Origin of the sequence: Vibrio sp. (genome assembly GCF_050299255.1) — a bacterium.
Lineage (GTDB): Bacteria > Pseudomonadota > Gammaproteobacteria > Enterobacterales > Vibrionaceae > Vibrio.
This window is the reverse complement of sequence record NZ_JBNKVP010000016.1, coordinates 1-57,671: the sequence shown is the minus strand read 5'-3', so window position 1 is coordinate 57,671 and position 57,671 is coordinate 1. Positions and strand designations below refer to the sequence as shown.

General features: G+C 51.8%; 41 protein-coding genes, 1 tRNA gene and 1 pseudogene (1 of these 43 running past the window's edge). 10 read left to right on the top strand and 33 right to left on the bottom strand.

Going from position 1 to position 57,671, the window contains the following annotated elements; translation table 11 throughout:
- Nucleotides 1-623 carry the 3' end of a glutamine--fructose-6-phosphate transaminase (isomerizing) gene (gene glmS / locus ACQY6F_RS07015; RefSeq protein ID WP_428773231.1) on the top strand. Its footprint begins 1,210 nt before the window's first position, so 623 of the gene's 1,833 nt are visible here — the last part of the coding sequence; its start codon lies beyond the left edge, outside the window; its stop codon occupies nucleotides 621-623.
- Nucleotides 624-1,040: 417 nt separating this feature from the next.
- Here the strand turns inward: glmS and kdgR are convergent, their stop codons facing one another.
- Entirely contained in the window at nucleotides 1,041-1,823 is a 783-nt protein-coding gene (gene kdgR, locus ACQY6F_RS07010) for a DNA-binding transcriptional regulator KdgR (RefSeq protein WP_428773230.1), read from the bottom strand.
- Nucleotides 1,824-2,048: 225 nt separating this feature from the next.
- Entirely contained in the window at nucleotides 2,049-2,612 is a 564-nt protein-coding gene (locus ACQY6F_RS07005; protein ID WP_428773229.1) for a porin family protein, read from the bottom strand.
- Nucleotides 2,613-3,066: 454 nt separating this feature from the next.
- On the opposite strand from ACQY6F_RS07005, the gene ACQY6F_RS07000 reads away from it, so the two are divergent.
- Nucleotides 3,067-3,984, top strand: coding sequence for a diguanylate cyclase (locus tag ACQY6F_RS07000; protein WP_428773228.1), 918 nt, complete (start codon nucleotides 3,067-3,069; stop codon nucleotides 3,982-3,984).
- A 405-nt stretch (nucleotides 3,985-4,389) separates the two neighbouring features.
- On the opposite strand, the gene galK is transcribed toward ACQY6F_RS07000, so the two are convergent.
- From galK to mglB, 4 genes are all read right to left on the bottom strand, one after another.
- On the bottom strand, nucleotides 4,390-5,562 hold the full coding sequence (galK, locus tag ACQY6F_RS06995; protein ID WP_428773227.1) for a galactokinase: 1,173 nt from the start codon (nucleotides 5,560-5,562) through the stop codon (nucleotides 4,390-4,392).
- 169 nt (nucleotides 5,563-5,731) lie between these two features.
- On the bottom strand, nucleotides 5,732-6,739 hold the full coding sequence (gene mglC / locus ACQY6F_RS06990) for a galactose/methyl galactoside ABC transporter permease MglC (protein ID WP_428773224.1): 1,008 nt from the start codon (nucleotides 6,737-6,739) through the stop codon (nucleotides 5,732-5,734).
- 9 nt (nucleotides 6,740-6,748) lie between these two features.
- On the bottom strand, nucleotides 6,749-8,257 hold the full coding sequence (gene mglA / locus ACQY6F_RS06985) for a galactose/methyl galactoside ABC transporter ATP-binding protein MglA (RefSeq protein ID WP_428773223.1): 1,509 nt from the start codon (nucleotides 8,255-8,257) through the stop codon (nucleotides 6,749-6,751).
- Nucleotides 8,258-8,396: 139 nt separating this feature from the next.
- Nucleotides 8,397-9,371: a galactose/glucose ABC transporter substrate-binding protein MglB gene (gene mglB, locus ACQY6F_RS06980; RefSeq protein WP_428773221.1), complete on the bottom strand. Its 975-nt coding sequence runs from the start codon at nucleotides 9,369-9,371 to the stop codon at nucleotides 8,397-8,399.
- 543 nt (nucleotides 9,372-9,914) lie between these two features.
- Between mglB and ACQY6F_RS06975 the strand changes: the two genes are divergently transcribed.
- A complete protein-coding gene (locus ACQY6F_RS06975; RefSeq protein ID WP_428773219.1) occupies nucleotides 9,915-11,261 on the top strand; it encodes an MATE family efflux transporter in 1,347 nt (448 codons plus the stop codon).
- 82 nt (nucleotides 11,262-11,343) lie between these two features.
- On the opposite strand, the gene ACQY6F_RS06970 is transcribed toward ACQY6F_RS06975, so the two are convergent.
- The 11 genes from ACQY6F_RS06970 to ACQY6F_RS06920 form a co-directional block, all read right to left on the bottom strand.
- Nucleotides 11,344-13,479, bottom strand: coding sequence for an alpha-galactosidase (locus tag ACQY6F_RS06970; protein ID WP_428773218.1), 2,136 nt, complete (start codon nucleotides 13,477-13,479; stop codon nucleotides 11,344-11,346).
- Between the two features lie 12 nt (nucleotides 13,480-13,491).
- Nucleotides 13,492-14,577, bottom strand: a complete 1,086-nt coding sequence (locus tag ACQY6F_RS06965; protein ID WP_428773216.1) for an ABC transporter ATP-binding protein — start codon at nucleotides 14,575-14,577, stop codon at nucleotides 13,492-13,494.
- A gap of 10 nt (nucleotides 14,578-14,587) precedes the next feature.
- Entirely contained in the window at nucleotides 14,588-17,704 is a 3,117-nt protein-coding gene (locus ACQY6F_RS06960) for a beta-galactosidase (RefSeq protein ID WP_428773215.1), read from the bottom strand.
- Nucleotides 17,705-17,717: 13 nt separating this feature from the next.
- The gene (locus tag ACQY6F_RS06955) at nucleotides 17,718-18,533 is read right to left on the bottom strand and encodes a carbohydrate ABC transporter permease (protein ID WP_428773214.1); all 816 of its coding nucleotides are present in this window, start codon (nucleotides 18,531-18,533) and stop codon (nucleotides 17,718-17,720) included.
- Nucleotides 18,530-19,450 carry a carbohydrate ABC transporter permease gene (locus tag ACQY6F_RS06950; protein WP_428773213.1) on the bottom strand — a complete coding sequence of 307 codons (921 nt, stop codon included), beginning with the start codon at nucleotides 19,448-19,450 and terminating at the stop codon, nucleotides 18,530-18,532. The genes ACQY6F_RS06955 and ACQY6F_RS06950 overlap by 4 nt, the downstream gene beginning before the upstream one ends.
- A gap of 57 nt (nucleotides 19,451-19,507) precedes the next feature.
- Nucleotides 19,508-20,767 (bottom strand): ABC transporter substrate-binding protein, encoded by a 1,260-nt coding sequence (locus tag ACQY6F_RS06945; protein ID WP_428773211.1) that lies wholly within the window; start codon nucleotides 20,765-20,767, stop codon nucleotides 19,508-19,510.
- A 441-nt stretch (nucleotides 20,768-21,208) separates the two neighbouring features.
- Entirely contained in the window at nucleotides 21,209-22,495 is a 1,287-nt protein-coding gene (locus ACQY6F_RS06940; RefSeq protein WP_428773209.1) for a dicarboxylate/amino acid:cation symporter, read from the bottom strand.
- 31 nt (nucleotides 22,496-22,526) lie between these two features.
- On the bottom strand, nucleotides 22,527-23,951 hold the full coding sequence (locus ACQY6F_RS06935; RefSeq protein WP_428773207.1) for an aspartate ammonia-lyase: 1,425 nt from the start codon (nucleotides 23,949-23,951) through the stop codon (nucleotides 22,527-22,529).
- A 247-nt stretch (nucleotides 23,952-24,198) separates the two neighbouring features.
- Nucleotides 24,199-25,608 (bottom strand): sigma-54-dependent transcriptional regulator, encoded by a 1,410-nt coding sequence (locus tag ACQY6F_RS06930; RefSeq protein ID WP_428773206.1) that lies wholly within the window; start codon nucleotides 25,606-25,608, stop codon nucleotides 24,199-24,201.
- A 6-nt stretch (nucleotides 25,609-25,614) separates the two neighbouring features.
- Entirely contained in the window at nucleotides 25,615-27,297 is a 1,683-nt protein-coding gene (locus ACQY6F_RS06925; RefSeq protein ID WP_428773204.1) for a transporter substrate-binding domain-containing protein, read from the bottom strand.
- Nucleotides 27,294-28,217 (bottom strand): LysR family transcriptional regulator, encoded by a 924-nt coding sequence (locus ACQY6F_RS06920; RefSeq protein WP_428773203.1) that lies wholly within the window; start codon nucleotides 28,215-28,217, stop codon nucleotides 27,294-27,296. The genes ACQY6F_RS06925 and ACQY6F_RS06920 overlap by 4 nt, the downstream gene beginning before the upstream one ends.
- Before the next feature lie 298 nt (nucleotides 28,218-28,515).
- Here ACQY6F_RS06920 and ACQY6F_RS06915 point away from each other — a divergent pair, with 298 nt between their 5' ends.
- Nucleotides 28,516-29,226 carry an aspartate/glutamate racemase family protein gene (locus ACQY6F_RS06915; protein ID WP_428773202.1) on the top strand — a complete coding sequence of 237 codons (711 nt, stop codon included), beginning with the start codon at nucleotides 28,516-28,518 and terminating at the stop codon, nucleotides 29,224-29,226.
- 119 nt (nucleotides 29,227-29,345) lie between these two features.
- Here the strand turns inward: ACQY6F_RS06915 and ACQY6F_RS06910 are convergent, their stop codons facing one another.
- The 7 genes from ACQY6F_RS06910 to ACQY6F_RS06880 form a co-directional block, all read right to left on the bottom strand.
- Nucleotides 29,346-31,457, bottom strand: coding sequence for a methyl-accepting chemotaxis protein (locus tag ACQY6F_RS06910; RefSeq protein WP_428773200.1), 2,112 nt, complete (start codon nucleotides 31,455-31,457; stop codon nucleotides 29,346-29,348).
- Between the two features lie 237 nt (nucleotides 31,458-31,694).
- Nucleotides 31,695-32,771 carry a TRAP transporter substrate-binding protein gene (locus ACQY6F_RS06905; RefSeq protein WP_428773199.1) on the bottom strand — a complete coding sequence of 359 codons (1,077 nt, stop codon included), beginning with the start codon at nucleotides 32,769-32,771 and terminating at the stop codon, nucleotides 31,695-31,697.
- A gap of 329 nt (nucleotides 32,772-33,100) precedes the next feature.
- Nucleotides 33,101-33,631 carry an MltR family transcriptional regulator gene (locus ACQY6F_RS06900; protein WP_428773197.1) on the bottom strand — a complete coding sequence of 177 codons (531 nt, stop codon included), beginning with the start codon at nucleotides 33,629-33,631 and terminating at the stop codon, nucleotides 33,101-33,103.
- 48 nt (nucleotides 33,632-33,679) lie between these two features.
- Complete coding sequence (locus ACQY6F_RS06895; RefSeq protein WP_428773196.1) at nucleotides 33,680-34,828, bottom strand: mannitol-1-phosphate 5-dehydrogenase; 1,149 nt, start codon at nucleotides 34,826-34,828, stop codon at nucleotides 33,680-33,682.
- 107 nt (nucleotides 34,829-34,935) lie between these two features.
- The gene (locus tag ACQY6F_RS06890; protein WP_428773195.1) at nucleotides 34,936-36,882 is read right to left on the bottom strand and encodes a PTS mannitol transporter subunit IICBA; all 1,947 of its coding nucleotides are present in this window, start codon (nucleotides 36,880-36,882) and stop codon (nucleotides 34,936-34,938) included.
- 493 nt (nucleotides 36,883-37,375) lie between these two features.
- A complete protein-coding gene (locus ACQY6F_RS06885; RefSeq protein WP_428773193.1) occupies nucleotides 37,376-39,142 on the bottom strand; it encodes a lysophospholipid acyltransferase family protein in 1,767 nt (588 codons plus the stop codon).
- Nucleotides 39,143-39,256: 114 nt separating this feature from the next.
- Nucleotides 39,257-40,153 carry a LysR family transcriptional regulator gene (locus ACQY6F_RS06880; RefSeq protein WP_428773191.1) on the bottom strand — a complete coding sequence of 299 codons (897 nt, stop codon included), beginning with the start codon at nucleotides 40,151-40,153 and terminating at the stop codon, nucleotides 39,257-39,259.
- A gap of 583 nt (nucleotides 40,154-40,736) precedes the next feature.
- Here ACQY6F_RS06880 and ACQY6F_RS06875 point away from each other — a divergent pair.
- The 3 genes from ACQY6F_RS06875 to ACQY6F_RS06865 all read left to right on the top strand — a co-directional run bounded on the left by ACQY6F_RS06875 (nucleotide 40,737) and on the right by ACQY6F_RS06865 (nucleotide 43,772).
- The gene (locus ACQY6F_RS06875) at nucleotides 40,737-41,327 is read left to right on the top strand and encodes a LemA family protein (protein WP_428773190.1); all 591 of its coding nucleotides are present in this window, start codon (nucleotides 40,737-40,739) and stop codon (nucleotides 41,325-41,327) included.
- Nucleotides 41,327-43,162 (top strand): M48 family metallopeptidase, encoded by a 1,836-nt coding sequence (locus tag ACQY6F_RS06870; RefSeq protein ID WP_428773188.1) that lies wholly within the window; start codon nucleotides 41,327-41,329, stop codon nucleotides 43,160-43,162. Before ACQY6F_RS06875 ends, ACQY6F_RS06870 begins: the two co-directional genes overlap by 1 nt.
- 184 nt (nucleotides 43,163-43,346) lie before the next feature.
- The gene (locus tag ACQY6F_RS06865; RefSeq protein WP_428773186.1) at nucleotides 43,347-43,772 is read left to right on the top strand and encodes a DoxX family protein; all 426 of its coding nucleotides are present in this window, start codon (nucleotides 43,347-43,349) and stop codon (nucleotides 43,770-43,772) included.
- 282 nt (nucleotides 43,773-44,054) lie between these two features.
- On the opposite strand, the gene ACQY6F_RS06860 is transcribed toward ACQY6F_RS06865, so the two are convergent.
- The 6 genes from ACQY6F_RS06860 to ACQY6F_RS06835 are packed head-to-tail and all read right to left on the bottom strand — an operon-like array spanning nucleotide 44,055 to nucleotide 51,012.
- Complete coding sequence (locus tag ACQY6F_RS06860; protein WP_428773185.1) at nucleotides 44,055-45,452, bottom strand: cytosine permease; 1,398 nt, start codon at nucleotides 45,450-45,452, stop codon at nucleotides 44,055-44,057.
- A gap of 49 nt (nucleotides 45,453-45,501) precedes the next feature.
- Nucleotides 45,502-46,485: an ABC transporter ATP-binding protein gene (locus tag ACQY6F_RS06855; protein WP_428773183.1), complete on the bottom strand. Its 984-nt coding sequence runs from the start codon at nucleotides 46,483-46,485 to the stop codon at nucleotides 45,502-45,504.
- Between the two features lies 1 nt (nucleotide 46,486).
- Nucleotides 46,487-47,476, bottom strand: coding sequence for an ABC transporter ATP-binding protein (locus ACQY6F_RS06850; protein ID WP_428773181.1), 990 nt, complete (start codon nucleotides 47,474-47,476; stop codon nucleotides 46,487-46,489).
- A 4-nt stretch (nucleotides 47,477-47,480) separates the two neighbouring features.
- The gene (locus ACQY6F_RS06845; protein WP_428773180.1) at nucleotides 47,481-48,446 is read right to left on the bottom strand and encodes an ABC transporter permease; all 966 of its coding nucleotides are present in this window, start codon (nucleotides 48,444-48,446) and stop codon (nucleotides 47,481-47,483) included.
- Between the two features lie 11 nt (nucleotides 48,447-48,457).
- Nucleotides 48,458-49,423: an ABC transporter permease gene (locus ACQY6F_RS06840; protein ID WP_428773179.1), complete on the bottom strand. Its 966-nt coding sequence runs from the start codon at nucleotides 49,421-49,423 to the stop codon at nucleotides 48,458-48,460.
- 14 nt (nucleotides 49,424-49,437) lie between these two features.
- On the bottom strand, nucleotides 49,438-51,012 hold the full coding sequence (locus ACQY6F_RS06835) for an ABC transporter substrate-binding protein (RefSeq protein WP_428773178.1): 1,575 nt from the start codon (nucleotides 51,010-51,012) through the stop codon (nucleotides 49,438-49,440).
- A 186-nt stretch (nucleotides 51,013-51,198) separates the two neighbouring features.
- Between ACQY6F_RS06835 and ACQY6F_RS06830 the strand changes: the two genes are divergently transcribed.
- Genes ACQY6F_RS06830 through ACQY6F_RS06820 form a run of 3 tightly spaced genes read left to right on the top strand, consistent with a single transcriptional unit; the run spans nucleotide 51,199 to nucleotide 54,555 of the window.
- Nucleotides 51,199-52,398: an amidohydrolase gene (locus ACQY6F_RS06830; RefSeq protein WP_428773176.1), complete on the top strand. Its 1,200-nt coding sequence runs from the start codon at nucleotides 51,199-51,201 to the stop codon at nucleotides 52,396-52,398.
- Nucleotides 52,395-53,861: a chlorohydrolase family protein gene (locus tag ACQY6F_RS06825; RefSeq protein WP_428773175.1), complete on the top strand. Its 1,467-nt coding sequence runs from the start codon at nucleotides 52,395-52,397 to the stop codon at nucleotides 53,859-53,861. Before ACQY6F_RS06830 ends, ACQY6F_RS06825 begins: the two co-directional genes overlap by 4 nt.
- Nucleotides 53,862-53,877: 16 nt before the next feature.
- Nucleotides 53,878-54,555 (top strand): GntR family transcriptional regulator, encoded by a 678-nt coding sequence (locus tag ACQY6F_RS06820; RefSeq protein ID WP_428773174.1) that lies wholly within the window; start codon nucleotides 53,878-53,880, stop codon nucleotides 54,553-54,555.
- A 287-nt stretch (nucleotides 54,556-54,842) separates the two neighbouring features.
- Here ACQY6F_RS06820 and ACQY6F_RS06815 read toward each other — a convergent pair.
- The 3 genes and pseudogenes from ACQY6F_RS06815 to dnaG form a co-directional block, all read right to left on the bottom strand.
- Nucleotides 54,843-54,918: transfer RNA gene (locus ACQY6F_RS06815), tRNA-Ile, on the bottom strand.
- 142 nt (nucleotides 54,919-55,060) lie between these two features.
- Nucleotides 55,061-56,923: an RNA polymerase sigma factor RpoD gene (gene rpoD, locus ACQY6F_RS06810; RefSeq protein ID WP_428773172.1), complete on the bottom strand. Its 1,863-nt coding sequence runs from the start codon at nucleotides 56,921-56,923 to the stop codon at nucleotides 55,061-55,063.
- A gap of 99 nt (nucleotides 56,924-57,022) precedes the next feature.
- Nucleotides 57,023-57,671 (bottom strand): annotated as a pseudogene (dnaG, locus tag ACQY6F_RS06805) (DNA primase); the annotation flags it as partial.

Below are 57,671 nucleotides of genomic sequence, written 5' to 3'. Positions count from 1 at the left end.
AAGCCTTTACTACCCAACTAGCTGCGCTGCTGATGCTGGTCACCGCACTGGGTAAACAGCAGGATCGCATCGGCGCTGAGCTGGAACAAGAGATCGTCACCGCACTGCACGCGCTGCCAAAACAGATCGAAGCAGCGCTGGCGGTAGAAGGCCAAATCGAAGCGCTGGCGGAAGATTTTGCCGACAAACACCACACCCTGTTCCTGGGCCGCGGTGAGTTCTACCCAATTGCCATGGAAGCATCGCTGAAACTAAAAGAGATCTCTTACATTCACGCTGAAGCCTATGCGGCGGGCGAACTGAAACACGGTCCGTTGGCGTTGATCGATGCTGACATGCCGGTTGTCGTGGTAGCGCCAAGCAACGATCTGCTGGAAAAACTGAAATCTAACATCGAAGAAGTGCGCGCCCGTGGCGGTCTGCTGTACGTGTTCGCCGATGCCGATGCCGGTTTTGAAGCGGATGAAACCATGAAAATCGTCACTATGCCGCACGTCAGTGAGATCACCGCACCGATCTACTACACCATCCCGATGCAGCTGCTGTCTTACCACGTGGCACTGATCAAAGGTACCGACGTTGACCAGCCGCGTAACCTGGCCAAAGCGGTAACGGTGGAATAATTTTCTCCAGAGTGAGTATTTGCCAATGCCATTAGTGCGTTAGTAGCTACTCCCTGAATTGACAATGTTTTAACTTAGCTGCTTTGACCTCCGGCCAGGTTCTGCCTGGCCGGAGGTCAGTTATTTCTAGCAGAAGTAGATGTTCCCATCTGTCGTCATGTCATGTGGGAGTTCAGTCGCTCAACAGCTTCAGGCTGGCAGTAGCAAGCTGACTGAGTTTTTTACTCTTTACCACAACCAGCTTGCCGCTGATTCGCGCCGAGACCGGTTTGATAAGTTCGCTCTTTCGTTCCGGTTCACGCACCACCCGCAGAGAGGCTGAAAGTACGCGCTAAGTTTATGATTAAGTCTAACGCGTGATTTTTAGTGTTGAGGGTAATACTGTTCAGACCTGGCCGTTTTTTTTCTCTGCTGCTGTTATGCCGGGTAGTTTTGATAACCCAATTGTTCCGAGATGTTTTTGCCCGCTTGGTGCAGCAGGCCTACGTAATATTGCATGCTCTGTTCATCGAAACGAATAGTCGGGAATGAAATCGACAGGCCAGCAATGATATGACCCAAGCGGTCATATATTGGTGCTGCGATACAACGTAGGCCGGGCTCCTGCTCTTCATTATCTTCGGCGTAGTGATAATCACGAACTTTGACCAGTTCATCCAGAAACTGGTCGGTATTTTTAAGCGTTTTCTCGGTGTGCTGAACAAACTCAACTTCGGCCAGGGTGTCGCGAACAAACTGTTCATCACGTTCAGACATCAACACTTTGCCTATCGCAGTACTATACAGTGGATTGCGACGACCGATACGCGATTGCATACGTAAGTTATATTTCGAGTCGATTTTGTGGATATAAATGATGGCATTTTCATCCAGGGCACCCAAGTGCAAGGCTTCTTTAGTCTGTTCGGAAATGTAACGCATCTCTTTGTCGGCCAGTTCAATCAGGTCAACATATTCCAGCGATTTGGATCCCAACTCAAACAGCTTCAGGGTCAGTGAATACTTATCTGCTTCACCTTCCTGTGACACATAGCCTAATGATTTTATGGTCTGCAAAAAGCGGTAGGTGGTCGCTTTAGACATCATTAGGCGTTGAGAAAGCTCCGAAACACCGATGGCTTTCTGTTCTCCAAGAGCTTGAAGAATGCGGAATACTTTGAGTACCGATGACACGGCTTCAGGTTGAGTTGTTTTTTTCATGTTTACCTCTGTAATGCTAGTTATCCTCATTATATCTCTGATCTTTTAAGTAGCTATCAGTCAGTCGGGGCGGAAATGAAAACGAGACAGGTAATCGTTAAGAGATCTGCTATCAGGAGAGGTGTTTGAGACTTTCGGGGCAATGGGCTTTGCCAGAGCCTCTAAGCAGACAAGCGGGCTTTACGGTGGCTAGCATAATGCTTTTTAGCCACCGTTTAATGAGCATCAGAAGGCGTAAGCGACGCCCAGTTGCAGTGAACTAAAGCCAACCGTGTATTCGTTTGAGCCCGTGAGGTTAACTTTATCTACCGAGATCGCATCGGCTTGACTGATCAGGCGCAAGGTGAAATGTTCTACCGGCTGGTACTCCACACCGAACCCAAGGTGGACACCGGCACCGGAGTCGTCAATCACCGCCGCATTACTGCTGTTCAAATCGACATAACTTAGCCCCACCAGGGCGAACGGGCGCAGGCCGTTGTCAAAGCTGTAACCTAAATTGGCTGCCAGCGACCAGGATGTGGGCGCGAACAGCTCGGCGCCATGGCTGGTCACGGTGCCGTAATCGTTATAGCCCGCTTCGATGCCTACGATGCGGTTAAAATAATAGCCGCCGTATACCCCGTAGCTGGTGCCGGAAGTGTCGGTATTGCCGGCGATACCATCATCTTCAAAGGCCTGGGTCAGGCCGTAGCCGGCGCCGACATACGGCCCGGAAAAATCAGCGGCATTTGCCTGGCTGCCAAGCAGCGCCAGCAATGCGGTTGCGGTAATTAGATAAGTTTTCATATTGGATGTTCTGCCTTCATTGTGTGTTTTTATAAAAGTCTTTGATACAGCGGGACTCTGCCTAGGTTAGTACTGTAACGCGACCTCAGCGCAGAACGCTATGCTCCATTGGTACAAACTGTTATCTCGCTAGCAGGTTATTGTCCCGCTAATCGTTCACTTCTTAGGGGCCGTTAACACTGGTTCACGTCAGCATCAATGAGGGGCTAAAGTCAGCCAGATTGATGAGTAATAAAGGGCGGTTGAATAGTCATATAAAGATAAAACCTCACACGGAGTCATAATACCTGGCAACCGGCAGAGATTTAGCTCTGATTTCAGTTGATGTGAGAGATTTGGCTGATCAATATATAAGTTGGATCAATTCATTTTACTGATAGTCTGCTAATATTATATTTCACTAATGTAAGTGATTGGCAAGCAAGTTATTTTCTCCAGGGAAGGTTGAATAACGATGAAACAGCAATCAGATGAATACGAAGAGTATGCGGCGGTGATTGCTTCACTGCCAGATAAAGTATTTGTTCTCACTGAATCTGGCCGCTATGCCGCAATTATGGGCGGTGATAGCGACGAGTATTACCATGATGGCTCCTCTCTGGCAGGGTTGATGCTGTCCGATGTGCTCCCCGTTGAAAAGTCTAACTGGTTTCTGCAGCGCATAAAGGAAACGCTGGAAGCCAACAAGTTAATGGTATTTGAATACGGTTTGTCAGCAGATGATGTGGATACGGTAGACAGTCAAAGCGGTCCGGCCGGTGAACTGTGGTTTGAAGGGCGGGTTATGCCGCTGAAGTCATTGCGTTACGGTGAGCGGGCCGTGGTATGGGTGGCGAGGAATATTACCAAGCGGCACCATTTAGAGCAGCAGTTGACTTACCAGTCTGAAATAGATTTTCTGACCAACAGTTATAATCGCAGGAAGCTGTTTGAGGAGCTCAATAACGCCTTCTACAAATATCACCGTTATCAGGAGCAATACAGTTTCCTGTTAATTGATCTTGATGATTTCAAACAGATTAATGACGCATACGGTCACAAAACCGGTGATGATGTGTTGCGTAAACTCACTGCAGCCTGTCAGGCTGAAATCCGTCAGACCGATGTGATCGGCCGGCTGGGCGGGGATGAATTTGCCATTATTCATCAAGTGACCGCAAACGAGTCATCTTACGCGCTGGCAACCCGGCTGGTGGAGATGGTCGCCAGCCAGTGTGGCGCAGAGCAGTTCCCCAATCTCAACCTGACAATCAGCGTTGGTATCAGTCAGTTTCAGGAGCGGGATCAGGGAGTGGAAAATATCTATCAGCGGGCGGATCTGGCGCTGTATGAGTCCAAACGCAACGGCAAAAACCGTATTTGTCTCAAATAAAGCGGCTAACAGGTGGATACTCGGTAGTGCGCTTGGTGTTAGCCCGCCGTTGAATAGAAAAGAACCCCAGCACCAAATCCGCGGCGCTGGGGTTATTCTTATACGACTCTATACCCAGATCAGACGGAGCAAGCAGTCTGTCTGAGCACCCAACCTATGCGTTCAACATCTCCCCCGACATGTAGAAACGACTTCAGGCAGAGACCGATATTCCTGATCAGGCTGGAATTCGCAGTCGGACTGCGGCCAGTGGGAATGATTCGGTGAGTCTGGCAAGAATTGAGTTTTATCAGCTAACCCGGTAACGGCTCGGTCGTCACCACCTCGGACAGTACCGGCCAGCATGCTAGCCGGTGGGCAACCAGGGTAATTGTCGATAACCGAGTCGAGCATCCAGAGCCCTTATCAGCGCGGTTCGGTAGTCAGCGTGACTGTGCCCGCGCCATCGGTGGCGTGGCAGACATAGACGGTTTCTTTCAGGCCGGTTTTGGCCTGGTACAGCTCGCTAACCGCATGGACCACGTCTGCCACCAGTTCCGGTGGCATCAGGGCGACAATACAGCCGCCAAAACCGCCACCGGTCATGCGTACGCCGCCTTGCTCGCCAATAACCTGCTTGACGATCTCAACCAGAGTGTCGATTTCCGGTACTGTGATAGCAAAATCATCGCGCATCGAGCTGTGCGATTCGGCCATCAGTCTGGCCAGCAGCGCCATATCGCCGGCTTTCAGCGCTTGCGCGGCCTGCAGCGTGCGGTCATTTTCGCTGATCACGTGGCGGGCCCGCTGCGCGACCACAGGATCCAGCTCTGCTGCCCGGGCTTCGAACTGCGCCATGGTGACATCGCGCAGGGCAGGGACGGCAAAGAACTGAGCCGCCTGTTCACACTGCCTGCGGCGGGTGTTGTACTCGCTGTCGACCAGACCGCGGCGTTTATTGGAGTTGATGATCACCACCGCCATCTCTTGCGGCATTGTAACCGGTTCGGTTTCCAGGCTGCGACAGTCGATCAACAGCGCGTGATTGGCAACGCCTTCCGCCGAGATGAGCTGATCCATAATCCCGCAATTGCAGCCAACAAATTCGTTCTCTGCCTGCTGACCGTTGAGGGCGATCTCTGCCTGGCTGATCTCCAGCTGGTAAAGGGTTTTAAACGTCTGGCCAATCACCACTTCCAGCGCAGCGGAAGAGCTGAGGCCAGCGCCTTGTGGGACGTTACCGCTGACGACAATATCAACACCGCCAAACTGGTACCCTCTGGCTTGCAGGCATTTCACCACCCCGCGAATGTAGTTGGCCCAGGTTTTGTCCTGCAGGTGTTCAATCGGCTGGTCGAGGTCAAACTCGTCCAACTGATGCTGGTAATCGACGGCGATCACCCGTACCCGGTTGTCGTCGCGTCTGGCCGCCGCTACCACGGTCTGGTAGTTGATCGCGCAGGGCAGCACAAAGCCGTCGTTGTAGTCGGTGTGTTCACCAATCAGGTTGACCCGCCCTGGTGCCTGAATGATGTGGCTGGGTGGATAACCCAGCAGCTGGGAAAAAGCGTCACTCACGTTTTGAATCAAAGTTTTCATTCCAGTTCTCTTACGTGTTAATTCTGCCTATGACGATTGTTTTGTCGTGTAGGCCGTTGAAAAAGCCCGGAGAAGTTTAGTGCGTCAGGATGATCGGGCTGTGACCATCGCGGTTATCGGAAATGCGCTAAAAGAGCATTAAGGTGGCACCGGAGTGCCACCGAGGAGGTTATTTCTTGTTGGCGTATTTCATTGAATCCAGCGCCACGGCGAAGATAATGATCGAACCTTTAATGATGTACTGCCAGTAAGGACTGACGCCGATGTAGGTCATACCGTAGTTGATGACGGTAAAGATCAGCACCCCGGTCACGACCCCGGCAATACTGCCGACCCCGCCCGCGAACGATACCCCACCGACCACACAGGCGGCGATGGCATCCAGCTCGTACAGGAAGCCCAGGTTGTTGGTAGCACTACCGATCCGGCCCGCTTCCAGCATACCGCCGAAGGCATAGAACACGCCGGACAGGGCATACACTTTCAACAGTGTCATCGGTACGTTGACACCAGACACTTTGGCCGCTTCCGGGTTACCGCCAACGGCAAAGATGTTTTTGCCAAATACGGTTTTGTTCCACAGTATCCACATGAAGATGATGGCGATAATGGCGTAGAAGGTAATGTAGGAGAACCTGAAGTCACCAAAGCGGATAAAGCCCTGGGTGAACACCGAGAAGCGTTCATCAAAACCGGCGATAGGTGAGGCACCAACCGAGTCGTAGTAGAGCGAGTTCATGCCGTAAACGATGATCATAGTACCCAGAGTGGCAATAAACGGCGTGACTTTCAGGTAAGCGACGATAATACCGTTCACCAGGCCGATGATGGCACCGATCAGACACACCGCGATGATTACCGCCACGATTGGCACTTCGCCCAAGCTTGGGAATACCTTGTTGACGTTGTCTATCGACTGCAACAGGGTGGCGGAAATGACCGCTGCCAGGCCGACCTGACGACCGGCGGACAAGTCGGTGCCCTGGGTGACGATAAGGCCAGCTACGCCGAGGGCAATGATAACCCGCACGGAAGACTGGGTCAGGATGTTACTGAAGTTTCGCAGGCTCAAAAATGACGGTTCTTGGATCACAATCACCGCAAGCAGAATGAATAGAACCGCATAAATTGCACCTTCTTTCAGGTGCTTAAGCGCAAATGTTTTTACAGAATCCATAATTATTTCCTAGAGGTAACGAGAGGCCAGCTCTAATATTTCGTTTTGTGTCGTGTTGGCGGTTTCCACTACACCAGCGGCACGACCGTTACTCATAACCAGAATCCGGTCGGTGATACCAAGCAGTTCCGGCATTTCAGACGAGATGATGATGATGCCCTTGTTCTTGTTCGCCAGTTCCAGGATCAACTGGTAGATCTCAAACTTGGCGCCCACGTCGATACCACGGGTCGGTTCATCGAGCATCAGAATTTCCGGCTGGGTCAGCAGCCAGCGGCCGATGATCACTTTCTGTTGGTTACCGCCGGACAGCGAACCGATGGCGGTTTCATGTGACGGCGTTTTCACGCTCATGGAGTCGATCACCCACTGGGTATCGCTTTTCATCTTCTTGTTGCTCAGCAAGCCCGTCTTGGTTTTGTACTCGTCGACGTTGGCCACCAGCGAGTTAAAGGTGATGTCCAGATTGCTGTAGATACCGGTCGAGCGGCGCTCTTCGGTTACCAGGGCAAAGCCGTTGTTGATCGCTTCATGGGCATCGCGGTTTTTCATCTCTTTACCGTGCAGGAAGATATGCCCCTCGCTGCGTTCCCGCACACCAAATATGGTTTCGACGATGTCGGTACGGCGTGAACCGACCAGACCGGCCACGCCCAGAATTTCGCCCGCTTTCAGCTCGAACGAGATATCGTTGATCGACGGCTGATTAAGCGCGGTGAGGTTTTTTACTTCCAGGATGGTGTTAAGCGGCGTGTTGGTTTTGGCCGGGAAGCGCTGAGTCAGCTCGCGACCTACCATCATTGAGATAATGGCGTCCATGTCCAGACCTGCCAAAGGTCGAGTGTCTACCCATTGACCGTCCCGCAGTATGGTGATCTCATCACAGATGGCGAAGATCTCTTCCATTTTGTGCGAGATGTACACCACACCACAGCCTTTTTCCTTCAGCTTTTTGATGATGGTGAACAGGTGGTTAACTTCTTTTTCGGTTAGCGAAGAAGTCGGTTCGTCCATGATGACGATCTTGGCGTCGTAAGAGAAGGCTTTGGCGATTTCCACCATCTGCATCTGCGAGACCGACAGAGTACTGACTTTGACTTTAGGGTCGATATCGATATCCAGCTCTTCGAAGATGGCTTTGGTATCGCGGTACATCTTGTCGTGGTCGACAAACAGGCCTTTTTTCGGGTAGCGTCCGAGCCAGATGTTATCCATTACGGTACATTGCAGAACCTGGTTCAGTTCCTGGTGGACCATAGACACGCCGGATTCTAACGCTTGTTTTGACGAGTGGAAGTTGACATGTTTCCCTAGGAACAGGATGTCACCCTCGTCTTTTTCGTAAATTCCGAACAGGCACTTCAGCAGTGTCGACTTACCCGCTCCATTCTCGCCCATTAATGCATGAATAGAGTGTGGCCGAACTTTTAAGTTTACCTTGTCTAATGCCTTGACCCCTGGGAACGATTTACTCACCCCTGTCATTTCTAACAGAAACTCATGCTGTTGATTTACCATGGCATCACTTAATTTTATTCAGGTTTGGAATGAAATTCAGACAAAACAATCCCTTACCATCAGAGTGCTGATGGTAAACATTGGCTAGCTTGAGGTAAGGGAAAAAGGGAGAAGCAGGTTCTCCCTCAGGCTGCTTCGATTACTCGAGAGTCGATTTATCAACACCCACGTATGGTACGCGAACAACTTTGTTGTTCACTTGCCACTGAGTGCCTTCTTCCGCTTTTTTGCCGTTCGCCAGGTTGCGAGCCAGTTCGAAGGTCGCTTTGGCTTGTGAATCTGCATCGTTCAGCACGGTACCGGCCATGTCGCCAGATTTGATCAGTGCCAGCGCTTCGCTCAGTGCATCAACACCGAATACCGGCAGCTTCACGCCCGCGCCGCGCAGTGCTTCAATCGCACCCATCGCCATGCCGTCGTTGTTGGCGATCACCACTTCAATTTTTTTACCGTTCGGGCCAGACAGCCAGGCGTCCATTTTATCTTTTGCCATGGCGGTATCCCACATACCGGTATCCATGTGCAGCTCTTCAGTTTTGATGCCGTTGTCGTTGATGGTTTTGATTGAGTAAGTCGTACGGGCTTCCGCATCCGGGTGGCCTGGCTCGCCTTTCAGCATCACGAACTGCAGTACGCCGTCACCGTTTTTGTCCCAGGATGGGTTGTTATTCCAGTGTTGAGCGATCAGGTCGCCCTGGATGATGCCGGATTCTTTTGAATCGGTACCAACGTAGTACGCTTTTTCATAGCTGGCCATGGCCTTCGCACTCGGTTCTTTGTTGTAGAATACCACCGGTACGTCGTCCATTTTCGCTTTGTTAATGATGGATGGTGCCGCCGCAGGGTCAACCAGGTTGATGGCCAGAGCTTGAACGCCGCGCGCCAGCATCACGTCCACCTGGTCGTTCTGCATTGACTGACTGTTTTGTGAGTCATTCATCAGCACACGAGTGTCGCCATCCATGTCGGCCTGCTTTTCGATCGCCTGACGCACTACCGACATAAAGTTATCGTCATATTTGTAGACAGTAACGCCTACAGTGGTATTCGCCACAGCTTGTGTGCCAAAACCCATTCCCGCGCAGAGTACAGCTAAGAGTGTTAGTTTTTTCATTTGAACAAATCCTGTTTGTCTTTCTTATCGATATTATGTAGGGAGTAAAAACGATCACTGATCGGCATACACCCACGTTTCAGTGAAAACGTTTAACGGGCAGTATAGTTATTGAAACGTTAAATAATGTGAGCTGTTTAATATTTTCAGTAAATCTATTTCAAAACATTTCTGTTTGTTTTAATTGTTTGAAATGCTTAACATCGCTTGTAATAAAGCTTTTCTCCAATGTTTCGCAATGTAACAGCGAGATCTGGATCGCGTTTTTTTACCGATAAATTTAGATGCGTGAATAAAATGACGATATTTTTGTGATAACGTTTACAGTAATTTAGCTTACCAAATTAGCAGTGGCAAACAAAAGTAGTTCTGCGTTTGTTTGCCACAATATATACTGATGTCCAGCCGGCAATTTCGTTGCCTGCCCATGCCGGCATCAGCATAAATTTCTTGATCAGGTTCATTTACTGGCTACCCGATAAGCCCGAAAGCGGCTGCGCGGTGGTTGTGGTATCACAATCGTTTCACAGGATTACACCTTTAATGTCAACACAAGCCTCTTCGCTGCAACAGCGGATGAATATCGTTACCCTGACCTGGCCGATCTTTATCGAAGTGCTGCTGCGCATTGCGCTGAATACCACCGATGTGTTTATGCTCAGTGGCTTTTCCGATCTGGCGGTTTCGGCGGTCGGCGTGGTCACCCAGATCACCTTTTTCCTGGTGGTGATCTCCATGATGGTCAGTAGCGGTACCGGGATCCTGATCGCCCAGTATAACGGTGCCGATAAAGAGACCGAGGCGGACCAGGTTGGGGTAGCCAGCATCATGCTGGCGCTGCTGGTGGGTGGCGGTCTTAGCCTGGCGGTGTGGTTGGGCGCGGATCTGGCCATCTCCATATTTGGTCTGGAAGCTCAGGTGGCGCAATTTGGTTATGACTACCTGATCATCAGCGGCAGCTTTACTTTCAACGTTACCCTGGGCATTGTGCTGACCACCATATTGCGCAGCCACGGTTTTTCCCGCTCGCCGATGTGGATTAACCTGTTTGCCGGCGTAATTAATATCGCCGGTAACTACATTGCCCTTTATCAGCCGTTTGGTCTGCCGGTGTTCGGCGTGGCAGGGGTGGCGACGGCAACCGTGGTAAGCCAGATCGTCTCGACCCTGGTGATGTGCTGGGTGATCAGCCGTAACGGCGTCCGGCTATCGCTCGCCAAGTGGCGAGAAGTACCCGCAGAGATCTACCGGAAAATTGTCCGTATCGGCGTGATGAACGCCGGTGAGATCCTCTCTTACAACGTGGCGCAGATGACCATAATGTATTTTGTGGTCCAGATGGGCACCGCCTCGCTGGCGGCCTACACTTATGCGCAGAACATTACCCGGGTCTCGTTCGCCTTTTCGCTGGCACTGGGCCAGGCTGGCCAGATCCAGACCAGTTACTACGTGGGGAAAGGCTGGGTGGACGATATCCTCGACCGGGTGCAGAAGTACTTTCTGGCCGGTTTGCTGGTGTCGACCAGCATTATCGTCTCGATCTACCTGTTCCGTTATCCGCTGATTGACCTGTTTACCCAGGATGCGGAAATCGTCGCGCTGGTGGCGGGCCTGATCGCCGGCTCGATCCTGGTTGAATCCGGCCGGGTGTTTAACCTGATCTTTATCGCCGCGCTGAAAGGGGCCGGTGATGTCAAGTTCCCGGTGCAGATGGGGATTCTCAGTATGTGGGGGATCGCGGTGGTGTTCAGCTATCTGTTTGGTATCCAGCTCGGCTATGGCGTGCTCGGGGCCTGGATTGCCATCGGTCTGGATGAGTGGTTCCGCGGCATAGTTATGGTCCGGCGCTGGCGCTCCAAAGTGTGGACCCGTTTTGCCCTGACGAACTGATTAACATCACCGGAGCAGAGCAATAAAAAGGAGCCGTTCACGGCTCCTTTTTTCGTGGCAGAGGTGTAGTGACACGCGAAAGTTAATCCAGTTTCACCAGTTCGATCAGCAGTGCGGCTTCCGGGTCGAGCACCGGCAGTTGCAGGCCAACTTCGCGCAGCCAGCGGCCGATCACTACCACCGGCTCTCCCTGATTAAGCTGCTGCATCCAGGCGGGAAAACGCTTCATCAGCCCGGCGCTGGTGTCGGGAAAGTCGACCAGCTTCAGTTGGTAACTGGCGTCCGCTTCCAGCATCGGCAACTGCAGCGGCTGTGGCAGCATGTATTCCGGCATTGCGGTCTGGCACACCGTAACCAACAGCTGCTGCCGGCTGTATACCCCATAGGCGTTGCGGGTTGGATCGCTGCTGTCGAGGTAAAACGCCTGGCCGCTGTGCAGCAATGGGCGATAGCGTTTATGCAGATCGATGTAACGGCGGAATGCCTGTTTCTCTTCCGGGCTGGATTTGACCGGATCCAGCTCAACCCCCATATGACCCTGCAGTGCCGTCAGGCCGCGCAAATTGATGCTGTGCTGACGGCGGGTGGTATGGCTGTGCGCCGGTCCGATATGGGCACCCATGATCTCGGCCGGAATAAAGATGCCGAGGTACTGTTGAATGGTCTGCCGCTCCAGCGCATCGTTACAGTCTGAACTCCAGAACCGCGCAGTGCGGCGCAGAATTTCGTAGTCGATCCGGCCACCGCCCGACGAGCAGGACTCGATCTCCACCTCTGGATGGGCCTGGTTGAGTTTATCCAGCAGCCGGTAGACCGCTTGGGTCTGGCCGTGAATCGCCGCTGTCCCCTGGTGCGAGGCCTGCAGCAGTTCGCGGTTCATATCCCACTTGAGATAATCGATGCGGTGCTCGCTGAGCAGGGCGTCCAGCCGCTGGTAGAGGTAATCGAAACAGTCCGGGTGCTGCAGGTTGAGGACGTACTGGTACCTGCCGGTCACCGGCTGGTAGCCTTCGGTCGCCAGCAGCCATTCCGGATGCTGGCGGAACAGATCCGAGTCCGGGTTAACCATTTCCGGCTCCACCCACAGGCCGAACTGCATGCCCAATTGATTAACGTGGTCGATCACCGGTGTCAGGCCATCGGGGTATTTGTCTCGATCCAGCTGCCAGTCCCCCAGCGCGGCTTTGTCGTGGTGGCGGCCTTTGAACCAGCCGTCGTCGATGATAAAGCGTTCGACGCCGATTTCAGCGGCGTGGGTCGCCATCTCACAGATATAAGCCGGGTCATGGTCGAAATAGATCCCTTCCCAGGTGTTAAGGTGGACCGGCCGGGCCTGGTCGGGGGCAAATCGCAGCAGGTGCCGGCGTACATAGCGGTGGTTAGCCTGGCGAATCGCGTTGACCCCATCGCTGCTGTAACTGCAGTACAGCAGTGGGCTCTGATAGCTTTCACCCGCGGCCAGCTGAATTTCGCCCGGCATCAGCAGTTCGCCAAACTGGGCGAAGCGGCGGCCGTCGCTTTTGGCCTCCAGGCGCCAGTGGTGGTTGCCGCTCCAGCCGAGGTGAAAGCCCCACACCTCGCCCTGCTGGTTGCTGAAACTTTGGCTGCCAACCAGACAACCGGGAAAATACTCGTGGGAGGTGCGGCCGCGGCGGTTTTCCTGGCTGAAGATACCGTGTTCCACGCTCTGCCGCTGAGGCTGGAACTCGCGGCTCCAGCGACCACTGTAGGACTCCAGCTCCTTGGCGTGATAGGGCAGCGGTATGGTCAGTGCCAGCTTGTTCAGCCAGAACGCGTCTTGGCCCAGATTGGTCAGCCGAATCCGTTTGGTCAGCACACCGGAGTCGCCATCCAGTGCCAACGTGATGGTCGCGCTTAATCCGGCGCCCTCATCCCGGCATTCAATACTGAGCTGATCCTGGTGCTGCTGGTGGCGGTGATAGCGAAACAGCGGGCACCAGGCCCGGCCGTTTCTGTGCCCTTCGATACCGGGAGAGCCATAGCTGCCCCGGCCCAGTTCCGGCAGTAGGGTGACCGGCTCATCGTGATCGATACGGGCCTGGGGTACGGCCCGGTCAAACACTTGTGCCAGCTGCGCCAACTGGTCGGCCGAAGCGGGCGGCAGCGCTTTCCCCCAGTAGAGGATCTCCGCTGTATCGGTCAGTTTAATGATCAGGCTGGTGCGGGCGCTGTGGAGCTGAAGGTACTGTTGTGACATAGTCGCTCCTGATCAGCGGTTTGAGATGCAACGCGATTCGAAGAAAATATGGCAGTTGTCGAGGTTAAAGCTCAGTTCCAGTGCGTCGCCGCGCTGTACCGCTTTGTCACCGGACAGGTGGACCCGGTAGTTGTCGTAACCGCCCACCTCACCGAACAGGTAGGTACTGTTGCCCAGCCGTTCGACCGCCTGGGTGTGAAACTGCAGCCGGGTATCGCCGCTGTCATCCAGGGCAATGTGTTCCGGACGCAGACCAAAGGTAACTTTATCGCCGACCGATACCAGTCCGCTGTTCACTGCGACCGTCAACGACTGTTGGTCGGGCAGGGTCAGGGTCAGGCTCTGCTCGCCCACTTGTGTGACGGTGGCCGGCAACATGTTCATTTTTGGCGAACCGATAAAACCGGCAACAAATTCGTTATCGGGACGGTTGTACAGCTCCAGTGGCGTGCCGACTTGTTCCACCCGGCCATCACGCAGCACCACGATTTTATCCGCCAGAGTCATGGCTTCCACCTGGTCGTGGGTGACGTAAATCATGGTGGCGTCCAGCTCACGGTGCAGGGTGGCGATCTGCAACCGCATGTCGACCCTCAGCTCGGCATCCAGGTTCGACAACGGCTCGTCAAACAGGAACACTTTCGGGTCACGGACAATCGCCCGGCCGATGGCCACCCTCTGACGCTGACCGCCCGACATATCTTTCGGTTTACGGTCCATCAGATGATCCAGTTGCAGCGCTTTGGCGGCGCGCTGCACCCGCTGGCGAACCTCTTGTTTCGGGAAGCCGTTCATCTTCATGCCAAAGCCCATGTTTTCTTCCACCGTCAGGTGCGGATAGAGGGCATAGGACTGAAACACCATCGCGATACCGCGCTCGGCCGGGTCGACATGGTTCACCACCTGGTGGTCAATTTCCAGCACCCCGTCGGTGATCTCTTCCAGGCCGGCGATCAGGCGCAGCAGGGTCGACTTGCCGCAGCCCGACGGGCCGACAAACACCACGAATTCACCCTTTTTGATATCCAGGTCGACACCATGAATCACACCAGTGTCGCCATAGCGTTTGATTACGTTAGAAAGTTTGATATCTGCCATCTTACTTACCTTAAAAATTGTCCTGTGTGGCTGCCGTCATGCGCAGCGAGAGCTGGTAGCGGTAGTGCGGTTGTTGCAGAGTAAATTCCGGATGCACGCTCGGTGACCAGGAATCGTCGCCGCCGACCCCCATGTGGAAGCCGTCCAGGCGCACATACAGCAGGCCGCTATCGTGCAGTTCGTTGCTGTGGCGCGCCGCCGCGATCACATCGGTGTGGTAGCGGCTGACCGACAGGTGATGCTGGCCGCTGACCTCTAGCGTGCCGATACGGCTCTGTCTGACATCGCAGCGCAAACCGCTGTCGGACGGGAAGATGTACGGCGTGTGCATCTGTTCCACCGTGGCCTGATAGCGGCCGACATGGGCCGCCAACTGGCGATCCGGGTAGTTCTCAAACGGGCCGCGGCCATACCAGCTGACGCAGTCGATATCGCCGGTCAGTGCCAGCTCAAGGCCGACTCTCGGCAGCGACGGCAGCGATGGCGATGCCTCGACATTCACTTCCAGCTCCACTTCGCCATCCTGGTAGATACGGTAGTGCCAGCGGGTTTCCAGCATGCACTGGCCGGCAAAGCTGTGACGGTAGCGGCTTTCCACCTGGTAATGGTCACGGTGGGCGAAATGGTGGCAGCCGATGCACTCGGCTTCCAGATTGGCGAGGCCGGCGGCCTGCCAGCGGGCTACCCAACTGTTGGGATCAACCCGGTCGACTTCGCTGGTGCCGATGTCGTTGTCCAGCGGCGCGCGGTAGAAGTGATCTTTGGCGGGCTGGAGCAGGGTTTGCTGGCCGTCAACCAGCCAGGAATGGAGGTAGCCGCTAGCCAGGTCGAATTGCAGTGTCTGCCGGTCAGCCTGCAGCACCAGCTGGCCTGCCTCGCAGCTCACCTGCGGTACCCCGGACAGGTTGCGCTTGGCGGCCGGCAGTGCGGCGGCGCAGGGCAGGCTAAACTGCTCGCGGGAAATCAGGTGTCCGGCGTCGGCCCAGCTGGTTGCCTGAGTCTGAATCACGCTCAGATTGAGGTGGTATTCACAACCCGGCTTGGCAACGGGTAGTTCTGCCAGCAGCTCAACCTGCAGCTGGCCCTGCGGCGCGATCAACAGCTCCGTTTCGCCGCTGATTAACGGCTGGCCGTCTTCACAGATGTTCCAGTGCAGCTGTTCCCCTTCGCTGGCGGTAAACAGGTATTCGCTGCTGATCTCAACCCGCAGCGGCTGGCTGCTGACCAGTTTGAACTGGTGGAACTGCTGGGCTTTCTTCGCTTCATGCAGGGTTGGGTGGACGCTGCGATCCGGGAAAATCAGCCCGTTGATGCAGAACTGGCGGTCGTTGATCTGATCGCCAAAATCGCCGCCGTAAGCCCAGTAGTGCTGGCCGTTGGCATCGGTCTTGCTCAGGCCCTGGTCAACCCAGTCCCAGATAAAGCCGCCCTGCAGGCGCGGGTAGTCGCGAAACGCCTGCCAGTATTTGTCAAAGCTGCCGAGGCTGTTGCCCATTGCATGGGCGTATTCGCACAGGATCAGTGGCCGCTGTTCGCCCGGCAGGCCGAGCCATTTTTTGATCGCGTATTTCGGCGTGACGCTCTTGTCCAAATGGTGGTAGAGGTCTTTATCCACCCGCGAGTACATTGGTACGATAATATCAGTCGCAGCGGTATCCGAGCCGCCCCCTTCATACTGGACCGGCCGGGACGGGTCACGCTGCTTGATCCACTGGTACATGGCGTGGTGGTTGTTGCCGATACCGGATTCATTGCCCAGTGACCAGATGATCACCGACGGGTGGTTTTTATCCCGTTCCACCAGCCGCGAGATACGGCGCTGGTAGGCACCCAGCCAGCTGACATCATCCGACAGGCGACACATCGGGAACTGGCCGTGGGTTTCGATATTGGCTTCATCGACCAGGTAGAGGCCGTACTGGTCGCACAGTTCATACCAGAGCGGATCATTGGGGTAGTGGGCGGTGCGCACGGCGTTAAAGTTATACTGTTTGAGCAGCTTGATGTCCGCCAGCATGTCTTCCCGGCTCAGGCTATGGCCGGTTTCCGGGTGGTGTTCGTGGCGGTTGACGCCGCGGATCAGCAGCGGCTGACCGTTCACCCGCAGCAGGCCATCTTTGATTTCAACCTGGCGGAAGCCAACGTTATAGGCTTCGCAGTCGACCAAACCACCACTTTCATCTTTCAGGCTGACCACCAGCCGGTACAGATGCGGCGCTTCCGCGCTCCATTTCAGTGGCTCGCGGATGCTCACGCTGTGCTCTGCCACTTCCTGCCACGGGCCTTTCTCATCAATGATGCGCTGACCGCTCTGCTCAGCTAACGGGCCGAATACGCTCTCGCCGTCGGCATCAAACAGTTCGATTTCAACCTGGTGCGGCAGGCCTTTTTCGCTCAGCGTGGTGGCCACCTGCAAGCGGGCGTCGCGGTAACAGGCGTCCAGTTCGGTGGTGATCGCCACATCTTCGATGGCAATCGCCGGTTTGCTGCGCAGGGTCACGCTGCGGAAAATGCCGCTCAGCCACCACATGTCCTGGTCTTCCAGGTAGGAACCGTCCGACCAGCGCAGCACCATCACGCTGAGTTGGTTACTGCCCTGCTGCAGGTAGCGGCTCAGGTCAAATTCGGCCGCCAGGCGGCTGTCCTGGGAATAGCCGACCCAGTGGCCGTTACACCAGAGGTGGAACGCGGAATTGACGCCGTCAAAAGTCAGGGTGTGGTGCTTGCCAGGTTCCAGTTGGTCGAGCTGGAAACTGAGCCGGTACAGGCCGGTCGGGTTGTCCTCCGGCACATAAGGCGGCGTATCGGCAAACGGGTATTTAACGTTGGTGTATATCGGTTTGTCGTAGCCCTGGGTCTGCCAGTTGCCCGGCACCTGAATTTCATCCCAGTGGCTGTCGTCAAACTGCTGGCTGACGCACTGCTCATCGACCGACTCCGGCCGGTCAAACAACTTGAATTTCCACCGGCCGTTAAGCGAGCGCAGGTTGGCCGAGCGGTCACCGTTTTTCGCCGCCGTCTGGCTATGGTAAGCGTGCAGTGGCGCGTGCGCTTCCAGCACATTGTGGTGGGTGATATGCTGATTTTCCCACTCACGGGCAGACAAAATTTGCTTAAAACTTCTCATCTTGAATATCTCGTTATTTTACTGAGCCCGTCATCCCGGCAACGAATTGCTTCTGCATTAAAAAGAACACTGCTAGGGTCGGTATGGTAGCGACCACCGTGCCGACCATGATGATGCCGAAGTCCGGGAAATAGGCGGAAGAGAGCGAAGAGAGCACCAGGTTAATGGTTTTCAACTCAGCCGATTGCAACACGATCAGCGGCCAAAGGAAGGCGTTCCAGGAGGTCATAAAGACGATAATAAACGCGGCGGCGTAGGTGGTTTTCATCACCGGCATGTAGACATACAGGTAGATTTTCCAGTCCTTGACGCCATCGACCCGGGCGGCATCGATCAGTTCTGACGGAAACGCTTTGGTGCACTGACGGAAGTAGAACACGATGAATACCGAGGCAATGGTCGGCAGCATTACCGCCAGATGGGTATCCAGCAGCCCGGCTTTGGCCATCAGGGTAAACAGCGGGATCATCAGCGCGGCAAACGGGATCATCATGGTCAGCAGCATGGCGCTGTAAACCCGGTCGCGCACTTTGCTCTTATAGATTTCAAAGCCATAGCCGGCCATGGAGGAGATCAGCAGGGTAAACAGGGTACTGATGATGGCGATTTTCGACGTGTTGTAGAAAATCAGCCACAGGTCGATCTGCTCATTCAGCTTGGCCAGGTTAACCAGCAGCTGGTCACCAAAGCTGAATTTACCGGTGTTGATCTCGGTGGTGGTGTTGGTGCTCGACACCAGCATCCAGTAAAACGGGAACAGCGACACCAGCGAGAACCCGCTCAGAAACAGGTACATCAGCGCGCGCAGGAGGCGGTTTTTGCTACTCATGATTTATCCCTCGCGACTCGGAACTGCAGGATGGCCAGCACGGCGGCGAAGAACACGATCACGTAAGAAACCGTGGCCGCATAGCCGAAATTCGGCACGAACTTGAACGACAGGTTGTAGATGTACATCGACAGGGTCAGGGTTTCGTTGGCCGGGCCACCGTTGGTGATGTTGACCACCTCGTCAAACAGCTGCAGCGTACCTATGGTCGACATCACCGTGGTAAACAGGATCACCGGTTTCAGCAGCGGTACAGTGATAAAGAAAAACTGCTTAATCGGGCTGACCCCTTCAATCCGCGCCGCTTCATAGATCGATTTGTCGATGTTCTGCATCGCCGACAGGAAAAAGATCATGTTGTAGCCGGTCCAGCGCCAGGTGATGGCGATAATGATGGTGACCTTGGCCCAGAACGGGTCGGCCATCCACGGAATCGGATCGGCGATAATGCCGCACCAGAGCAGGAACGAGTTCACTATCCCTTCGTAGGAAAACATGCTCTTGAACAGGATAGAGTAGGCCACCAGCGAGGTGACGCAGGGCAGAAAAATCGCCAGCCGGAACAGGCTGCGAAATTTGAGATTGGGCGAATTCAGGCAGGATGACAATGCCAGTGACAGCAATATCATGATCGGTACCTGAATCAGCAGGAAGATAAAGGTATTTGCCAGCGCTTTGATAAACACCGGATCGTTAAACAGCCGGGTGATGTTGCCAAAGCCGACAAACTCCATCAGCACGCCGCGGCCGGAATGGAGCGAAATCCACAGCGAATTTACGATGGGGTAGATCATAAACAGCGCCACCAGCGTGACCGCCGGCAGGACAAATCCCCAGCCATTGATATCGTAAAAACGCTGAAAACTGTTTTTGTTGCGTTGGGTAGCAGACGAAACCGTCTTGACCAATTCACTCATAATGACACCAGAAAAAAGCCCCACTTCACCGAGCGGCCAAGTGGGGAGGAAGGACAATTATTGGATCTGATACTTCAGCTGTTGCTCGACGCTTTCCAGCACCTTGTCGATCGGTGCGCCCTGCATCAGGCTGGGTAGCTGAGCGGCAATCGCGGCGTCCACCTCATAGGTGTACATGCCGTAGTTGACCGCCGGGATATCCGCCGCCCATTTGTTGAAGTCGGCGTAGATCTTCTGCTGGTTGAAGTAGCTATCGGCGAACTGGTAAGCCGGGGTGTTGCCGGCAGGCAGGTAGGAGCCCACCGCGCCCTGTTTTGCCAGGATCTGGTTGTAGAACTCTTTATCGCTGCCAAAGGTGGCGTTGAGGAAGTCGATCGCTTCGGCTTTGCTGTTTGAGGCATTCAGCACGTACCAGCTCGAGCCGCCGAGGTTAGAGCTGTTCTTAGCCCCCTCGACAGACAGACGCGGTGTCGGGGCCACGGCCCACTTGCCCTGTTGATCCTGACCGGCTTTCACCGAGGCGGTAATCCACACCCCGGTGGTTATCGACGCGACCGCGCCGCTGTTGACGGCGCCAACCCATTCAGACCAGCCAACGGTCGGGCGGGCAATCTGGGTACGGTACATATCACGGAAGACGGCGATACTCTCTTTCAGCGCCTGGTTGTCTTTGATGTTCAGGCTGCCATCCTGGTTGAAGTACCAGCTGCCGGCACCCTGGATCATCACCCGGATCAGGCCAAGATCGGATGGATCGTTACCCAGCATCGCCACGCCGGTTTTCTGTTTCACCTGCTGGCCAATTTCTAAAAAGCGCTGCCAGGTAATGTTTTCCAGATCGCTGGCGCTAAAGCCGGCTTTTTCCAGGATATCGGTACGGTAATAAAGGCCGGTAACGCCGGTATCAAACGGCAGACCGTACACCTCACCATTGAGGGTCATCAGGTTGACTTTGTAGGGGGCAAACTGGTTGTAGTCGACCACGTCGGTCATCGGGGCAAATGAGCCCGGATAGGACTGCAGGTATTTCTGCGCGTTGTAGTCTTCAATCAGTACCACATCCGGCAGGGCGCTCGTCACGCCGGAAGCGAGCATGGTATGCAGTTTCTGTTCGATGTCGGCTTTGGCGAAGTCGATCACCTTAACGTCGACACCTGGATGGCTGGCTTCGTACTTTTCTGCCGCCTGCTCCATGATGGCGACGTTGAAGTTAGGATCCCAGGCCCAAACCGTGATGTCCTTTGCCAATGCCGCCTGGCTGAAACAAGCAATACCGACCGCGCTGGCCACCATTCCTTTTACCATTTGCTTATTCATATCGTCTTCTCTGTCCTGTAGGATTATCATTATTGGAAACGTTTACAAAATAAAATCTATCACGAATTTGGCCGAATAAAAGCGTTACTGATACAAAATTAACCGATTTAGCCGGAAAATTTGCCACCTTGTGCTATCCATCACTGTTTTAATTGTGATGCTAGCTATTGCTAATCTGAATTGATCGAAACTACAGTGGCCGCATTTATTGACATTCAGGGTGGTTGTGTTTTTTTGTAAACCTTTCCAATTTAACCAGGGGTAATGGGGCAACCGGTTTTAAGTGGCTGAAATGTTGCAGTTACTGCCTCATTGGCCACTTAAGCTGTGGTGACATCAGCCTGTACCGGTGGGGAGGGGGGAGATCGCCGTAGATATAGAAAGTCAGAAACAAAAAAAGCCGCTGCGAGGGAGCAGCGGCTTTGACCCGGGGGAGACGGGTTAAGACTGTTTGGCCAGTTCGGCCTGGCTGGACTGAGAGTTGTCCGCGTAGTAGATGCTTTCGTCCAGTTCGCCTTCACTCTTCGCCACCAGAGTGGTTACCATCAGGTCGCCACAAACGTTGACTGAGGTACGGGCCATGTCGAGGATACGGTCGATACCGGCGACGATCGCCAGGCCTTCCATCGGCAGTCCTACCGTAGTCAGCACCAGCGACAGCATGATCAGACCGGCACCCGGTACACCGGCCGTACCGATGGAAGCCAGGGTAGAGGTGGTGATGATCAGCAGATAGTCAGAGGTGGACAGGTCAACACCAAACACTTGGGCAATAAACAGCGCACAGACACCCTGATACAGAGCGGTACCGTCCATGTTGATGGTGGCGCCAAGTGGGGCGACAAAGCTGGCCACACCTTTAGAGGCGCCAATTTCACTGCGCGCCGCCTGGATAGTAGCCGGCAGAGTACCTGAACTGCTGGTGGTGGTGAATGCTACTGCCGCCGGGTTGAGCAGGCCTTTCAGGTACGGTTTCGGATTGAGACGGCCGAGAACTGAGATAAAGCCGCTGTAAACCACCAGTACGTGCAGGATACAGCCGAGGTAAACCGCCAGGATCACCTTGCCAAGCGGCAGCAGAATTTCCAGACCGTATTTGCCCGATACCCAGGCCATCAGGCCGAAGATACCGTAAGGGGCAAACTTCATCACCAGTTCGGTCAGCTTGTACATGGCTTCCGCCAGGCTTTCGAAAAAGCGAACCGCCGGATCGGCTTTTTCGCCGATCATCGACAGGGCGACACCCAGTCCCAGTGCAAAGAAGATGATTTGCAGAATGTTACCGGAAGAGAGCGCGTTGGCCGGGTTTTTCGGAATAATGTTCAGCAGGGTGGTGATCAGGCTTGGTGCCTCTTTGCCCGCTGCCGCGGCGTTGGCGGTCATTTCGACGCCGGCACCGGGGACGATGGCGATCGACAGGCCGATGCCGATGGTGATTGCCAGCGCGGTAGTCATCAGGTACAGCACCACCGATTTGGCGCCGATGCGGCCCATTTTTCTGGTGTCTTTCATTGAGGTCACGCCGACGATCAACGAGCAGAATACCAGCGGCACGATCAGCATTTTGATCAGGTTAATAAACAGGGTGCCGATAGGTTTCAGGTATTCGGCCTCCGGGCCAAGCACGCTTCCCACGGCAACACCGGCAATCATACCCAGCAGGATCTTCTTCCATAACGCGAGCTGCGCCCAGGCGCCCCGCTTGGTTGGTTCCGTTACATTTTGCATAGTTCTATTCCTTTGTAGATCGGTTGTCGAGTTAGCCTTTCAAAGGCTGAGGTGAAATCATGTTTTGTGGCTGAAGGACTTCCGCCACCTGTTGTTGGCTCATCAGGCCCTGTTGCAGCACCAGTTCGATCACGCTGACGTTCTGCTCCAGCGCCTGCTTGGCGATACGGGTGGCATTTTCATAGCCGATATAAGGGTTTACGGCGGTGATGATACCGATGCTGTTATCGACCAGTTCACGGCAGCGCTGTTCGTTGGCGGTAATGCCGACCACACACTTGCTGCGCAGCATTTCCATCGCCTTGGTCAGCAGCCGCAGCGAATCCAGCACGTTGTAGGCGATCAGTGGCTCCATCGCATTCAGTTGCAGCTGGCCGGCTTCCGCCGCCATGGTGACCGCCATGTCGTGGCCGATTACCTGGTAGGCGACCTGATTGACCGCTTCCGGGATCACCGGGTTGATCTTGCCCGGCATGATCGAACTACCCGGCTGTTGCGCCGGCAGGTTGATCTCGTTCAGCCCGCAGCGTGGTCCCATGCTGAGCAGGCGTAAATCGTTGGCGATCTTGGACAGCTTCACCGCCAGGCGTTTTAACATGCTGGAGAACAGCACAAAGGCGCCCATGTCCGAGCTGGCTTCCACCAGATCGCTGGCGGCGACAAAGCTGAAACCGGACAGCTCGGCCAGGTGGCCGACCGCCAGCTCCGAGTAGCCGGGCAGGGTGTTAATGCCGGTGCCGATGGCGGTGCCGCCCAGGTTAACCTCTTTCAGCAGCTCAGACAGTCCGGCGATGCGGTCGATGTCTTCTCCTAGAGTGGTGGCGAAAGAGTGAAACTCCTGACCCAGCGTCATCGGTACCGCGTCCTGCAGCTGGGTGCGGCCCATTTTGATCACGTGCTGGAACTGCTCGGCTTTGTCGGCAAACGCCTGTTTCAGGTTGGTCAGGGTGCTGACCAGCTCGTGGTGCTTGATCAATACCGCCAGCCGAACCGCGGTCGGGTAGGCATCGTTGGTAGACTGGGAGCAGTTAACGTCGTTATTCGGGTGCAGCGCCTGGTAATCCCCTTTGTCCCGGCCGAGGTATTCCAGGCCGACATTGGCGATCACTTCGTTGGCGTTCATATTGGTTGAGGTGCCGGCGCCGCCCTGGATCATATCGACCAGGAACTGATCGTGATGCTGACCGCCGATAATGGTGCGGCAGGCGTGGCTGATCGCGGTCAGTTTGTCATCGCTTAACTGACCGAGTGAACAGTTTGCCTTGGCGCAGGCGAGTTTGACCGTCGCCAGCGCGTTGACCAGCTCCGGGAAGTGGTTGATCGGCACACCGGAGAGATCAAAGTTGTTCAACGCCCGCTGAGTTTGAACACCGTAGTAGGCGTGGCTGGGTATCTCAAGCGGGCCGAGCAGGTCGCGCTCAGTGCGGAATTCGGGGGAGGTAAGTGGCGCAGTCACAGGCTGTCCTTTATCGTTATGTTGAGTAGATGATTAGCCTGAGTAGCAAAAGTGATGCCAGACGGTTAACTTGATGTTAACTTGTTGTTTTTGATGGTTTTATTTTGATTGATTGCTCAATTGGCATCAATGTGATGGATAGGAGCTATAACCAGGGTTATAGCCAGAAAGCAAACTGGCGCCGAAGCGCCAGTGTGTAAGGGGATTGTTAGTGGGTTATAACTTAAGTTATCGGTTATAACCAAAGTTATAATGGCGCTTCGGACTGCTTTTTCAGTCGTTTGCTCAGCGCCGGCTGGGAGATACCCAACATCTTGGCCGCCATCGACTGATTGCCATTACTGCGTCGCATCGCTTCATTGACCAGCAGGTCGCCGATCTGCTGCAGAGTCGGCAGAGCGTGACAGCGGGTCAGCAGGTCATCGTGACTGACCGAGGCCAGCTGGTTGGGCGAACTCTGCAGCTGGTACTCCTGAAATGTCGCGGCGGTTAAGCCCTCGCTGCCACTGCGAGAAATCGCATCGTACAGCAGCGCTCTCAGCTCGCGCACGTTGCCCGGAAAACTGTAGCCTGCCAGTAGCTGGAGCGCATCGCTGCTGATGGTCGGCTTGTCGCGTGCCATCTCCTGGCTGATGGTGTCGGCAAAATAGTTGACCAGCATCGGAATATCCCCGCTGCGCTGACGCAGCGGCGGGATTTCTACCCTGTGGGTCATCAGCCGGTAGTACAGGTCACGGCGGAACTTGCCCTGTTGTTGCAGTTGGTTGAGATCCTGATGGGTAGCGACGACGATTTTGGCATCGATGCGCTTGGGCCGGTCGCTGCCGAGCGGGTAGTACTCGCCTTCCTGCAGCAGCCGCAGCAGTTTCACCTGCGAGCTTGGGTCCAGATCGCCGATCTCATCCAGAAACAGCGTGCCGCCAGCCGCCTGCTCGATCATCCCGGCGCGGGCTTTTTCTGCCCCGGTAAAGGCGCCGCGGGTATGGCCGAACAGGGTGTCGGAGAACATGTGGTCATCCAGTCCGGCGATATTAACGCTGACCATTGGCCCTTTACGGTTGCACACCTTATGTACCGCGTGGGCGAACAGCTCTTTGCCCACACCGCTTTCACCCTGCAGCATCACCGGCTGACGCGAATCGGCGATGGTTTCCAGGTACTGGAATATCGCCAGCATGGCGGCGTCCTGAGTGACGATGGCGGCAAACGCTTCCGGTCTGTCCAGCGCGTTGTGCAGCAGTTTATCTTTCAGCTTGTCGGTCTGCTGGCGGGTTTCGATCTGGTTGATGGCTTTATTGATACTGGCCAGGTAGGCACTGATATCAGCGGTTTTGACGATGTAGTCAAACGCGCCAAGCCGCATGCATTTGACCGCCGTATCGAGCTGGTTCAGGCCGCTGGCGATGATCACCACCACGTCCGGGTGCTGCTCGGCGATCTGCAGCAGTAGCTCTTCGCCCGAGATATGCGGCATGGTCAGGTCCAGCAGCACCAGTCCTATCGGCTGTTGATCCAGTAGCGCCATCACCTGACGGCTATCGTTGCACTTAAGCAGGTGGTTGATGCCGCCCTGGCGCTCCAGCGACAGGGACAGGCTGCGGGTGAACGAGGGTTCGTCGTCCACCAGTAACACGGCAAAATTTGGATAGCTTGGCATGATTCGTTACTTCTTGTGCTGGTGTGGGTGGTGAGCGCTGGCAGGTAACCTGAGGCGGACCGTGGTTCCGCTGCCTTGGCGGGAGTCGAAAATCAGCTCGCCACGGTGCTCTTTGACTATGCTGGACGACACCGACAGGCCGAGCCCGGTGCCACCCACTTCGCGTTTGGTGGTGTAAAACGGGTCACTCAGCCGGGCCAGGTTATCCGCCTCAATACCGCACCCCTGGTCGCGGACCGACAGCTGAATCCAGCCGTCGCGGCACAGTTCGCTGCGCACGGCGATCGCCTGGTCCGGCGAAGTCAGCGCCTGGCAGGCATTAACGATCAGGTTGATGATCACCTGTTCGATACGCTGGCTGCTGCCGAGAAAAGTGGGCAGGTCCGGTTGCAGTTGCAGACGAAACTGCTGAGTCGACTGGCGAATGGTGTTGTCCAGCATTCGCACCGCCGCTTCGGTGACCTGGTTGATGTCGACCTGCTCGCGGTAGTCGTCCGGCTCCTGGCGGGCAAAGTCGCGCAGGTCGGTGACGATGCGCTTGATCCGTTCCGTGCCGGCCTGCATATCTTCCAGCATCAGCGGCAGCTCCTGTTTCATCCGGCTGTAAGGCAGCCCGGCCAGGGTAAAATCACCGTGCTGCTGTTGGTGCTGATCCAGCAGCGGCTCCAGGTCCTGATAGACGTCTTTCAGCATCGGCAGATTCAGCAGCAGCAGGCTGGTGGGGTTGTTGATTTCGTGCGCCACTCCGGAGACCAGGATGCCGAGCGAGGTCATTTTATCGGCCTGGATCAACTGCTGGTGCTGTTTTTCCAGTTCACGGCTGCGTGCCTGGACCTGGCGGGCCAGCGAGCGGTTCCACAAGCCAATTGCCGCCAGCGCCAGCGACAGGATCAGCGCGGCAATGGCGGCACTTTTACCCCAGCGGATCCAGGGCATCTGTTGCTGTTCCAGCGCGCCAAGCCATTTGTCGTAAATGGCCTGCTGGCGGCCGTTTTTTTTCAGGATCGCCAGCCCTTCGCTGAACTTAGCCAGCAGCTCATCGTTACCTTTCAGTACACTGTATCCGTAGCGCTGAATACTCGGCATGCTGCCGACCACTTCGATATTGCCAAACTGGTTCTCTTTTTCAATATACAGCCCGGGCAAGTTGGCGACGATGGCATACGGGTAGTCGCCTTTGGACAGAAACTTCAGCGCTTCGACATGGGTTTCGGCCAGCACGATTTCCTGATCAAAACCCTGCTGCAACAGAAAGTCATGCATAAAACCGCCGCGTTGGACAACGATCTTTTTACCGCGTAACTGCTCCAGACTGGTGATTTCATCGCTGCCTTTACGGGCGAAAATCGACTGGGTGATGATGGCGTGCGGTGGTGAAAACTCGTAATTTTTCGCCCGCTGGGCTGAAAACACCATCCCCTGCATCACGTCGATGTCGCCGCTCTGGAGCTGATTGCGCATCTGATCCCAGTTGCCGAGGGTGATTTCAACGTCCAGCCCCATCAGGTCGGCGATGGCGTAGGTAAGTTCAGTGTTGTAACCGTCCGGTAGGCCGTTTTCGTTGATAAACTCATACGGTGGGTAGTTCCAGTCGCCGCCGACACGGATCACCTGCTGAGCCAAGCCGGGCAGGGCCAGCAGGCTTAGTGTCAGCGTCAGGCTAAGCCTGGTCAGTACGGCCAGCCTCATAGCGGCAGTTCCTGCTCTTCGGTCTGCGGAAACTGGCGACACAGCTCCTGCCATAACTGTTCGGCGGCAGGTGACAAGGGCCGGTCACAGCGGAACAGGCTGATGGTCAGCGGCAGTTGCCAGCGCTCTCCGCCGCATTCGATCAGGCTGCCACTGGCCAGTTCGGTTTTCACCGACAGCGCCGGAACCCAGGCCACGCCGAGGCCCTGCATCGCCATCATGCGCAGCGAATCGGCCAGTGACGATTCAAACTGCTTGTGCAGCGCCAGCGGGTGGCTGGTCTGATTGAGCAGGTGGTGCACGCAGCGTCCCAGATAGATCTGGTCCGGGTAGGCGAGGTAAGGAATATTGGCTTTACTGCGGCTGTCGAGATCATAGCTCGGCTGGCCGTTTGCGTCCGGTGCACACACCGGCAGCAACGCGGTCGTGGTCAGTTCCAGCTTTTGAAATTTCGGGCTGTTCATACTGCCGTCGTCAAAAGCGATCAGAAAATCGCTGCTGCCGTTTTTCAGCGAATGGATGCTGTCGTCGACATCGGCCACCAACTGGCGCGACTGGACGCCGCGCAGATAGGGTTGCTGGCTCTGGATAAACTCGGGAAAAAAGCACAGCGACAGCGCATGCGAAACGGAAAAATCGATCACTTTCGCCTGCTGTTCAACGTGCTGAATATGGTCGGCGCATTCGTTCAGCTGGCGGACGATATTCTTGGCCGAAATCTGAAAGATGGCCCCAGCCTGGGTAAGCTGGATCGGAGTGGAGTGGCGGTCAAACAGCTGGCAGTCCAGCGCCTGTTCCAGAGCGCGTATGCGGCGGCTGAAAGCGGGCTGGGTGACAAACCTGTGTTTGGCAGAGCGCGAAAAACTGCGGGTTTCTGCCAGGGACAAAAAGTCTTCCAACCACTTACTTTCGATATTCATTCGCCACCATCCACTGTGTTAATCATTTGTTAATGTAAGAGTGGCCGCCGGGTAAGTCAATTGGTGCCCGCGCAGCGCACAGCCTGGCTGCCTGCCTTCCAGAACAGTGCCGAATCATAAACCACTCTGAGGCTGGGTGTCAGAAAATAATTCCCTTTGCGCAAGTTGGTGCTTATCGGGTTAGCGGGTCATCGGCCATTATGCGTTTCGTGCATGGGGCCAAAAAATAAGCATTAGCCAGCGGCGTTGAAAAGATTAATTTAAATAGCATCCAGTCTTCGCAACAGCCGAGGTTAACGTGTTAGGAATTTTAGGTGGAATGGGGCCGATGGCCACCGTGGATTTTATGGCAAAGGTGATCAGCAATACCCACGCCAGTGACGACCAGAGTCATATTCCGATGATCGTCCATTCGGTGCCGCAGATCCCGGACCGTACTTCGTGCATCGTGTCGGGCACTGAATCGCCGCTGGCGGCACTGAGCCAGGGGTTGAACCGGCTGGTCGCCAGTGGTTGCAGCATGATCGCCATACCGTGCAATACCGCCCACTACTGGCACCAGGATTTAACGCGTATCAGCCCGGTACCTATCCTGCACATTGCCCATAGCTGTGCCCGCCAGCTCAGGCAGCGTGACATCTCCCGGGTGGCACTACTGGCCACGCAAGGGACGGTCAATGCCGGTATTTACCAGTTGCTGGAGAGTGAATACGGTATCGAAGTGGGTTACCCGGACCCGGCTCAGCAGCAGCAGGTAATGGCGGCGATTTATGCGGTTAAATCGGGCCAGGTTGAAAGCGGTGCCCGCATGCTGGAGCAGCAGGTTGCGGCGATGCTGGAGGCGGGGTTTGAGTCGACCATTCTCGGCTGCACCGAAATTCCGTTTGCTCTCGACAGTATTGAATCCGAGCTGCGCCACGCGACTCTGGACGCCACCCTGGCACTGGCACAGGAGTGTGTCAGCTGGTATCAGAGCCAGTCCCGGCAGCCGCCGCTGGCGGTGGGCTAAACCGCCGCGCAAGCTAACGCCACACTAAGGTGGCCAGTATTTTCCTTTACCCTAGTGATCGATACCCCCTAGGTACTTTCTTTCAGTTTGGCCTCACCTCAGAGTGAGGCATTTTTTTATTAAAGCTCAAAGCGACCCACCAGTTGATCCAGCCGGGTGAGCGAGTTTTTCATCAGCGCGGTACGGCGTGCCAGTTGGTGCGATTCCTGCTGCAATAATGTGGTGGTCTCGGAAGCCCGGTCGGCCGTCTGGGTATTGTCTTCACTGTTTTGCGCCAGTTGCTGGATCACGCTGAACAGCTGGTTGACGGCCGTTTGTAGCTGCTGGTTCTGCTGACTGACGTCGATCACCTGGCTGCTGCTTTCCACATTGGCGATGCCCTGCTGCATAAAGGTGACCGCAGTATCCGACTGCTGATGCAGTTCGGTCATCAGCTCGCCGATATTCTGCGCGGCGTGCGAGGTGCGATCCGCCAGTACCCGCACTTCATCAGCAACCACAGAAAATCCGCGGCCGTGCTCACCGGCCCGCGCGGCCTCGATCGTCGCGTTGAGTGCCAACAGGTTGGTCTGCGCGGTAATGTCGGTGATCAAAGAGACAATATCACCGATCTTGGTCATTTCCGCGTTGACCTGGTCGACGCTGTTAGCGGACGCCTGCACGATCTGTTTGATCTGTTCAGCCGCTTCTGCCGCTTTTTGGTACTCCTGCCGTGCGCTCTGCACCGAGTCTGACATCAGCTGGTGCATCTGATTGGCGTTGTCGTTGGCCGAGGCAATCTCCTGGCCCTGGTTTTTGGCCAGTGCCAGTAACTCGGTGATCGATTGGGTGGTCTGCTCACTGGAGCCGGATAGCCGCTGGCAACTGCGGAACATTGACTCGGAGACCTGATTGACCTCGCGACTGGCGAAAGCTAGGTCGGCCATCAGCGATTGCAGGTTGTCGATAAAGCTGTTGGTCCAGCGGCCCAGGTCGCCGGTTTCATCGCTTTTAAACTTGCTCGGATCGAGCCGCTGGGTCAGGTTGCCATCGCCTTCGGCCAGAATCCGCATCACCTGGGTCATCTGCTCCAGATTATCGGCCAGCGGTTTGATGCTGAATTGGCGAAACTGTGCCGCGACCAGCCAGAGAAACAGCAGTGACAGACCGGCGCTGTATAACGGCGACAGAGCAAACAGGTGCTGCAGCAGCAGTGGGAAGGCGATCAGCGCCAGCGAAGCCCAGGTAAAGCGCCGGGTCAGCCGCTGGCTCAACGAGCGGTGACGGTACACCTCTTCCAAATCCGATTCGCACATCATGCCCCAGCTATCCTTGGAACCGGGCAGGCTGAACGTGACTCCTTTACCGATCACCGGAATATGACGGTAGTCGGAGTATCCGGGGTATTCCACATACAGGTTGGCACCGTGGCGAATGGTTTCCCGCACCCCTGGATGGAGCTGTTTGGTCGCCGGGTCATTAAATATCACTTCAAATTCGGTGTGGTGTCGCACCTGTACCGTACCCCAGTTGGTGCGGATGCCCTGCTTCAGGTTCTCGCCGTGGGAGAAGGTGCTATCTTCAAAGCGCGAGCGCGACAGCGCGGTGCCGGGGGCGATGCTGGAATCAAAGTTGGCTTTGACCATAAACAGGTAGTTGTCGCCGGACTCGCTGTAGATATGTCCGGCTTCGCGCTGGATCAGGTCACCCAGCACGTCATTGGGCACCCGGCCGCACAATACCGGACCGTCAGCCTGGCCGGGTAACATCGGCTGGTAAAACATCAGCGTCACCGCATCGTGAAACTTAGAGCTGGACGGGCCGATGGTGTCGGTCACCGGGTCGATGTAAGGGCCGTGTAGGAAAGGTTGCTGGCGCCCCTCTGCCAGAGCCTGAGGATGGCGGTGGGCCTGGTTGACGCTGGCCCGGTAGCTAGAGTGGCTGATGGTACAGCGGCTATCGACGATAAACAGTTCAGAAAAATCCGGGCTGCGCTGCAGCAACCGGTCAAGTGCATCCGGGTAGCCGTCCGGCGATTTGGTGTTGAGATAGAATGCCGCGTCGCGCAGGAAGTCCCACTGGTTTTCCGCCCAGGTGGTGAGCAGTTTTACCCGGGTTTGGGCAATGTTTTCAAAAGTCTGTTCCAGGGATGGGACGCGGCGGCGGTTGAGGTAGCAGGCTTTTTTCATTGCCAGTTTGCCGGTTGGACCAAACCAGGGCAGCCAGCTCTGTTCTGAAGGGCTCAATTGCATTAATGGTACTCGCTATATCAATAAATTATTGATTTATTAGCAATTGTTGTACCTTATGTGGCTAAGAGGATCTGGGTGGCAATATCGCGTTCAAGTGGTGATATTCACCAACGACAGTGGCATTACTGGCATATTGTCAGGTCAGTAGCGGGGCGTTGACCTGCTGGCGAATCATGATGGTGCAATAATAAAATAGCGCACCAGATAGGTGCGCTATTCGCTAAGCTTTTCAGAGGCTTATTTGTCCTGATCGTTCAGGTAAGCCTGCAGGGAGATGTGAGTCCAGTTACGCATGGTTTGCAGGTAATGCGCCTGTGAATCGAGGATCTCTTTCGCCAGCGGATCGCTGTCGGCCTGCTCTTTCAGCAGCGCGGCGTTGGCCTGCTTCAATTGGCTCAATACTTCAGGTGGGAAACTGCGAACTTTGATATCCGGGTACTCCTGGCTCATCTTCGACCAGCTGGTGGCATTTTCGTCCAGCGCCTGGGTGTACATATCAAATGCCGCGACGCGGAAAGCGGTCTCGAGAATGGCTTTCAGATCGTCAGGCAGTGTGCTCCAGGTTTTCTTGTTAACCAGGAACTGAGTCTCGGACCCAGGTTCATGCCAGGCGGTGTAGTAGTAAGGGGCAATCTTCTGGAAACCCATCCGCAGGTCAAAGGCCGGGCCGACCCATTCCAGGGCGTCGATAGTGCCACGCTCCAGTGCGGTGTACATTTCGCCCGGGGCGATATTGGTCGGTTTGGCCCCCAGACGCGCCAGTACTTCGCCGGCAAAGCCCGGAATGCGCATTTTCAGCCCCTGAAGGTCATCCACCGAGTTGATCTCTTTCTTAAACCAGCCACCCATCTGAATGTCGGAGTTACCGCCGGGGAACGACAGCAGATTATGCGGGCCGTACACGCGCTGCATCAGTTCCATACCGCCGCCACGATAGAACCAGGCGTACTGTTCCATGGTGGTCATGCCAAATGGCATTGACGAAAAATAGAGGGTATTCGGTACCTTGCCTTTCCAGTAGTAAGAGCTGGAGTGGCCCAGGTCATACTGGCCGGATTTCACCATGTCGAACACGCCCAGCGGTGCTTTATGTTTGTTGGCCGAATCGATGCGGATATCCAGCCGGCCGTTTGACATCTCTTTAGCCAGTTTGGCCATGTTTTTCGACGCGTCCCCCAGGATAGGCGTATTCGGCCCCCAGGTTTCCGCCAGTTTCAGGCGATAGACTTTTTCCGCCGCGGCGGAGGTAAAGGAAACCACAGCCAGCGATGCGGCCAGTAATGCGATCGGTATGGTTTTGAAAGGCAGGGTCATTGGTAACATCCTCGTTGTTATTATGATTGTAATCCGTCACTACTGTCCGATTAGAGGATATTATCGTCAATAGCACATCGAGCGAACATATATGCTGCATTTGGAATAAACTGCTGGTTAGCAGCGAAAAGTCTTCGCTTTAATTAGGAAAACTTGGGGGCCATCCGTGCCCATCTGCTAGATGAATATCCAAACTAAGAGAAAGATCCCGATTTGCATTTTGCCGGATAAGTCACGAGTGGATAAGGGGGGGCAAAGCGTGCGTAAACGCTATCCGAAAATGGGAAATGCCCTATCGTGTCAGGAGTTTGAATACAGAGCAGGCTGGATTAGAACGGGCTATCCTTAGCCAGTTCATTGCAAATTTCGACGATCGCCAGTGACAGCCCGGATTTGATCACCTGCTGCTGACGCTGGATTTGCAGTTGGTAAAAGTGGATATCGATATCGCCGTCGGGTTCATTGATCGGTAACTGCACCATGCCCATTTTTTGCACCAGGTTAAGCTGTTGGATGGTGTCCAGAATGGCCGGATCGGTAAACTCGTAATCACAGCCATCGCTGTTGAGTTTGTTTTTCAGCTTAATAATATCTTCGATATCGTGGTAAATGTCGTCTGGCAACACGCCCAGACCAAACAGCAACTTGAGCCGCACCGATAAGTTGCCCAGCGGGCCGGTGTCGTGCAGCAGAGGTTCCACGACCGATTTGACCGCGAAGTTATCCTTGCGGAAGATCCGCTGCATCAGCGCTTCGATGGACTCATTGAGTACATCGACCGAGGCGATGAAAAATCCGCGCACCGAAGTCGCACTGTTCAGTCTCTCAATGATTTCGGTTTCGTTGATTTTAACTACCATAAACTCATAACAATTGTATTTATATGGGGAGCCAGGCTCCCCATTGATTCAAAGCGTATTGAAAATCTGTTCCACGACAGCCAGCTCGTCACAGTTTTCGTCCAGGCCGGTATATTTGGCCAGGGTTTTACGCACTCCCAGCTCGGCTAAGCTGGTTTGCAACTCAACCGCTTGCGGATCTGTTGCGTTAGTATATTTCAGCGCGGCGGCAATGCCTTTTAACAAGGCGCTGTTTTCGGTGCCATATTCTATTGTACCGAGTAATGGCTTTATTAATCTATCGTTTTGACCCAATTTGCGAATCGGTTGACGGCCGACCCGGTCGACTTCATCGACCAGAAACGGGTTGGCAAAACGGCCAAGGATCTTCTCAATGTAGGCGCCGTGTAGCTGGCGGTCAAAACCGTAGCGGCGGATCAATACTTCACCGCTCTGTTCCATCGCGGTTTTGACGTCGTGGCGGATGTCCGGATCGTTAATCGCGTCGCGAATGGTTTTATGCCCTTTCAAACCGCCAAGATAGGCGGTGACGCAATGGCCGGTGTTGAGGGTAAACAGCTTACGCTCGACAAACGCCATCAGGTTATCGGTTTTTTCCATGCCCTCGATTTGCGGAATGTCGCCTTTGAACTGGTTCTGGTCGACGATCCATTCGCTAAAGCTTTCCACGGTCACTTCCAGCGGGTCATCGTTGGCGGCATCGGCCGGTGGTACGATACGGTCTACCGCTGAATCGACGAAACCCACCAGTTGGTCGGCCTGGTCATGCAGTTCTGGGTCAAGGTACTTATACACTTCCTGTTTTAAGTGGCTGGTACCACGGACCATGTTTTCACAGGCGATGATATTCAGCGGCTGAGTATTGCCCGACTCGAAGCGGCGGCTGATGCCGGCGGCGATGGTCTTGGCGATAATATCCAGCACATTGGGCCCAACGGCAGTGGTAACCAAGTCGGTGGTGGCAATCTGGTCGATAACGGCGTCACTGGCGGAGTTAACGGCTGTAACGTGCTGTACGGTGTCGACTTTGCATTCGTTTCCGACCACTTTTACCTTGTACTGCTGGTCGTGGCTGAGTTGATCGACTAGCGGTGCGTCAACGTCAGCGAAGGTGACATGAATATCAGCATCGGCCAGCAGTTTACCGATAAATCCACGGCCGATGTTACCGGCACCAAAATGCAGTGCATTTTTCATAATAATTACCTACCTAAAAAATGATGAACAACAAACACAATCAAAAGTGAGGTCTGCTGAATACAGGGGGGGCCAGTCAGACCTCGATTTGCCCAGGAGCAAATTTGTTACGCTGCTTTATTACCTGCCAGTATGGTCAGGACATCCTGAACCTCTTTGGTGCTGGTCAGCGTTTCAATCGCTTCTGGATCGTCCAGAGCGTTAGTGATGGTAGTAATGACCTGTATGTGTTCATCATTTTTTGCCGCGATGCCGATTACGAGCTTAGCAACATCGTCGTCATCTTCGCTAAATTGCACACCGCTTGGGTATTGGCAGATAACGATGCCGGTTTTGATCACTTTATCTTTGGCTTCCACGGTGCCGTGAGGTACGGCGATGGATTCTCCCAGATAAGTCGAGACCATTTTCTCCCGCTCGAACATGGCATCGACGTACTCAGGTTCGGCGTAACCCATCTCGACCAGTTTGTTGCCGGCAAAGCGAATCGCTTCTTCTTTGCTGCCAGCCTGCAGGCCGAGGTGGATATTGTCCGCCTTGATCTGGAACACCGGCGCCGGTTGTTCGTCAAAGCTGTCGTCATTGGCGGCGACAACCGTCATCCTAGTAAGCTGACCATCATTGGCCGCTTTTTGGTTTTTGGCCGCCAGCAGTTTGGTCACCAGCTGATTGTAGATTTCGCCATCCAGGAAGTTATTGAGCGAAATATGGTGCGCTTCCGGAGCATGGTTCCTGGCGCGGGCAGTCAGGTCTTTATGGGTAATGACGATATCGACATCACCAGGCAGGCTGTTGATCGCCAGGTTGGTGACAGAAATATTCAATCCCGCTTCCTGAACTTTTTTGCGCAGCAGGCTGGCACCCATCGCGCTGGAGCCCATACCGGCATCACAGGCAACGATAATACTGGTGACTTGAGCCATATTCAGCGGACCCGTTGTTGCGGAAGAGGCGGCGCTTTTTGAGCTGGCTTTCATGTCCTGCATCTGTTCAGTCGCTTTGTCCAGCGCCGCACCATCGTCATCTTCTTCAGTGACTCGCTGGGTTTTCAGCAGCAGGGCGGCGACGGTGAAAGAGACGGCACCGGCGGCCAGGATAGCGCAGATAACACCGAACATGGACGCTTTAGGCGACATCAGCAGTACTGCGAAGATGGAACCTGGAGAAGCTGGAGAAACCAGACCGGCATCGAACATGGTCAGGGTGAAGACACCGGTCATACCGCCGGCGATCGCCGCCAGGATCAGGCGTGGATTCATCAGGATGTACGGGAAGTAAATCTCGTGGATACCACCAAAGAAGTGGATGATTGAGGCACCGGCTGCAGACTGCTTAGCAGTACCACGACCAAAGACCATGTAAGCCAGCAGAATACCCATACCCGGACCAGGGTTCGCTTCGATCAGGAAGAAGATCGATTTGCCCATCTCAGTGGACTGTTGGATACCCAGTGGTGAGAAAATACCGTGGTTAATCGCATTGTTCAGGAACAGGATTTTTGCCGGTTCAACAAAAATGGAGGTCAGAGGTAGCAGGTGAGCTTCAACCAGGAAGTGCACACCCGCAGCCAAACCGGTCGACAGTACTTTGACAAACGGGCCGATCAGGAAGAACGCGATGATGGCGCAGATCATCCCTATGATGCCGGCGGAGAAGTTGTTCACCAGCATCTCAAAGCCGCTTTTCACTTTGCCTTCGATTTTTCTGTCGAAAGTTTTGATGGCCAGACCGCCCATTGGACCGGCGATCATCGCACCCATAAACATTGGAATGTCGGTACCGACAATCACACCCATGGTCGTCACGGCACCAACCACGGCACCACGTTCACCTGCGACCAGTTTACCGCCGGTGTAGCCAATCAGCAGTGGCAGCAGATATTTGATCATTGGGCCAACCATAGCGGCCAATGTTTCGTTTGGCAGCCAGCCGGTTGGTATGAACAGAGCAGTAATGAAACCCCAGGCGATAAACGCGCCTATGTTGGGCATGACCATATTGGATAAGAAGCGACCAAAATTCTGTATCTTGATCTTAGCATCTGGTGATATCATAAGGATTCCCCGTTTGATGTCCGATTAATAGTTGTTTTGAGTGGTAACGGTTCGCCAAAAACCGTCCGATGGTTTAGTACCCAGTCAATTTATCACACAAAATCAGCTTGGGACTGATGACGGGTTTTTTGTGATCTGAGGTGCGGAACTGACGATTTTCTGAACTATTTTGGTGACCTAACTCACCAAAATAGCATGTAATTTAATGACAGTTTGCTGTTGTTTGATTTGTCAATATTTATTTTAGTGATAAATGTCAAAAAATGGTAACTTTGAGTCTAAAGTTTTATGTGATCAACATCACTATGCTGTTCAAAAAGTGAATGGATAAAATATAAAAATAAATCTATGTCACATTTTGCTTTTTGGTGGTGGGATGGTTAGGTGTGACTGGTCTCTCATTTTGCTCGTCAATGAAAGAAAGCTACGTATTCGGCAGGGCCATGTAATGGCAGCTCGTTGCGAGCCGCCAATACAAAGTAACGGTAAACGGTTAAGCTCCGTTACGCTCTTGATGGTAAGTTAGATAGCATTGTGCCGCCTGGCTTCCCATGTAGCGGGCTAAGGTTTTTACCGGTACATTGCGCAAATCAACCAGAATCAACCCGTCCAGGGCATTGTTAAATGCCGGATCCAGATTAAAGCTGACAATTTTTCCATTCAGCGACAGATACTGACGCAGCAGGACCGGTACGCTTCGGCCCGGTTCAACACGAGCGATCACCCTTGACAATAACTGCAAATCACTCAATGCACTGAGCATATTGCTGGTCCAGTGGCGCGATTGCGTTGGCAGCGGGTTCGAGGCCGAGACCAGGCTGGCTTTCTGGGCATCGTAATGGTGAAGTGTCATGGTTTCGGCGATCAGCTGGCGGGTTTGCTGGCTGTATTCGTTGCTGATACTGACTGGCCCGAACAGGTGAGTGTAGTGCGGGTGGCGACTGATAAAAGTGGCGATCCCTTTCCACAGCAGCAGTAAGGCGCTCATACTTTTCTGATATTGCGCGGCAATCACTGAACGACCAAGCTCAATGCTGTGCTCCAGTTGATCCAGAAACGGTTGCTGGTAGTGAAACAGGGTACGCGAGTAGAAGCCCTCTATGCCTTGCTGGTAGAGGATTTCGTCGACCAGTCCAAGCCGGTACGCACCGACCAGACACTGCTGTTCACTATCCCAGACAAACAGGTGCAGGTAGTGCTGATCAAATGAGTCCAGATCGCAGGCGTTGCCGGTTCCTTCCCCCACCTGGCGGAAATTAATCTCCCGTAACCGGCCAATTTCATGCAACAGGTTAGGGATATGCGCGGCATCACTGCAGTACACTTCAAATTGCTGGTGGGTCAGCAGGTGATGATTGCTGGGCAGGCTGGCCAGTTCCTGTTGAATCACAGCTAACGGCCTGGGATCAGCAATCGGTTCGGCGTTATCGAGCGAGCTGTTGGGCAGGCTGTGGTTGTCCGCCGAGTTATTCAGCAGGTAGGTATTCAGTCTCAGATAATTGACCATTTGATGATCAGTTAACTCTTTGACTTCTTTATATTTGATAGTTTCACCTATCGCCAGTTTGATTGGCTTTTGCTGCTTGTTGAGCAGTTCCCGGCCCAGCATCAGGGTGCGCAGCAAAGGATGAATTTTACCGGCCAGATAAAAACGTTTTGAGTTCTGTCCCTGTATGTAAACCGGTACTGATGTTGCTCTGTGCTGGCGGATCAGACGGCTGACCGAGCGACTCCACTCTTTGTCTGCCAGTTGTTGCTCGTTTCTGCCGACCAGTTGCGACACTTCTCCGGCGGGGAACATCAGCAGCAGACCACCGTTTTCAAGATGGCGACTGGCACTGCGCATCGCTTTCAGGTTCGCCGCGTGCGCGCCTTTACCCTCAAATACATCCACGCCGATAAACAGCTCATCCAGCTCGGGCACGGTTTTCAGATACTGATTGGCCAGAATTTGTACGTCACTGCGGATCATCAGCAGTAGCTCAGCCAGAATCACGCCTTCAACGCCGCCGAGTGGGTGGTTGGCGACCACCACGGTTGCGCCCTGAATGGGAATATCGTTGAGCTGGCCGTGGATAATCTGGTAATCAATGCCAAGCACATCCAGGGTATAGCGCAGGAACTGCTGAGTGTCGCATCTGGCCGGACGCTGGGCGTAGAACTTATCCAGTTGGTTTAAACCTGTGGCCCACTCGGCCAGTTGTTCCCCAACGCCGAACGGGGTTTTCCTTGGTAAACGAAACGGGCTGCGTATCTCCATTGCACCTAGCTCTCTGTTGTTGCTATGTCTGGCATGCTAGGTGGCGCAAGTTTCAGGCAGGCTGCATTTCGATGATCTTTCTATGACGCTGGCTGTAACATTACAGCCAGGTCTTTAGTCGCACGGGAATAAGAATTCACCCAGATACTGATTGACGAAGTCAAACCGGGCCGGTAGCGAGCGGTTGCGTTTTTTCACCAGGTACAGAGTTTCGTAAACGTCGGCGTCTGAAGGAAACAGGGTGATTTTATCGGCGTCACTAAAGCTGCTGATGGCGGAGTGGGGCAGTACAGTAAATCCTAACCCTTGTGCTACCGGGATTAAAATCTGGTTGATCTGATTCACATAGCCGCTGACAGGAATATCCTTAAGCTGTAGCGAAGCCAGGCCGGGATCTGATGACTGAGAAAGATAGAGTGACAGGTAGTGCTCGGCATCGGGGTGGTGAATAAGGCCTAGCTGACAGAGTGTTTCCAGCGGAGTGGACTGATGCACGGTATCACGGGGAATGAAAAGGCACAGCGGCTCCTGGCCGATGACGCTGGTATCAAACAGACTGGGATTGGGCACATGAGTGACGATACCCACATCCACATTACCTTCCTGGATATCGTTGAGGATTTTGTAATTGGGCGCCGCTTCAAGGCGAATAACCAGTTTTGGGTGCTGTGATTGCAGCGACAATAGATGAGGGTAGAGTGGTAAGGCGATAGAACCGGAGCAGGCAATACGATATTCGCCGCGGTGTGGGTCATCAAAACTGAAGCTGTCTAACAGCGCGGCTTCGTTTTGTTGCTGTTCAATGGTGTATTGATACAGTAAGCGGCCCGCTTCAGTCAGTTCAAAGCTTTTATTCTCTCTTTTCAGCAGGCTATGTCCGCACGACTGCTCCAGCTTGCGGATATGCTGGCTGACCCCCGGCTGGGTCATGAACAACTTTTCAGCGGTTTTGGTGAAATGGCCGATGTCGACCAGGGTTTTAAAGGTGTTGAGCCAGACAGGATTGAGCATAGTCGCTTGATAACAAAAAATTATGGTCTTGAGATTATATAATAATTTCTAATTTTTAGACCGTAGAGAAGCACAATTTGAAGTTTCTCCAACCGCAATATCCAGATCAGCAAGCCAGTTGGAGATATCCCTTCGCTCTTTGGCTAATCGGTGAGTAGCATTAAGTGGCAGATAGTTAAACGTTCTGGTGGCTAGAATCAAATCTTGACTGGAACTGATTTTCAACTAACTGGCCCACCATGATAATTAGCGATCACTTATGTTTCATGTCGGTTGTCTGGGTACACATAATTCTTATAAGAAAAAAAATATTGATATAGATTCATTTAAAGATTAGCTTGAAACTAACGCACATTTTTTCTTCAGAATACGAATATAATCGATTTTTATAATAATAGTGTTGGTTAGTAAAATTAACGAAGGCTTTGAACTATCAGTGAAAGTGTGTGTTCTTATTTAGCAAGTTAACATAGCTATATAATATTTTGTTAATTTAGAGATGGCTTAATAATATTGTGATTTTGGCTGTATAAATTAAATTGAATAAAACGATTCAAACAACCTGAAAATAGGTGGGTATCTTATGACTACGTCCATGCTAGTTTTGCTTATTTTTGCTGCCGTGATCATTTATTGCATCAGCATATACAACAAGCTTGTCACACTACGAAATCGTTTCAAAAACGGTTTCGCTCAAATAGAAGTCCAGTTAAAGCGCCGCTATGACTTGATCCCGAATCTGCTTGAATCAGCAAAAGGTTACATGAAACATGAGAAGGAAACCTTCGAGCGCGTAATTCAAGCAAGGAATGGTGCGCTATCTGGTCTTAAAGCGGCTAGTGCGGCGCCGGATAGTCAGGCAGCAATAGCGCAACTCAGTCAAGCAGAAGCTATGCTATCTAGTGCGTTAGGCAAACTAAATGTCGTTGTTGAAGCCTACCCTGAACTGAAAGCCAATGAAACGATGGCACAGCTGCAGGAAGAACTCACCAGTACGGAAAATAAAGTCTCGTTTGCCCGTCAGGCATTTAATGATGCTGTTACTAGTTACAACACTTATAAGCAGTCATTCCCACCGGTCCTGTTCGCCAATATGTTCCAGTTCCAAGACGGAAAATTACTGGAGTTTGAAGATAGTGAAGAAATACAAGCTGCACCTAAGGTCAGCTTCTAATGGATTTTTTTCAACATCAAGATGATGCCCGTAAGCGAACCGGATTACTTGTTTTCTTATTCGGTCTCGCTGTCCTTACTATCGCGGCACTGGTGAGTGTAGTTGTGGTGGTAGGCATTCAGTTTGGTACTGAAAATCAGCAGCTTACTACTAAGGAAGTGGTTGAGTTTGGTGTACTGAGTTTTGGTGGTGTTTGTATAGTCGTGACACTGGTTGTGATGCTGCGTCTACACGATCTTGAACAACGTGGCGGCAAAAACATTGCGGAAAAACTCGGCGGTAAATTAGTTGCGAGCAACATCGTTGATCCTTCTTTAAGGCAGTTACTTAATGTTGTTGAAGAGATGGCGATAGCCGCAGGAATGCCGGTACCCAGTGTGTATGTATTGCATGATGAGGATGGCATAAATGCTTTTGCTGCTGGTATGAGTATTGATGATGCTGTGATTGGTGTAACACAGGGAGCGCTGGATTCATTTAACCGTGAAGAGCTGCAAGGAGTGATTGCACACGAATTTAGCCATATCTTAAATGGCGATATGCGTTTGAATACCAGAATGGCCGGCATCTTATTCGGTATCACCTGTATTGCACATTTAGGTTACCTGATGATGGATCATGGCAGTTATTCCAGTCGGCGTATTTCCCGTAGTTCAACTGGTTCGAGCAAGGATACTGTTGCGGTTGTCGCCATCGGTTTGGCTTTTATTATTTTGGGCTCAGTAGGGCGCTTTTTTGGCAACCTGATCAAAGCGGCCATTTCTCGTCAAAAGGAATATCTTGCTGATGCCAGCGCGGTGCAATTTACCCGCAATAACAACGGTATTGCCAGTGCGTTGAAAAAAATTGCTACTCACTCTTCACATTCAGTATTGAAATCTAAGGCATCTCAAGAGTTTAGCCATATGATGTTTGGCCAAATTAAGCCAAGTGCCTGGTTTGCTTCCCACCCGCCAATAGAAGAACGTATCCGTCGTATTGAACCTGGCTTTAACGGCAATTTTCATCAAGAAACAAAGAGATCAACATCGAATCTGGATAGTGACGCGGTATTCGGCTTCTCTGGTTCAATGGAAGCGGAACCGGGTTCGGTGCAAGTGGATGGAGATAACATTATTGGCAATATCCCTGTTCCGTTACGTGATATTGCCAGAGATCCTTATAGTGCCCGCTTTATTCCGCTGATATTGATATTTGATGGCAGTGAGACGCAGCAACAATTTATCCGGGCTTTGCTACCTGAAGAGATGAAATCAAGTTATCTGCCTTGGCTTAAAAAGCCGTTATCGGCGGCACTTCGGCTACCATTGCTTGAGCTATCAGTGCCCGCTCTGAAAGCCCTGAGTGAGGCTCAGCTAGCAGAGCTAATTAACGTGCTAACCCAACAGGCAGAAATGGACAATCACTACTCTTTGCAAGAGTGGTGCGTGATTAATTTGGTTGAAAAGCTTGCTGGGCAAAATCAAGTAAAAACTTACCAACACAAATCATTGCGACAGGTAGAGTTCAGCGTAATATGGCTATTATCCCAGTTGGCTTGGGTCAGCCATGCTACTGCAGATGAAGCCGATCAGGCGTTTGCCGTTGCTATGGGACATTTGGGGTGGAAAGGTAAAACACTGGAAAACAAACCCGCCAATTGGCAGGTGACCAAAAAAGCACTTGAATCATTGACTCAACTGAAAATGGCCAGCAGAAAAAGCATTCTTGAAGCTTGTAGGTTAGCCATTGAGATGGATGATAAAACCACAGTCAGTGAAGCAGAGCTTTATCACGTGATTGCTTGTTTTCTTGAAACCCCACTGACTCCAGTTACGGTTAATGTCACAAATTAATGTGATAAAAAATAATTATTCCCTTTTAAGGTTCTGTTATTTCGGATTTATAAAATTGAATTTTTTATTGATTTATATCAACAAAAACGTTCAGTTATTTCGATGGAGATAGTTAAGTTATCAATATATACAGTATTAATATGTAACTATATGCTTGCTGGTAGGATAACTTAAAGGAATAATTATGAATGTACTACTAGATAAGTTTGAATCGAGTCTCAATTACCCGGATATCGGAAAATTAATCCTAAGGCTGGGTTTTAGTTTGATGTTTTTACTGCATGGCATACACAAAATATATGCCGGTACCGATTTTATTCAAGGGTTATTTGTCGACCTCGGTTTACCTGCATCATTTGCTTATGCAGTATACCTGGGCGAGGTGGTTGCCCCTATTCTTATCGCGCTCGGTATCTACACCCGGCTTGCTGCAGTTACCATGATCGGTACTTGCCTGGTTGTAATTGGACTGCTTCACCTGGAGGATTTTTTCACATTAGATAAATATGGAGCCTGGTCGGTCGAGGGCATTGCAACTTACTTGTTCGCTTCAGTTGCGATCTTGTTACTTGGTCCTGGTAAGTATGCGCTGCGGCCGGAATCTAAATAACCTATTTTAAATGTTGCCAAAGTTCTTCCCCTTTTAATCAACATATTTGTTGGCCATTCTTATGCGGCATATCTGTTTATTTAAGATATGCCGTATTTTTAATTAACTTCTTTTCAAATACGTTAAACTATTTTCGCACGCTAAATTTCGTTAACAACGAAATTTCAACATCTGTTATCGCTCTAGGCGCAATATCACTTCCGGTTTAAACGTTGTTGACTGCCAAATGACCGGGACAGCTTGGCTACAGCAAAGTGTGCTATGCCGGCCATCGCTTTCATATTATAAACCTCGTCGTCGGCTGAGAAGAATCTTATAAATACAAGCCGCGCTGATGGTGCCTGACAACCAGGAAATATCGGTGAGAAAGCTCAGTGGGGCAATGAACATACCTGATATTGAAACCAAAAAGCCAATCGCTGTCGCCAGTAATGCATAGTGATTGATCGCTCTGGGATATTTGCAGTGCAGGTAAAGGGCATCCACATCAATGATTCGTTTCGAAACACTAAAATAGTGGCAAGTAATGACGCCATATACCGGACCTAGCATGGAACCAATTAAGGTCAGAAAAGCAATAATACTGTTTTGATGCTGCATCAGCTCCCACGGCATCAACAGCGTCGACAAGCCGGCTATCACCCACACAGCATTACGGTAAGAGAGCTTCGGCAGGGTTTTCATCAATAATTGCGCGGCGGGATAGATATTGCTCGTCACGTTGGTGGTAACGGTAGCTAACACCAGCACCGCGGTGGATAACACCAGAACCAAGACACTGTCGAATTGATGGATGATATCGAGGACACTCCAGAAATTCTGGCTAAATAAGGCACTGTAACCAGACAATATGCTGATACCAGTAATGGCCATCAGAGCATAGGACATGGTGATACCGATAGACTGTCCCAGCATCTGCGCCCGGTTTGAAACGGCAAAGCGGGAAAAGTCTGATGAGCTGACTAAAGGCGCTGCCCAGACGGCAAGAATGGCATTGATGACAATGAGATAATGAAAATAATTGACCTCATTGCTGACGGCATAAGTACTGAACAGGTGAGGAAGCCCTACGGAATGGATCACCCACAACGTCATACCGGTAAAGAGCATGAAAATAGCGATGTTAATGTAAGGTATGACTAATTTTAGCTTTTGGCTGCCACCTAAGCTGAGGTAGACATTGATTAACATACAGGCCAGGTAGGCGAGCACATCCAGCATGGGCAATCCAATTACCCTGACCGGTTTCCAGGTTGCAAAAATTTCCGGTGAGAGTTTGGCGACGATAACCAGCAACGCCGCAGAACCGACATAAGTTTGCAGGGCAAGCCACATGATGGCCACCAAACCACTGCGGATAAAGCTTGGCAGCAAAGCTCCTTTATGCCCATACGCATCACGCAGTAAGATGACGAAAGGAAGGCCATATTTAGCGCCTGCGTGGCTACCGAGCGACATGGCGGCAGACAGAATAAGACCACTGAGAAAAATGAGCCACATAAAATGGCTGGCTTGAATCTGATAAGTAAACAGGCCGCCAATTAATAAATAACCCGGAATATTGTGTACGTTTGTCGTCCACAAGGTAAAGAAATTAATGGCGCCCCAGCTTCGTTTCGTTCCTTGAATGGGTAAAAGATCCTCGTTATATCTTTTATATTTTGATTGTAATAGTTCCATTATATTCGCCGGTGAAAGAAGGGAAGAGTACTCTTCCCTTTAGTGGGGATTAAGCCGCAACCTGGTGGCAGGAAATCATGCGCTGTTGCAGCATTTTGGGTTGCGGGCTTTGACTTGAACAATCATCGGTCGCGTTAGGGCAGCGTGGATGAAACGCACAACCGGAAGGCGGATTTAACGGACTGGGCACTTCACCTTGTACCGGGGTTCGTTCCTTGTGTATCTCATCCATCGACGGGATCGCGTCCATCAGCATCTTAGTGTACGGATGCTTGGGATTGTTAAAAATTTCATCGACGGTGCCGACTTCGACCAACTCACCCAGGTACATGACACCCACCCGGTCAGAAAAGTGCGATACCACCGACATGTCATGACTGATGAACAGATAGGTCAGCCCTAACTTTTCCTGCAGTTCCTTCATGATATTTAACACTTGCGCCTGAACCGATACGTCTAACGCTGAAGTGGGTTCATCGCATATTAAAAACTCGGGTTTGCTGGCCAGTGCGCGTGCAATCGACAACCGCTGACGTTGCCCTCCGGAAAATTCATGTGGATATTTATAGATATCGGTGGCATGGAGTCCCACTTGATGCAGCAAATCAACCACCATTTGCCGTCTGTCCGCTTTTGTTTCTGCCAGGTGAAACAGATCGATCGGTTCACCGATGATATCTTCGACTTTCCAGCGCGGGTTAAGACTGGCATAGGGATCCTGAAAGATCATCTGGAAGCTCTTACGCAACTCTTTCAGTTCAGATTTATTAATTTGATTGATGTTTTTATCTTTAAATATCACGTGCCCACCGCTGGGCTCATACAGTCCGGCCAAAAGCCTCGCCACCGTGGATTTACCACAGCCAGACTCGCCGACCAGACTGAATGTTTCGCCTTTTTGTACCGAAAAATTGATACCGCGCACGGCATGCACAAATGTTTTCGGCTTCCGGTTCAGCAGGCGTGTTAACAGAGAAGAGGAAACATCAAATTTAATGGATAAATCTTTTACATCGAGCAACTTAGCGGTCATGTTATTGCACCTCTTCTAATTCAGTCACGTTGTTGAAACAGGCCACCTTGGACTGTCCTGATTGCCGCAATAGTGGCGTATGTTGGGTGCACTGTGCTGAACGTTTTTCACAGCGGGGGTGAAACTTGCACCCCTGGGGCAATTCATTGGGTCGTGGCATGGTGCCCGGGATCTGATACAAGCGATGGCGCGATTGGCCAATTTTGGGAATGGAGTCCATCAGTCCACGGGTGTAAGGGTGTTGCGGATACTTGATGATGTCGGCAACCTGACCTATTTCGATCAACTCTCCCGCATACATCACCGCCACGCGGTCGCATACTTCCGCAATCACGCCCATATCGTGAGTCACCAGCATCACCGACGCGTTATGTTGTTTACATAAGCGTTTCAATAGCTGAAGCACCTGTGACTGCACAGAGACATCCAGGGCCGTCGTGGGTTCATCGGCGATAATGATCGCCGGGTCAACACACAGCGCCAGGGCAATCACGATCCGTTGGCGCATACCGCCAGAAAACTGATGGGGGTACTGTTTAATACGTTCCTCGGGGGCCGGAATACCGACCTCTTTCATCAACTCGATAGCTTTGGTCTGTGCTTCGCTATAAGAGAGTGGCAAGTGGGTCTGAATGGTTTCCACCAGTTGCTCTTCTATGGTTAATACCGGATTGAGACTGGTTAACGGATCCTGGAAAATAGCGGCAATCTCCTTACCGCGCAGCAGACGGCGCTCCGATTCAGGTAGATCATCAATTCGCTTTCCCTGGCAGTAAATCGCGCCGGACTTAATCCGCCCTGGCTCTTCAAGCAAGCCGGTGATGGCTGAGCCTGTGAGCGACTTACCGGCCCCTGATTCGCCGACCACCCCAAGGATTTCCCCCTGGTACATATCAAAACTGACACCGCGAATAGCTTGCAAATTGCCTTTTCGATGTAAAAACTCAATAAACAGGTTGTCGACTGACAAGACTTTATTTTTACTTTTCATAGGATTATCTCAGCTTAGGGTTGAGGGCATCACGTAGCCAATCACCCACGAGATTGACGGACAGTGCAATAAGTACCAAGGTAATTGACGGGAAGGCAACCACCCACCATTGGCCAGAGAACAGGTATTGGTTACCTTCATTGATTAAGGTGCCTAGCGATGGCTGGTTAGGTGGCATACCGACACCTAAGAAAGAGAGCGTCGCTTCGGTGAGTACCGCCAGTGCCAGGTGCAAGGTGCCCAGAACAAGAACCGGGCTCAACACGTTAGGTAAGATATGCTTGAGCATAATGCGTGCCGAACTGCTGCCCATTACTTTGGCTGCCTGTACGTACTCTTTATTGCTCTCGAGTTTGGTGGCACCACGAACGGTACGTGCATACTGCATCCAGCCGGTGAGGGTGATCGAGAAAATGATCACATACATGGCAATATCATTGTGCATCTCTTTGGGGAATAGCCCCCGGCTGATACCGCTGACCAAAAGCGCAAACATGATGGTCGGAAAGCTGAGCATTGCATCGGCCATTCGCATAATAAAGGAATCTACCTTTCCCCCTACGAATCCGCTGATAATACCCAGGCTGACGCCTAAGGTAGCCGAGGCCAGTACGCTAATGAAACCGACAATTAACGAAATATTCAAACCGTGGATAATCAGTGATAATACATCCCGACCTTGAATGTCAGTGCCTAAAATAAATCGAGCTTCGCCCATTTCGGCCCACATGGGGGGAATTTCTGAATCCAGCAAATCAAATTGGTTTGGATCGAAAGGATCGTATGGCGAAAAAGTACTTGCTCCGATTGCGACAATAATTAGGCTGAGCAATAAAATGAATGAAAAGATAGTAATTTTTGATTGTAGAAAGCTATAAACTAAATCACTGTCTACAAACTCTGCTAGCTTCGTTTTAATACTCGATTTTTTCTCAGTCAGAATTGTCTGAGAAGATTGAATATTATCCATGTTAACTTTCCTTAGTTAAGCTTCATCCGTGGATCAACAATTTGATATACCAAATCAACCAAGGTGTTGATGGTAACGAATATCAATGAGATAAATACCAGGTACGCTGAAATGACCGGGATATCGACATGATTAATGGATTGAATAAATAACAAGCCCATCCCTGGCCATTGGAATATGGTTTCCGTTACTACGGCAAAAGCAATTAACCCACCGATCTGTAAACCAATAACGGTAATCACAGGCAAAATGGAGTTTTTAAGTACATGTTTATACTTAATACTTTTTTGCCTGATTCCCCGCGCTTTGGCGAACTTGATAAAGTCGGAACGCATGGTTTCCTGCATTTCACTTTTGAGCAGGCGCATGATCATAGTGATCATAAAAAGCGATAAGGATAGGGCAGGTAAGAATATTGCCTGCCAACCTGACATGGTCAGCAAGCCGGTGCTCCAAATGCCGAGCTCGACGATCTCTCCCCGGCCGTGGGAGGGAAACCAACCTAGCCATACGGAAAACACCACAATCAATAAAATACCCACGACGAAACTGGGTAGTGATACCCCGACCAGCGACAAGGTCTGTACCAGCGAGGTCATCACTTTATTTTTCGAATACGAGGTCCAAACGCCCAGTGGAATGCCGACCAGCAAGGAAATCAACACCGCTATCAGTACCAGTTCTAATGTAGCCGGCAGGCGTTCGGCGATCAGCGTAAAGACATCCGTTTGGTTGTAGTAAGATATGCCGAAGTTACCTTCGGCAATGTTTCCTACAAAACGAAAATATTGTGTGATCACACTATCGTTCAAGCCTAATGACTCTCTGAGTACCTCACGGTCTTCTTGAGTGGCGTTTTCCGGCACCATGCCTTCGATAGGATCACCGACAAACTGGAACATGGTAAACGCGAGCAGGGCGACGGATAACATCAGCGCTGCGGCTTGAATGGTTCGTCTAATGAGGAAAACTAACATATCGACCTCTTATCTTATTGATACTTTGAGCGCCATAGACGAACAACATTGTCGGAAGATTGGGTAATCTTGAGGTGTTTCGATGTCACCCAGGTCACCGGTTCAAAGTGCAGCGGAATGTAAGGCAAATCCGCCTGAGCTTCATTGAGGGCATTGGACATCAGTGCAATACGCTTATCTAAATCGAGCTCAGATAAAGAGGATTGAATGTAGCGGTCCACATTTTCATTCGAGTAGCGGGGGATATTGAATGAACCAAAGGTGCGGCCATCTTTAGTGTGCAGCAACTGTTGGTTGATGCTGTAGGCGTCTACCAGTGGCAGGTTTGCCCAACCGAGCACTGCAATATCCGTTTTACCCTGGTCACGGATGGTGGAATAGGTACTGCGAGGATGCATGTTGAGTTCAGAATTTACCCCGATTTTGGACCAAAAACGCTGTATGGCCGGGCACCACTGCTCGGCGCTGATGTAGGCCCCCTGAACGCAGTCAAAGGCAATATTAAAGCCATTTTCGTAACCCGCTTCTTTCAGCAGCGCTTTGGCTTTTTTAGGGTCATAAGCGATGGTGATGTCATTTTCTTGGTTATAGCCGGCAATTTGCGGAGAGACATAAGAGTTGGCGACCTCGGTTTTATCTCTCATGATCTTTTTCACGATAAGATCGCGGTTGATCGCGTGCATCAGAGCCTGGCGAACGCGAATGTCTTTTAACGGGTTTTCATCAAACGTATTGGTGGCGTTGAGCTTATCCGCCATATTCAAGCTGATAAAATCGACCCGCATCGACGGCTTGGATTTCACGTCCAGCTGCTTTTCTTTCTCCAGCCGGGGCACATCTTGCAGTGGTACATCGGTCGTGAGATCGAATTCACCGGACATCAGCCCCGCAACGCGAGTGGCATCAGAGTTCACCGGTTTAAAAATGATTTTATCGATATTGTGAGCGTATTTGTCGGCATTCCACCAAGACGGATTGGCAGTAAGTACCATTTCCGCATCACGGCGACGAGACTCTAAAACAAATGGCCCGGTGCCATTGGTGTTATTGGTGGCGTAACTTTCCGTCCCGGCACTCATACTGGAAGGTTTAAGGGCGTTGTTTGCGACCAACCACTCTTCATCCATCATCAAGATACCGGTCAGTTCATTTAACACGATAGGTGAAGACTTTAAGGTCTTAATTTCGACTTTGTACTCCGATAGTTTTTTCGCGGAAAGGATCGAAGATGCGTTACCCCTTATGCCGGAATCTTTGTCGGTCACTCGGGTAATAGACGCGACCACATCATCAGCATTGAACGGGTTGCCGTTGTGAAAGGTCACCCCTTCTCGCAAGGTAAAGTGCAGCGTTTCATCGTCGATTTGTTGCCACGATGTCGCGAGTACCGGGGCGACTTTGTAATTTTCGTCCCATTCAACCAACCCTTCGTAGATATGGTTCTGAAACGCTAGCGCGGAAGTTGAAGCGAAAGCGTAGGGATCCAAGGTGGCGATGTCGATTTGCTGAGTCCAAATCAGCTTATTCTCGGCTTGGCTCGCGGCAGAGAGTGTTGACAGAAAAGCTAGAGTCAGTAGTGACTTTTTCATATGGTCTTCCTTGTGTTGACGTCCTGGTTGTCAATTCATTTAGGCATAGTCGACAAAGTGTTGAAAGATTGTTAACAATAAAATATGACATTGTTAACATTTTTATGGTTAATAAGTATACGGTTCGGATTCATAAAGTTATAAGTTTCACAATAAGGAACCAGTTGAAGATAAGGACGTATGCAAATGCAAAAAACATTAATCAAAGGAATCAAAGTAGATTCGAGTAAAGATGAGCAGGATGTATTAATCGAAAATGATCTGTTTTCGAAAATATCCGCTCACATTGATGTGCAGGAAAATGACGCTGTCGTGATTGATGGCAAAGGAAAAGTGCTATTACCGCATTTGATTGATGGTCACGGCCATATTGATAAAACCCTATGGGGCTTGGAGTGGTTTGAAAATGAAGTGCCAAGAGAGCTGAGTAAAATTGTCGAAAACGAGCGTAAGTTTCGCGCCAGTCACCAGTTGGATTCTCATGCACAATCGATGCGGATGACCCAAAAATGCTTACAGTTTGGTACCGGAGCCATTCGTACCCACATCGATGTAGATAACGAGATTGGTACTAAACACGTGGAAGGGGTACTGGAAACCAAGCGTAAGTTTGAAGGTTTAGTCAAAATCGAGACGGTCTGTTTCCCGCAAAGCGGCCTGCTCCAACGTGCGGGGACACTGGCACTAATGGATGCGTCAATGGCGCTTGGTTGCGACTATGTCGGTGGGATCGATCCTTCAAGTTTTGAGCGTGATCCCGTGAAGCACCTGGATATGATTTTTTCGCTCGCGGATAAATACGGCACTGGCGTGGATCTGCATTTGCATGAGCCGGGTGACCTGGGCGCATTTTCGGTTGAATTACTGATCGAGCGAACCAAAGCGCTCTCGATGCAAGGTAAAGTGACCATCAGTCATGGCTTTTGTCTCGGCGATGTGGAGCTGGCTTACCAACATCAACTGGCAGAGCAGTTGGGGGCTAATCAGATTCATGTTGCTACCGTGGTCCCGTCAAACCGAAATCCAATCCCATTTGAATTACTGCGCTCCCATGGTGTGCAAATCAGTGCCGGAAATGATGGCATCCGGGATACCTGGAGCCCATACGGTACCGGTGACATGTTACAGCGTGCCATGTTTACCGGGCTGAAATACCGCTGGCGTAAAGACAGTGAATTCACCCAGGCGCTTTATGCGATTACCGAAGGCGGAGCGAGAATGATGGGGCTATCGCAATACGGTATCCAAGCGGGCAATCCTGCCAACTTTATGATTGTGCAGGCTGAAAACTTCATTGATGCCATCGTCTCTCAACCGGCGCAACGTGATGTCTATTCACGTGGACAAAGAGTGGTATCACAAGGGCAGCTCGAGGTGTCACTATGATCACTAAACTATCCGGAAAATGGGTGGTCGGCTACCAGGAAGGCGGTCACTGTGTCTACGAAAATGGCGAAGTGGTCTATGACGATAGCGGTAAGGTGTTATTTGTTGGCCACCAATACTCCGGCCATGTAGATCAACACGAGGATTTGGGTAACGTGTTGATTGGTCCGGGGTTCATTGACCTGGACGCCATTGTTGACCTTGATTCGACCGTGCTGGCGTTTGAGCATCAGCCCGGTTGGAAAAAAGGCCGGATTCCCTCAACTAAATGGCAGCGCCAAGAAACCTATAACCCAGAACAGTTAGCCTTCAATAAACGCTATGCGTTTAATATGTTGCTGATGAACGGCATTACCACTGTGGTGCCGATTACCTCGATCCTTTATCGAGAGTGGGCTGAAACCTATGACGAATTTATCACTGCTGCTGAGATTGCAGAACAAGTCGGAATCCGTGCCTATTTAGGCCCGGCTTACATGTCAGGTTATGCGTCAGTCAACGATGACGGATCTTTTCTGATGCATTTTGATGAGCATAAGGGCCAGCAAGGGCTTGATGACGCGATACGCTTTGTCGATGTGGTTCGCCAGCAGTATTCGTCGCGTATTCAGGGGATACTCGCACCAGATAGAATCGAAGGGTGTACCCCGATCTTGTTGAAAAATACCGCTCGTGCCGCCGAGTCTTTGAATTGCCCCGTGCGCTTACACAGTTGCCAGGGAGAGTTTGAAGTCCAGCAAATTGACCAATTGCATGACGGTATCACTTCGATAGAATATATGCACCAGGCTGGATTATTGTCGCCTCGCCTGTTGTTACCGCATCTGCAGTTATTAGGCGGATTAGAGCCTAATGAGGCAAAGATTGAGTCTGACCTACAGAAAATCGCCGAATCCGGCGCACACGCTGTGGTATGCCCACTCGTGGCCGGACGTCATGCCAAATATTTTAATGGGGTGAGCAATTTTCAGCGGCGTGGTATCAATATTGCTCTGGGTACAGATACTTTTCCGGTCGACATTATCCAAAATATGCACATCGGTACCATTTTAAGCCGCGTTTCACAGGGAAACATCACAGAAGCTTCGGCACTGGATTACTACAATATGGCGACGCTAGGCGGAGCCAGAGCGCTCAATCGCCCAGATCTTGGCCGCTTATGCCCAGGGAGTGCGGCGGACATCATGGTATTTGATTTTGATAGTATTTATACCGGACAAAATTTTGACCCCATCACTACCATGATTATTAATGGCAGTGGAAGAGAAGTAACAGGGGTGATTGTCGATGGGGTGAAGCGGGTATGGAACAATGAGTGTTTAAATGAGTCGATGGATGATTTACACCAACAAGCGCAAGCTCAGTTTGATTATTTCATCACTACTTATCCAGAACGCTGTTACGGTAATCAAGCCGTTGAGGATATATTTCCCAGCGTGTTACCAATAATAAAAAATCCCTAATGTAAGGAAGTTAGATATGTCTGCGGCCAAAGATAAACAATATGTATACGATGAGTGTTATAAGGCCATTATTTCACTCAAGTTACCGCCAGATACTCGTCTGGTGGAAACTAAATTGGTGGACGTATTTTCTGTTAAGCGTCCTGTCATTAGGGAAGTGCTCAAAGAGTTGTCTTTAATTGGTTTAGTGAATATTAAACCGAATGTCGGGGCCTTTGTCGCAGCCCCGACAGTCAAAGATGCTGTGGACATTATGAACCTCAGAAAAATTCTTGAAAAAGAGATGATTACACCTTCGTTGATGGAGCTTTCATCCTCGCAAATTCAGAAGCTCGAGTCCCTGCATGATTTAGAAAAAGAATCGATTAAACAAGGAGACAAAGAAGGTCAGATTCATCATTCGATGGGGTTTCACCTTAAGCTGGCAGAATATAGCGGCAATAAATATCTGTACCGGACACTAAAAAACTTGCTCGCCATATCTTCTTTGGTGACGAGTACCTATGGCACAAAGGATAAAATCAGCTGTCACTGTAATGAGCATTTACTCATTTTGACGGCAATTAAAGAAAAAGATATTGATAAAGCCAAAGCGCTAATGTCTCAACATATTGCAACACTGACTTCCAGTTTGAATCTCGAAGAACCGCCCAAAAGTAAGTTAGATTACTACGAAGTATTTAATGTTGAGTAATTCCTGATGGCCGTTTCCTTGCGACTACAATGCGGCCGTTAAATTGCGACACGGCTTTGCTGCGTTATTCGGAACAACCAGATCCAGACGTTACATTCGAATCGGCCGCACATCACCCTCGCCTTATGCTCAAACCTCTCTGCGATGCCAACACGGGCGCACCCTGCTATTGGTGTATTGCTCGTCAAGCTAGCTAACCTCTTCCTAACGATACCCATAACCGCACCCAAAAACGTCAGGTACAAAAAAAGGTTAGTAAACACTACGCTTACTAACCTTTCGGAATCTGGTGGCCCCTCGCAGACTTGAACTGCGGACCAATCGATTATGAGTCGACTGCTCTAACCACTGAGCTAAGGGGCCAATGTGAGTGACGATTATAGGGGAAGGGGCTGGGGCTGTCTAGCCACTAACGGCCGCAGGATGACTAGTTTTTATCCACTTAAATCAAGCGGGTAGAAAAAAGGTGAGCTGTTGCTCACCTTTTGTACATCCACTGATATGGTTACTCATCCAGGAAGCTGCGTAGCGTCTCTGAACGGCTTGGGTGGCGCAGCTTACGCAGCGCTTTAGCTTCAATCTGACGAATCCGCTCACGGGTTACGTCAAACTGTTTGCCCACCTCTTCCAGGGTGTGGTCGGTATTCATGTCGATACCAAAACGCATCCGCAGCACTTTGGCTTCGCGTGGCGTCAGGCCGGCCAGTACATCTTTAGTCGCCATCTTCAGGCTGGTGGCAGTTGCTGAGTCCAGCGGCAGCTCCAGCGTGGTATCTTCAATGAAATCACCCAGATGCGAATCTTCATCGTCACCGATAGGGGTTTCCATCGAAATTGGCTCTTTGGCAATTTTCAGTACTTTGCGGATTTTATCTTCCGGCATCTGCATGCGTTCTGCCAGTTCTTCCGGCAGCGGTTCACGGCCCATCTCCTGCAGCATCTGACGAGAGATACGGTTCAGTTTGTTGATGGTTTCAATCATGTGAACCGGAATCCGGATCGTGCGTGCCTGGTCAGCGATTGAACGGGTGATCGCCTGACGAATCCACCAGGTTGCATAAGTTGAAAACTTGTAACCACGGCGGTATTCAAATTTATCCACCGCTTTCATCAGACCGATGTTACCTTCCTGGATCAGATCCAGGAATTGCAGACCACGGTTGGTGTATTTCTTGGCAATCGAGATAACCAGACGCAAGTTTGCCTCAACCATCTCTTTCTTGGCGCGGCGAGCTTTTGCTTCACCGATCGACATGCGACGACTGATATCTTTGATGCTTTGGACCGACAGTTTGGTCTCTTCTTCAATGATCTGCAGTTTCTGGATCGAGCGGCGAATGTCGTCTTCGTTGCGTTTGATCTTTTCTGCGTATGGCTTGTCAGATGCCAGTACCTGATCGAGCCAGGCATCGCTGGATTCATTACCAGTGAATAGGGCGATAAACGATTTTTTCGGCATTTTGCCGTATTCAACCGTTTGGCGCATGATCAGGCGTTCCTGAGTTCTGACGCGGTCCATGGCGTGACGCATTTCGTCAACCAGGTAATCAAACTGTTTCGGTGTCAGGCGGAACTCTTTAAACACTTCCTGTAACATGCCAGCAGCGGTGGCCACTTTCGGGCTCTGTTCGCCATGCTCGTTCAGCGCCAGCTGATAGTTCTGGAAGGTATTACGCAGCGAAGTGAATTTTTCTAGCGCCAGTTCAGGGTCGATACCGGTATCTTCTTCGGTTTCTTCCTCGTCATCGCCGTCTTCGTCTTCATCTTCCAGATCTTCTTCATCTTCGTCGGCGAGATCTTTCTCATTCAGTTCCGAACCGATGTGAGTGGCGGTCGGTGCGGTAGTCTCTTCCGCATCAGGGTCGACGAAACCTGAGATCAGGTCGGTAAGGCGAAGTTCTTCAGCCTGGACTTTATCAAACTGTTCCAGAATATAAGGGATAGTACCAGGGTATTCAGCGACGGAAGACTGCACCTGATTGATACCATCTTCGATTCGCTTCGCGATATCGATTTCACCTTCACGAGTCAGCAGTTCAACGGTACCCATTTCACGCATGTACATGCGAACGGGATCCGTGGTGCGGCCGATTTCATTTTCTACACTAGAAAGGGCAGCAGCGGCCGCTTCAGCAGCATCTTCGTCGGTAATGGTGTTGTCATCGTTCAACGCTAAGTCATCGGCATCAGGTGCGGTTTCCACGACCTTAATGCCCATGTCATTAATCATCTGAATAATGTCTTCTACCTGTTCGGAATCGACGATTTCTGCAGGTAGGTGGTCATTGACTTCGGCATAGGTCAGATAGCCTTGTTCCTTGCCTTTAATGACAAGTTGCTTTAGCTGTGACTGCGGATTTTGATCCATAGACGGTATCCAACTTCGTATCTGGTGAAGGAATTTAGTATGCGATTTGCAAACCAACTATACTAACAAATTAAATCCTTGCTGACTATTCAAACAGGGTTACGCTTTTAAATCTCTCATGAGTTCTTGAAGCTCCCTTTTTTCGTCGCTTGATAAACCGATACTTCTTGATTTAGCTAGCAATTGTTCAATTTGTTTCTCTACGCACTGGGCAATTATTTTGTCCAATGAGTCAAAAAATAGTTCGTTTTGATTATCTTCTACAACTGGGATATCCCAGCTTGCAAGTCGAGACAACAGTGCCTCGTTTTTTGTGTTTCGCCAATGCTCTAGCAATTGACCCGTTTTTATATGGGGTTGATGTCTGCATTTTTCAAGCACTTCCGTTAACAATTTAAGCCCTGGAATGTCCAAACCTTGAGTAGTAGAAAGGTCTGGCACCATATCAGCATAGCTCGGATTTTGAAGAAGCAAAGCGATGACATCTCTCATCGGTGTTCGCTTTATTTCTTTATGCGGCTGAGGTCTAGTTTTCGAATCCGTCGGCAGAGTTGGCTTTTTATAAATTCCAGTTGTTTGACCTAAAATCTTAAGTAGCTGATTTTGCATAGACTCATCAGGTACTTTATTGATTAGAGGAAGTGCAAGGGCCTCTAATGCGGCTTTGCCTTCGTTGTTACCCACATCAACTTGGGTAAGCAAATTAGAAAATAGATATTTTGATAATGGTTCAGCATTTCGAACCAAT

Excerpts from the sequence above, each read along its gene's own strand:
- kdgR (WP_428773230.1), bottom strand. The coding sequence starts at position 1,823 with ATGAAAAAAACAACTCAACCTGAAGCCGTGTCATCGGTACTCAAAGTA.
- ACQY6F_RS07005 (WP_428773229.1), bottom strand. The coding sequence starts at position 2,612 with ATGAAAACTTATCTAATTACCGCAACCGCATTGCTGGCGCTGCTTGGC.
- ACQY6F_RS07000 (WP_428773228.1), top strand. The coding sequence starts at position 3,067 with ATGAAACAGCAATCAGATGAATACGAAGAGTATGCGGCGGTGATTGCT.
- galK (WP_428773227.1), bottom strand. The coding sequence starts at position 5,562 with ATGAAAACTTTGATTCAAAACGTGAGTGACGCTTTTTCCCAGCTGCTG.
- mglC (WP_428773224.1), bottom strand. The coding sequence starts at position 6,739 with ATGGATTCTGTAAAAACATTTGCGCTTAAGCACCTGAAAGAAGGTGCA.
- mglA (WP_428773223.1), bottom strand. The coding sequence starts at position 8,257 with ATGGTAAATCAACAGCATGAGTTTCTGTTAGAAATGACAGGGGTGAGT.
- mglB (WP_428773221.1), bottom strand. The coding sequence starts at position 9,371 with ATGAAAAAACTAACACTCTTAGCTGTACTCTGCGCGGGAATGGGTTTT.
- ACQY6F_RS06975 (WP_428773219.1), top strand. The coding sequence starts at position 9,915 with ATGTCAACACAAGCCTCTTCGCTGCAACAGCGGATGAATATCGTTACC.
- ACQY6F_RS06970 (WP_428773218.1), bottom strand. The coding sequence starts at position 13,479 with ATGTCACAACAGTACCTTCAGCTCCACAGCGCCCGCACCAGCCTGATC.
- ACQY6F_RS06965 (WP_428773216.1), bottom strand. The coding sequence starts at position 14,577 with ATGGCAGATATCAAACTTTCTAACGTAATCAAACGCTATGGCGACACT.
- ACQY6F_RS06960 (WP_428773215.1), bottom strand. The coding sequence starts at position 17,704 with ATGAGAAGTTTTAAGCAAATTTTGTCTGCCCGTGAGTGGGAAAATCAG.
- ACQY6F_RS06955 (WP_428773214.1), bottom strand. The coding sequence starts at position 18,533 with ATGAGTAGCAAAAACCGCCTCCTGCGCGCGCTGATGTACCTGTTTCTG.
- ACQY6F_RS06950 (WP_428773213.1), bottom strand. The coding sequence starts at position 19,450 with ATGAGTGAATTGGTCAAGACGGTTTCGTCTGCTACCCAACGCAACAAA.
- ACQY6F_RS06945 (WP_428773211.1), bottom strand. The coding sequence starts at position 20,767 with ATGAATAAGCAAATGGTAAAAGGAATGGTGGCCAGCGCGGTCGGTATT.
- ACQY6F_RS06940 (WP_428773209.1), bottom strand. The coding sequence starts at position 22,495 with ATGCAAAATGTAACGGAACCAACCAAGCGGGGCGCCTGGGCGCAGCTC.
- ACQY6F_RS06930 (WP_428773206.1), bottom strand. The coding sequence starts at position 25,608 with ATGCCAAGCTATCCAAATTTTGCCGTGTTACTGGTGGACGACGAACCC.
- ACQY6F_RS06925 (WP_428773204.1), bottom strand. The coding sequence starts at position 27,297 with ATGAGGCTGGCCGTACTGACCAGGCTTAGCCTGACGCTGACACTAAGC.
- ACQY6F_RS06920 (WP_428773203.1), bottom strand. The coding sequence starts at position 28,217 with ATGAATATCGAAAGTAAGTGGTTGGAAGACTTTTTGTCCCTGGCAGAA.
- ACQY6F_RS06910 (WP_428773200.1), bottom strand. The coding sequence starts at position 31,457 with ATGCAATTGAGCCCTTCAGAACAGAGCTGGCTGCCCTGGTTTGGTCCA.
- ACQY6F_RS06905 (WP_428773199.1), bottom strand. The coding sequence starts at position 32,771 with ATGACCCTGCCTTTCAAAACCATACCGATCGCATTACTGGCCGCATCG.
- ACQY6F_RS06900 (WP_428773197.1), bottom strand. The coding sequence starts at position 33,631 with ATGGTAGTTAAAATCAACGAAACCGAAATCATTGAGAGACTGAACAGT.
- ACQY6F_RS06895 (WP_428773196.1), bottom strand. The coding sequence starts at position 34,828 with ATGAAAAATGCACTGCATTTTGGTGCCGGTAACATCGGCCGTGGATTT.
- ACQY6F_RS06890 (WP_428773195.1), bottom strand. The coding sequence starts at position 36,882 with ATGATATCACCAGATGCTAAGATCAAGATACAGAATTTTGGTCGCTTC.
- ACQY6F_RS06885 (WP_428773193.1), bottom strand. The coding sequence starts at position 39,142 with ATGGAGATACGCAGCCCGTTTCGTTTACCAAGGAAAACCCCGTTCGGC.
- ACQY6F_RS06880 (WP_428773191.1), bottom strand. The coding sequence starts at position 40,153 with ATGCTCAATCCTGTCTGGCTCAACACCTTTAAAACCCTGGTCGACATC.
- ACQY6F_RS06875 (WP_428773190.1), top strand. The coding sequence starts at position 40,737 with ATGACTACGTCCATGCTAGTTTTGCTTATTTTTGCTGCCGTGATCATT.
- ACQY6F_RS06870 (WP_428773188.1), top strand. The coding sequence starts at position 41,327 with ATGGATTTTTTTCAACATCAAGATGATGCCCGTAAGCGAACCGGATTA.
- ACQY6F_RS06865 (WP_428773186.1), top strand. The coding sequence starts at position 43,347 with ATGAATGTACTACTAGATAAGTTTGAATCGAGTCTCAATTACCCGGAT.
- ACQY6F_RS06860 (WP_428773185.1), bottom strand. The coding sequence starts at position 45,452 with ATGGAACTATTACAATCAAAATATAAAAGATATAACGAGGATCTTTTA.
- ACQY6F_RS06855 (WP_428773183.1), bottom strand. The coding sequence starts at position 46,485 with ATGACCGCTAAGTTGCTCGATGTAAAAGATTTATCCATTAAATTTGAT.
- ACQY6F_RS06850 (WP_428773181.1), bottom strand. The coding sequence starts at position 47,476 with ATGAAAAGTAAAAATAAAGTCTTGTCAGTCGACAACCTGTTTATTGAG.
- ACQY6F_RS06845 (WP_428773180.1), bottom strand. The coding sequence starts at position 48,446 with ATGGATAATATTCAATCTTCTCAGACAATTCTGACTGAGAAAAAATCG.
- ACQY6F_RS06840 (WP_428773179.1), bottom strand. The coding sequence starts at position 49,423 with ATGTTAGTTTTCCTCATTAGACGAACCATTCAAGCCGCAGCGCTGATG.
- ACQY6F_RS06835 (WP_428773178.1), bottom strand. The coding sequence starts at position 51,012 with ATGAAAAAGTCACTACTGACTCTAGCTTTTCTGTCAACACTCTCTGCC.
- ACQY6F_RS06830 (WP_428773176.1), top strand. The coding sequence starts at position 51,199 with ATGCAAAAAACATTAATCAAAGGAATCAAAGTAGATTCGAGTAAAGAT.
- ACQY6F_RS06825 (WP_428773175.1), top strand. The coding sequence starts at position 52,395 with ATGATCACTAAACTATCCGGAAAATGGGTGGTCGGCTACCAGGAAGGC.
- ACQY6F_RS06820 (WP_428773174.1), top strand. The coding sequence starts at position 53,878 with ATGTCTGCGGCCAAAGATAAACAATATGTATACGATGAGTGTTATAAG.
- rpoD (WP_428773172.1), bottom strand. The coding sequence starts at position 56,923 with ATGGATCAAAATCCGCAGTCACAGCTAAAGCAACTTGTCATTAAAGGC.